This is a genomic window from Ruegeria sp. BC3 (assembly GCF_056539265.1).
Genome location: NZ_JBQFUP010000013.1, coordinates 1 through 55269, shown reverse-complemented (window position 1 = coordinate 55269; position 55269 = coordinate 1). Strand labels below are relative to the sequence as shown.

Genomic DNA, 55269 nt, shown 5'->3' with positions numbered 1-55269 from the left:
TCCGGGCGCGAGTTCACCAGCGAGTTCTGCGCCGGTGGAACCAGCATCGAATTTGACACGTTGGCTACCGGTAGAACCGGCAGCACCTGCCATGGCTCCACCGCCATCATCCATCGCTTCGACAACCGACATCTCGCCGATGCTTCCATCCTTGTACGCGATGCAGCGCCAAAGCGTTCCGCCTGCGTCACGTAGCATGACGAGCGTACCAGCTTCCGAGAACTGAGAGCTTTCAATCGTACCTGATTGACCGTCTGGTCCTCCAACCTGTCGCAAATGATCGATACACGCGTCGTCTGCTTCAGACATTGCAAATGAAGCCGTGCCCGCTATTGCGAACATCGGTGCGAGGAATTTGAGTACAGCGAATTTCATCAGATGGTCCCTTGCTGGCTGATCCTTAGAATTTTGTTCCGTACAAAGCGGAACCTCACTTAGCTTCTCGTAACTTTGACAGAAATTCATCGCATGCCTTTGCGCTGCCGACGATCTCGCCTGTCGTTTCAATTCCTTGCAGAGATGCCATCTCGGAATTTACGCGATTGAGGATCTGATCCGCTTGCTCGGCGGTGATCAGGTTCTCGGCTTGTGCTCCTTTCAATGTGGTGCAGACACCGGCGGACAAGCCTGTCGCAACGCCGACACCCACCGCGGCCCCACCACCCAAGGTCATCGCCCCAACCACGCCGAGGACGAGCCCGATCACAATACCCAAGATCACTTTTCCCATGTTTTCCTCCCTTTTGGTGAGACAGAGCTCCGCCTTCATTTCTGGTGTAAACTGCGAGCCCACCTGCAAATGAAAATCAGCGCCAAAATGTTGAGCACCGGTGCAATCGCCGCGAACCACGGCTTGGCGGACTCCGAAACTAAGTCCGCTACAAGTATCCAAGGTAGTCCCAACGGCAGCAGGAACACTCCGGACAAAGGGTCTCGTTCCTGTCCCAGCCAGCCGAATGTGCCCGTCAAGAATGCAACCAACGCCAACAGGTACAGGACCGCGAATACGATGATGGTGGTTCTGCAAACCAAGTCGAGCCTCAGCAGATCAAGCCAGTGCTGCGCAGCCGTTTTCAGCTACGCAGCAGACTGGTCACAATGCGCCTTCGTCGCCCAGGAACTCGATACCAGCTGTCGCGCCATCACTATAAGCAATGCAGTTCCAAGGAGCACGATCCTCGCCAACGCCTACAGTAACCTGTGTTCCCGCCTCGCTAAAGGCGGATGAGAGCACCACGACTTGCGAATTGTTTGTCGTATTGGCCACATCTCGCAAACACGCCTGCTGGGCGGGTGTGAGTTCGGCGGACGCACTGGATGTACCCGCGTCGTCACAGGCCGCTAGCAGTGTGACACAAGTTGCGCCTGCAATCATCACCATCTTGTTAGACATTTTCTTCTCCCTCTGGTTCCCTTGAAATTAGTGAAATTGGATGGGCTTGTTTGAAGTTCTCGCGTCAGAGCAGGCTATGGAACATACTTCGACCCTGTGATTTCCCTTTCCAACAACTTGTCGCGGGGGGCTTGGCGGGCAGAGCGATTTTACTTTGACTACCGAGACCGCCGACAACGTGTGAAAGCTGAATAACGACACTGGCAGAAGCTCGAGCGAATTCTGGAAATAGGGCGAGTACGTTAAGTCTGAGCATCGCGTCCTCCCAGCGCTCAATCATTGTAAAGTGCCTTCCGACCGCCAGCACTCACTCCAGCAGTCGGAAGGGCTCGGCACAGCGAGCAGCAACGACAACAACGGAGGTAAAATAAAGTTGTGTCGAATTCGCATGTTTGAATCTAATTTTTAATAAATCAATATTTTTTCCGCGCGTAAATTTCTCTACGCTCTCGTACGATATGCCTCTGCGTTCAAACAAAAAGGGAAGTGGGAGCGTCCATAAGGGCGAATGTGATCTTTTGGCTCAGCGGGGCGTTCTGAGGCCGCACAGAAACTTAAAAAGGATTGAAAGATGGGATTTGGTGAAGCCGTTAAAACGTGTTTCTCGAAATACTTCCAGTTCTCCGGCCGGGCTATACGCTCAGAATATTGGTGGTTCTTCTTGTTTGTGGTTGTCGTGAGTGCTGGTTTAGCTGTGCTGGATACGATCATATTCGGGACCAACCCTGAAACAGGGCAGGGATCTCGGGTTCTGTCCTCTGTTTTCCAACTGGCCGTTCTCATACCTATGCTGGCCGCCGGTTGGCGGAGGCTGCATGATACAGGACGACCTGGCTGGTATTTGCTGCTGCCGATGGCGCTCAGCATTACAACGCTTTTTGTTATGCTGGGTGGGGTAGCGTTCTTTTCAGTATTGGAGCAAGGGACCGAAAATCCCGATGCATTGCGAGGACCTGCGGCCGTCCTGGGTGTGACCGGTATCGTTGTTGTCTCAATCCTTCAATTGGTTCTGTCCATTCTGATGATCTGGTGGCTGACACGACCTTCCCAAGAAGGCGCAAACGAATACGGCGAACCTGTTTCCTGATCTGGCTGTCCGGGCAATAGGCTGGAACTTCTGCTGAACGACAGTGCGAACGGTAACTCAATGGAGAGAAAAAATGAGCTTAAAAACCATTTCCATTGGAATGCTACTGATGGCAGTGGCGACCACAGCATCAGCGGAGTGGTCGTTCAGCTCCGGGCCCAACCCCAATGCGTTTATTCAGACAGGAAACATGACGCTGGAACTTCAGTGTGACCGTATTCGCTTTGCTCCGTCTGGATTCGAGGACAGCCAGGACATTGCGGACAAGCAGGGGCTTTCCATTCGTTTCTTGAAGAACGGCACCACCGAAGTTGGAGCATTTCAGGTTGGCGCAGAAAACGCTGCCGTGCAGATCGTCGACAACTATCCCGTCGAGGTCAGTTTCAATAGTCAGCCGGACTATGGTTTTGTTCTGGACCAGCTTGCGGCCAATGCATCGGTTAATCTGTCGATGATTGATCAAGATGTCAGCTACGGAATTTTTGACTTGAAAGGTTCCAGCGCAGCAATTCGGTCCCTTCGTTCTGCGTGCGATTCAGAAGTTAGCCAAGAGACCTCCTACGAAGCGCCTGAAGGCATCGTCTATTGTGGTGGAGGAGCGATAGAGCGCGTGATCGAACCCGTAATTTTGGACAATCCAGAGGGGGAGTGGGACGCGCGAGTAACGGTTAACGGCGAGTCGATCAGAGCCATGACGGCCTACAGTTACTTCGGAAACTCTGAGCCACCGGCCGGATTTGTCGTCGCCCTGCTTGGGGAAGACAGGTCCGAGTTTCTGATTTTTAACGAAGGCTCGGCAAACTGGCTGGAATACGGGGATTACAGGTATGATCAGTGCAATTGATACCTCCTGCCAACCAGCGTTCCAAGTAGCGCGTCAAATGAAATGTTTGGTCGCCGGGATTGTGCTTGCTTCGGGCCTTGTTTGGACCTCACCAGCTGTTGCGGCTGATGTTTCGCAACTTCCCATCGGTTTGCGGGAAAAGGTTGATCTGGCGGCACGAGCCTGCGCGGAGTTCAACGACGGACAATTTGACTTAGATTGGGGTGCGGTTGAGAGGGTCGATCTCGACGGAGATCTACAACACGACTGGGTTCTGAATGAGTCTGGTTTTGCGTGTTCGAGCGCCGCATCTCTTTACTGCGGAACTGGCGGATGCATTTCGCACTTCTTGATTGAAGAGGAGGTTCAATCCTTGCTCAACCAGGGCTGGACGGTAGTTGATTTCGGGCGTCAACGCGTTGTTGTTGCTGATATTCATGGATCCAATTGCGACGGAATAAACCCAACGCCTTGCGTCACCGCCAGTGTTTGGGATGCGGACGCTAAGACGTGGCGCTCGTCTGCTGGCGATTGGGAGTAAACTGCATTTGAGAATTGCAGATAAGCCATAGGAGCTGGTTTGTTCGATGGGTTCTCTGTGGCACGCAAACTTATGGGCAAATCGTGCAAAGTTATGCGCAAATACCGCGCAGAGTTATGGGCAAGCTTCCAAGATTTTCTTCAATGAAATCAATGTTGGGAATGCAGCGTTATGAGCGCACCTACAGACGGTTGTAGGTTTGCGCATAACACTTCGCGTACCCCAAAAGTTTGCGTAGTCTGCCCATAGTTTTGCGCTGCGCGATTGTCTGCCTTAGCGATGAATTCAATCAGTTTTTGGCGTAGTTGTTACGGTTTTGGTCCTTTGCGGTGCCCAACGCAGCACGGGGCCTCCCAAGGCACCTTGCGGGCTTTTGATTTACTTCGGTGAGCTGCTTTGGCTTGGAACGCAGCCAATCAGGGAGTGAAAACAATGAACATGACTTGGTTTTAGGACGCTTAGTCTAATAGTGAAACTGCGCGCATTGTCCTTCAAGACATCACCGGGAGAAACATTCGTTTCCCTGAAACTGTCGGAATTTCGCACCGGTTTTGTGGCAGAGAGCCAGGATTTCGAGATTTAACATAGGTCGCAATCTTAGAGCGTTTGCGTTCTCGTCAGCCAACCACCGGCTAAATCCGAACTTCGGACACTCGTGAACATTCCTTCAGCGGCAGCCGTAAGCACAAAGTTCAAAGAGCTTCCTCGAACCCAAAGGTCAGCGATGTGCAGAACACGACTCGTCAAATCCCTGATGGAACAGGACCTAGAGGAGATTGCGCGTGGTGGCGGATGGGGCCTCGCCCGAACTGCGGAGCTTAACGGTGTTCCGGGGCCAACGCATCTTCTCGAACTTGCCAGTCAAATTGGTCTGACTGAAGAGCAGCGCCACGAAATCGAATTAATCCGCGCGCAGATGCAGGCAGACGCGATACAGGCAGGCGAACACTTTATCGAAATGGAACAGGCGCTTGACTTGGCTTTTCAGCAAGGTGTTCCAACGGCAGAAACTCTTGAACGACTGGTTATGCAAGCGGGCGCGGCGCGAGCAGCCCTGCGCCTCGTCCATCTGAACGCTCACCTGCTGACGTTGACGTTGCTGACTGAAGCGCAAGTCAGCCAGTATTCAGTCTTACGCGGATACACAGATGATCCATGTTCAATTGTTCCGGACGGACATGATCCAGAGAGGTGGCGCACCCATTATGGGTGCAACTAGGATCGATTGCGTCGACCCATCCTCGTAACTTGTCAAAACCGCATACTCCCAGTAGGTATTTGGTATGTTTCGCCTGGTCCTGTCGATACTTCTTGTTGTTGCATTCTCTGGCGTATCCGCAGCGTCCGTGAAGCATGGCTTGACCCATGGATCGGATCATTCTGGTCATCATGCTCAAATGGCGGGCGACGATCTGTTGGCTGATGCCGAGAAAGCTGCTGCGGATTGTTGCGACACCACTAGCGGTATGGGTTCAACATCCTGTTTTGGTGATCTTGTCGCCACGTCGGGGATTTCGCCGATTGCTCCATTGGTCATCTCAGTGGTTGGTGTGACGTACGCTGGAGCCGATCTTTCGGGCGTCGCACTGGGTGTTCCGACCGGTCCTCCGAAAGCCTGAATGGCAACGGGCGCTCGCTCGCAATCCGTTCAAATTTCACATCAAAGGACCGACAGACATGATCACACGTCGTCACTTCACCACTCTGTCTGCAACTGCTCTCATTGCGAGTGTTCTTCCCGTCCGTGCAGGAACCCCAATGCACGTGTTCAGCTCACCAGGTTGCGGATGTTGTCACGCATGGGCCGACTTGGCTCGCGCTCGTGGTTACGCCGTCACCGTTGAGGAACTGACAGACCCCGAGGCACAGAAGTCAGCACGAGGTATCCCACTGAACCTTGCATCCTGTCACACCGTTGAAGCCGACGGTTATGTCTTTGAAGGCCATGTGCCGTTCGAAGCTCTGGAAGCCGTGTTGAAGGATCGGCCAGACATCACAGGGCTTGCGGTTCCCGGCATGCCAATGGGCTCCCCTGGTATGGGTGACGATCCGTCCGCCCGTTACGACGTCATTGCATTTGGGGGAGAGGCCGGGACCGGAACGGTTTACTACCGCGCTGGCACGGCGCGGCCGTTCGACACCTGATGGTAGGGCGCGCAACACTCTTGGTTACCGGTGGGCTTGCGCTCGCCGGTTTCACCGTAGCATTCATTCTGGCCCAGCCCTCCAAGGCGGTCGGTCTATTGATGCCGGATGACGCCGAACTGGTCGCTATTGGCCAAGATATTTACGCGGTTCAATGTGCTGCCTGCCACGGTGTGAGCCTTGAAGGACAGCCAAATTGGCAGATGCGCGGCGAGAATGGTTTACTACCGGCACCGCCGCATGACGCCACAGGGCACACGTGGCACCACGATGATGAAACGCTGTTCACCTTGACCAAATTTGGCCTGGCCGGGCTGATGGAGAACGCGCCCGCAACTGGTATGCCGGTCTATGAAGGAGTGCTCAGCGATGAAGAAATCATTGCAGTGCTGTCCTTTATTAAATCAACCTGGCCTGATGACATTCGTGAGTATCACGACGAACTAAATGCCCAATCCGAATAGAGGAAAACTCAGATGATCAAACAAACTCTTCTCGGTTTGGCCGTAGCGACGGCTCCAATGCTTGCGGCTGCGCATTCAAAGTCCGAGGCAACGACACCGGCTGACGGCGCGACTGTCACGGACGTGCCGGAGCTTTCCATGCGGTTCGATGATCCGATGCGCATCATCTCGGTCACACTGACCTCACCCGATGGCGACGTCAAAATTGAGCGCGAGACAGGTATGGACCCCGCTATGGAGTTCCGAGCTATGCCTTTGGAGGAGCTTGCACCCGGAAGCTATCGTTTCGACTGGCGCGGTATGGCTTCCGACGGTCACCCGATGCAGGGCAGCTTTACTTTCACGGTCGCTGAGTGACCGGACTGGCCCCAATTGACGGTGTTGTCGTCTTGGCCATTTTGGCGAAAGCACTTGGCTACGGCGCGGCGCTGCTGGCGATGGGTGGTGTCCTGTTCACGCTCCTCTTTGGCAAGCGCGCTGAAGAGTCTGTTCTACGCCTTGCGCGGCACCTCGCGGTCGGCGCTGCGATTGTCGGTATTGCCGTGCTTGCTCTACGTTTCGGCATTAGAGCGGCGCGGATATCCGGAATGGGTTTTGAGGGTGCGACCGACCCAATGATGCTTGGCTTTGTCTGGGACAGTCCACTTGGCACCGCTGCGATTTGGCGAGCGGTGGGTGAACTCGCGATATTGGCAATCCTGCTCTCCCGCGTTGGGCAGTGGATCGCTTTGGCTGGTAGCCTTTCCATTGCGGTTTCCTTTGCCCAAGTGGGGCACTCGCTCGGAGAGCCTAGGGCGGCTCTCGCAGTCTTATTGGTTCTTCATCTGCTGGCTGCCGCGATTTGGGTCGGTGCTCTCCTGCCATTGCGCAGAGCGGCGCTCACTTCAAGTGGGGCCGATCTTCTGCACCACTTTGGCAATGTCGCTGCTTATGGAGTTGCCGTCCTGATTGTTGCGGGCGCAACACTCGCATTGCTGCTTTCGGGCTCGGTGGCTGCCTTGTTCGGAACGGCCTATGGATTGCTACTTTTGGTAAAGGTCGTGATCGTTTTTGCACTTCTTGGCCTCGCGGCGCTGAACAAGTTGAGATTTGTTCCGGCTCTCAGAGCTGAGAAGCGTGGCGCGGAAATTGCTCTCCGGCGGTCGATTGCGATGGAGATGTTGGCTGTTGTCCTGATCCTGCTTGCAACGGCGACGCTAACCAGTGTGACGACACCTCCCATCAATCTCTGACGGGCAATGATCCGAAGCCGAAACTCCAAAGTTTTGCAAAGATTTCCGCTTGGGGCTGCGAGCGCAGTGGGAGAATTGAATTTGCTGACTGCCTGAAGTGAATTAGACTGAGGACTAACTGTTCAGATACCCCGTTGACCTATGACCGCAACACGACACTGCGCTTGCAGCGAACGGCAGCTTCAGGGGTCGTACTGCAGCACTTGGAGTATGTTTGAACGACCGGAATGGGCCAATCGTTATTTATAATTTTTTAGAAGTGCTGAAACAGTTGAACCCGCATTCAATTTCGAGCTCGCAAGGGTTGCTGTATTGCAGACTAACTATGGATGGTCATTCCGTTTCTGACGAACGCGCCCACAAATTGATATCTTCTTCCGAACTGATTTCATCGATCTTTTCCAACTCGTCTGCACTGAAGTCGAGATTATTGATAACGCCTGCGCAATCCACGATCTGTTCGGGTCGGGACGCACCAATAAGTGCGGTCGTCACCCTTTCGGCTCTGAGCACCCAGGCCAGAGCCATTTGCGCCAGAGTCTGACCACGTGCCTCAGCCATGTTGTTCAGAGCACGGACACTTGCCAAGGACCGCTCGTTGATCATGCCATCAAGTAGCGACTTTCCTTGTGTAGCACGGCTGCCATCTGGAATTTCGCGCAGGTATTTTGACGTTAGAATGCCTTGTGCCAGCGGCGTGAATGCAATCGATCCTACCCCAAGATCGTCCAGAGTATCGAGCAATCCGTCCCGCTCCACCCATCGGTTGAGCAAGTTGTAAGAAGGCTGGTGAATCAGACAAGGTGTCCCAAGCTCATTGAGAATCTTCACAGCCTCGCGCGTGCGTTGGGAGTTGTAGCTCGAGATACCTGCGTAGAGCGCGCGGCCCGACCGTACGATATGATCCAACGCGCCCATCGTCTCTTCGAGCGGGGTGTCGGGGTCAAAGCGGTGGGAATAAAAGATGTCGACGTAATCAAGACCCATGCGCGCGAGTGATTGGTCACAGGACGCAATCATGTACTTGCGCGACCCCCATTCTCCGTAGGGTCCGGGCCACATGTCGTAGCCCGCTTTGGAGGAAATGATCAGCTCATCCCTGTAACCCGCGAAATCCGTTTTGAGGATCTCACCAAGTGCCTCTTCGGCTGAACCAGGTGGTGGACCGTAGTTGTTCGCCAGATCAAAGTGAGTGATCCCATGGTCGAACGCGGTCCGACACATTGCTCGCTTGTTTTCGTGCGTCGAGTCTGCACCGAAATTATGCCACAGGCCCAGGCTGAGAATAGGAAGCTTCACACCCGACCGCCCACATCGCCGATAAACCATCCGCTCATAGCGGTCCGGCTCTGGTGCGTAAGGAATGGGCTTTGGTTTTGGCGGTCGTTGAGCTTTGGTCATGCGCACATAATCAATGGATTGTTGAGCCTGTCAAACGGATCACCTCCAGCGAGATCGACGCGAGATTCCACTCGCCCCGGTGGTCAGCGCTGGCGCGCTCTGAAAAGCTTCAATATCTCTGGGTCATTTGGCGCATTTACCGGGAGGTCATTCGAAGAATATGGCGTTGGGGGTATCAAAACGAGGAAGATTTGCGGTTTTGGTTTTCGGAACGACTTTCGATCTGCTCCCAACACCAACTGATCAGGGAAGACAGCCCTCCGACTAAGATGACGATCATCACCGCAGCTTCTATACGGAAGACAGCAAACCCAATACTTGGGGCTGTAACCAACAGAGTGGCAATCGTAAAGAACATCGCTGTCCATAACGTGTTACCACCTATTCTGTGCACGCCTATGACAGCGGAAGCAAACCCAAGGATCAATAAGACGTGATGTGACAAACCGCTGAACTCCAAACATAGGGCAGCCAAAGACCCAAGCGCTACGCCAACACCAAACCGCAATGCAGCATCAGGCACATTTTGAAGTGGAGCCAAGACGCGGAATACGAACAACAACGAAAGCCAATAGGATTTTTCGTTTCCGATTATGTGAGCGAGAAACGACGTCAAACTCATGCCGACAATTAAGAATAGCCAGACAGAAATTGCTTCCTTGAAAGACATGGGAGGTCGTATTGCTGATCCCGCCAAGTTAAGCCAAACGCTGAGCAAACTACCGACTGTCGCCGCGGCCAGAAAAACCAAAACATGAACGGCAATACGCTCATCGGGTGGGATCAGTAAGTACAAGAGCAATCCGTTCAATGCAGGAACTGTTGCAAAACCACCGTTCTTGTACCCTTCAAAAGCAGCCCAACTAATCAAGACAAAACCACACAGAAAGGCGATCCACTGAAGCGGGAAGAGTGTGCATACCAGTATACTCACCAGCACCATCGCAAACGTTCTGGCGTTAGAAACAAGACTAGAAAAGACAGACCCCAAAAAACCAGCTGAAAACCCCGCGACTGCCGCGATACCACCAAACGCAACGACCTGACCGCCAAGCAGTACGACGAGTACGGCTGTTGTACATATTGCCAACGCCGTACTCCAAGAGAGCAATCCTCCATCGAACTTGGTTGGCACCCTTGTTCCTCCACTAAGCGGCGTTATGTGGTTAGTTCAATGTAGCCCATACCAAACAACTCTTTCGAATTTTCTGAGACTCTTCACAGGGCCCAAGTTTTTGACAGGTCAATGTGAGGCATAGCAGCGCCTCTATCTTCTGATTGATGCGATCCTGAGGAACAACACATATACGTCACCGATTTGGTGCTCTGCAAAAGAGCAGACACCTGTCATGACGCACGGCAAATTTGTCCGCAAGTTGGGCGACTGCCGGATTGCGAATACCGATCTAATCGAGTCCAAAATGGGCAGCGAAATACGAGGAAAAAAACTCTGGAAAATTGTAACTTCCAACCAGTGGTCATTCAATTGCGGTTTGAAATGTTGTGGTAAGCCGTTTGTTCAAAACGTGATGTGGCTCGGCTGAGGAACCGTAGTGCAACTCTGCCAAGGCAGCGATGTCATTGAAAATGACTGCGGAGCCGCCTTCTTCATTCGCGTAAACCAACAGTTTTTGGCAAAAGGCATCCAAACCAATTGCCGGAAAGCCCGCCATAGCCACGCCACCGGGTGCTGGTCCGCCAAACAGTAGGAGAACTGCATCCGGCAGTTCCACCCCCAGGTGGGACGCTTCGGCCGCAAAATCGACTTCCCCAAACCAGACCGTGTCGTCCTGCTCCATCACTGCCTTACTGAGATGTTCCACTGCCTTTGGTACGCTGAGCTGAGATCGCAGTTCGATGACCCCATAGTCGGCAAACAATCCGCTGGTTGGCGCTGGTGCTGCATCCAAGCCGTTCAGAACTTCGAGCAGCTTGCTCTCAAATGAATTTAACGCTTGGGTGTCATTCAGACCATGCCGCACTTTGAGAAATTGGGAGTCCGTATAGGCGATCTGCGGGCGATCATCCTTATCGAAGGAAAGAACGCGAAAAGGAAGATCCAGACCTGCTCGTATGTTCTCTTTCAGAATGAGCGTGTTTATCTCTGGATCAGAGAAAACGAGTACACGAGCCGCTGGCATTTCGACGCCTTCGGCCTTGGCCAGGCGCGCGTGATCTATCGATGCGATTGGAGTAGCTCCCGCTTCGGCAACGGCAGTCTCAAGCTCCAAGAAGTTTTCGTCCACCGCGGTCTGGACAGATGAAGGCTGTGCAAAAGCGGATGTCGAAACTGATAGAGTTGCAAGAATCGAGAATACAAAGCCAAACCTCACCATTTTGCCACTTCCTTTTTCATCGCACTTTTTTCAAGGAAACTGCCGCCAGAATCGCAAAAGCTACCTCGGCCGCAAGGTAAAAGAGAAGTATCCCGTTCGGAACTCCATAGATATGAATGCTTAGTGTACGCCCAACAGCAAGTCCCGACATAAATAAAATAGAACCCACAGCGCCGGGCGTTGTAATTCTGGTTTCGAAGCTGCCGCCAACCAAAACAACGCATTTGCCAGGTAAAGACCCATAATTGCTCGGAAGACATGCGTCTGGTTCGTTCCTACTACCGGAAATCCCAGTAAAACTGGGATCGAACTGCCGGGCACCAGACCGTACGATAATGCGATTGGCACGAGGTCTGCGGTAGCCAGTAGAGGGACTATTCTTGCACTCATGGAGTCTCCTACTCACACAGGTTTAACTTCTTGGTCTTAAAGAACTTCACATTTGTCTTTCGGGCACCCGATGATCCGAGGTGGATATCCAAAAAGCACTCGGAGAGGCACATTGTGTGCCTCATTTACCTTCTGAGAGATGCCAGCTTCGGTTGGTGTCTGTTCTTCATCGTGACCTTGGTCAGCAACCGGCTTTCCACTCGGGGGAATTACTCGAAGGTTGTAAGAGGCCCGAACTGAACCGCTTCACATCCGATGATTTCCGGATTCAACTCAATGCTAGCGGTTGTTTTCTCAACATCTTCTCGGACTGTTTGCGGTGATATCTTCACTACCGGACGAAACAGGGATTCCTACACTGATGAAAGCTTGTCGAGCTCGAGGCGACGTATGAACTGCCTAAGCGCCGGGCCTTGGGCTATCAGGGTGAACAGAGTGAAACCCGTCGCGAGAAAACACGATAGTCAAAAGGCATAAGTCTGATCCAAGAAACCCGCCAAAGCGTATCTCACAAGAACCTATTAGCAAGGAGACATAAATGCTCCCGACCATCATCCTTGCGGCGATCTTTGGGTTATTCGCTGCCACTTCGCTTCAAGCCGGTGTTCAAATTCGTTTCATAGAAGGCGCACCCAAGGATCGCTTTGTACTGACAAATGTTGGAACTTGCGAAGTCGAAGCTTCGACCCTCAAAATTGACTTGTCGCAATCAGCCGGACGTTTGATTTTCGATGTCGCCGAAAATGGCGCGGGCGTAGAGGTTTACCAGCCGCTCGAATTTGTTGAGGGTGTTGATGTACTGCGGCAACTTCCTTTGGTCGTGGACGGGCAAAATACAATTGAACTTGAGATCACCTCCCTCGCGATCAGTGACAAACTCGCCTTCACCATCGATGTAGATGATACAATCGGGCAACGCGAAATCACCGTAACTGGGTCCGAGATCGAAGGCGCCACAGTATCATTTGCCGATGCGGATGAGACCAATACTGCAACCTTCACTTCCGAAGCGCTTGTCAACGTCACGACCAAGGACTGCTGAAAGCTTCCCCACAATGTCGAATTGGTTGATCCGCATAGCATTTCTTTCCCTCGTTATGGGAGGTGGCATCCTCATTGGGACACTGACCGCACCTGGCGATTGGTATGCGCAGCTTTCCAAACCCGCTTTTAACCCACCAAATTGGATTTTTGGTCCGGTTTGGACTGTGCTTTACGTCCTGATCGCCATTACTGGTTGGCGCCAGTTCGAAGCAGACCGAAGCTCGCCTGCAATGAAGCTCTGGTGGGCGCAGATGGGTCTGAACTTTTTGTGGTCCCCAACCTTTTTCGTACTGCAAATGCCGTGGTTGGCCCTTGTGGTCATTGTCGCGTTGCTGATCGTGATCGGCATCTTCATTGCTCGGGTCAAGAACTCGGATCGGGTTTCCGCCCTGGCCTTCTTGCCTTACTTAGCGTGGGTGGCTTTTGCCACGGCTCTGAACCTATCCATTGCGATACTGAACTGAGAAGGAACAATATGCGCGCCAAATTCGTTGGGCTTGTTTCAGGTCTTGTTATCGTCGGATGCACAATGGCTCAGGCTGATGGAAAATTAACTGAAGACTTCTCCAAGTCTCCGGAGGCACGATGGGACTATGTTGCTGACACCGTCATGGGAGGGGTCTCTTCGGGGCAGGTGCAGTTTCGTTCGGAAGGTGATGCCGCATTCGCGCGGTTGATCGGAACCGTGAGTACAGAAAACAACGGCGGCTTCATCCAGTTCCGACGCAAGTTGCCAGTTCGACCAGATGAGGGTGTGTCAGGCGTCAGGTTAGTGGTGCGGGGCAACGGCGAGCAATACTTCGTTCACCTCAGAACACGTGGCACGGTGCTGCCCTGGCAATACTATCAGGCCGAGTTCGAAACTTCTGACGCATGGACGGAGGTTTCTTTACCTTTGTCAAACTTTAAGGCTTCAGGTGCTATATTGCGCGCTACTCCCGTCGCTAACGAAATCACCTCAGTCGGGATTGTCGCCTACGGGCGCGATCACGACGCCCGTGTAGATGTCAGCGAGATTGGTTTTTACTGAAGGTGCCTAGGCGATGGTCCGAAATACGTCAGGGTGTTTCCCATTCGGTGTAGCCGCGTGTGCGAGAAGGGCGACACGCCATCAGATTATTTGTCAACAAACCTATAGCTGTGACCCAATTGGTAAAATACTTAGGAAACCGGAAACTATGTGATCCCAAGCTGATCCTGTCGGTTCTGATTGATACGCGATAACGTTGCCATCATCGCCTCTTGTCGTCCATTTAAGCTGACCAGCTTTTTCGAGCGTCACGTTATATGTGTATGCGGGTAGCGCGTCGTCCAAGGCACCCATGGTCTGTTTAGCCAATGCTGGCGAGTCAATCAGAATTCCCATCTCGGTGTTGATGTTGACAGATCGGGGATCCCAGTTGAACGACCCTACGAACAAGTATCGGTCATCAACTGCAAATGCTTTGGAATGCAGCCCTGACCTGGACTGAGCCCAGTTAATACCCCGGCGCTGGACCTGATAGGCGTCCGGTCGCAGTTCATAGAGTTCTACTCCACCGCGTAGAAGTGCACGGCGTTTTTTAGCATAGTGTGCGTAAACGGGTGCGACGTCGTTAGATGCAAGTGAATTGGTTACAACCTTTACGTCGACGCCACGGCTTTCCAATTCGGTCAGCCATTTGACACCGTTGTCGCGCGGCACGAAATAGGCAGAGACGATGTTCACCTCATTGCTGGCTTTTTCAAAGTACGGAAGCAACTGAGACGCAAGAATGGGGTCTGAATTCTCAAGACCCGCGGCTTTTGATGGCAGATCAACATAAAGCTTCGCAGGCAGCCAATCCAGTGACAGGGCTCCATCCGCGAAGTTCTCTTGCGCTGATTTCCTGAGGGCAGCGCCGTACTGCGTTTGCTTCGCTTCCTCGACCAGTTCGTTCAACCGGACTCGTGCATCAGCAAGGTCAAATTCCTGGGGTTCTCCAACAACCACACGAGCCGGAACGGCGAATTCGCTGTTCCAGTATGCGTCAAAGCTTTGCGACACCTCGCGTACAACTGGGCCTGCGGCCAGCACATCCAGATCGGCATAGTTCATTTCTTTCCGCGCCAAAAAATACTCGGCACCGATGTTTCTGCCACCCACTATCGTGAACACGTTGTCCGCCGTCATGGACTTGTTGTGCATTCTGCGGTTGATGCGTTTGAAGTCTGTCAGACCCGCGAACAAAAGGCTCTGATCGCGCCAAAACGGATTGAACAGCCTGATTTCAATATTCTCGTGATTGTCCAATGCGGCTGTCATCGCGTCATAGCTGGACGTATCCATGTCATCCAGCAACAATCGGACACGAACACCCCGATCTGCGGCCTGCAATAGACTGGCTGCAAAGAGGTGACCCGTTGGGTCGTTGTGCAGAAGGTAGTATTGCGCGTCTATCGTTCGCTCGGCCGCAGCCGCCAACAACAGCCGTGAGACGAGCGCTTCTTCGCCATCACTGATTAACTTGACGCCTGACCGACCGTCTTTGGGATTCCCAAGGCGATTGGCCGCCTTGCTCAGAGCTGTGCCTGAAGTCGCTGGCAGCGAAGCCGATACCGTCTTTTCATATGTGCGGGTTTTTGGAGCGCAAGCGGCAAGAGACAGCGCGCAACAAACACAAACCACGAGCTTCCATCGCGCCATAAGCTTCCTCCAACCCTGTGTCCTAGGTGACTACGCCCGGGCACGCGATTGCAAGCCTGTTCTATGAAGCCTTAGGTTGTTTCGTTTGCTCGTGTTGGTTTCGCAAATCCTATGTCATCGGTTGGCGACTTAGACGGAACGCCCAATTTGCTTCGAGGGTCGTCGCCGCTGCCAGTGGGAGCAGATTGCATGGTGTTTTGATTGTTTGAGCTCGTGCTTTGGATGACGCCGGTTCGGCTTAGTCCCGTTCTTGGTCCAGCGCTTCACGTATGAGCGTCAGATTCGGCAGCGAATTATGAAACGGATCGGACCCGAGTTCCGACAAAAGTGGATAAAGTGCTTCCGACATTTGTTCCGTACAAACTCTCAAAAACTCCGTGCCTTGCGGCGTCGAACGGGCAATTTTGGAACGCTTGTCATTGGGGTTGGCTTCAAGAGTGATCAGAGCATGGTTTTCAAGGCTGGCGAGCATGTGGGTCATCGAAGTCTTGGGCACTTGAAACGCGTTCGAAAGTTGCAGCGGAGTTTCCCCCTCAGGACGACGAACTAGATGCCCTAGTATCCCAAATTGAGTGGCAGTCATTCGGCCGGGTAAAAACGTTTCCAGCTTGGTCGAGATCAACTGATTGATGATCCCGACCTCGGTGAAGAACCGGTAGACTTCGTTGGTCTCATCTTCAGGCTTCATTCAGAATTCGTGTCTCCAGCGGCCAGCGGGGGGTGGCAATTGGCTCGGGTCCATACCCCAAACGCAGCAACATTTGCACCGTGTGGCCCGGTGACGCAAGAAGCTCATGCGCCAGAGCGTATTCATCGGCCATCTCGGGATATTCCTGTAGGGCTTGACTGACGGGATGCACGCCTAGCCCCATTTCGGTTGTCTTCAAGTAAAAACGCATCAATTGACGCCCGGCATCGAGTTGATCGCTTCGTGTGTTTGTAGCCGTCGTGAGGACTGCGTATTGCGGCGTCGCGTCTAGCATGGCGAAGTAGCCTCGCATGTGTGACTGAGTGCCTGGGTGGTCAACGTTCATCAGGGTCTCGTTGTCCAACAGGCCGGCAAGTCGCAGCGTTTCCAGCATGGGATCACGCAGTTCAATCCCGTCCGGGTTGGCGTTGATTTCTGCTTTCCCGATCCGCATCAGGTCGACGGATTCCTTCAGGGTCTGCGGCGTTCGCATTTCGATTTCGAAAGCGCGTTTCGTAAGGTCTTGAATACGGGCCACCAAATCTTCATCGGTAATCAAAGTTGCATAGTTGCCAAGCGTGGAAACTTGATCGGCAGAGAGGCGCTTTTCAGTGTAAGGTTCCTTGTTTGAATGTCGTTTGAGGATTTGATCTGAGAGTGGATCGGGCGCTCCGCCGGGAACAAACACTGCTTCTGCGATAGGTCCGTCATCTCCATCGGGCAGTAACGTGACCTCGGTATCAAATCCCTGTGCACCTGCCGCCAGTAGCATCGTCTCAACAAATGCACCGAGACCAATATAGAGCTGGCGGTGGTAAGGATCGGTTTCCGGAAGCTCGCGATCAGGATCACGGTGGATGCGCACCTTGTCTTGCCCAACGAATTCGACCAGCCAAGGTTGCAAGTTGTGAGGATTGGGGGCGAGAATTGCGTAGGACAAAGCAGTCTTGCGTGGGTCGTCATACGGTTTTGGCGTCCACGGAGCCAGTGCGTCATGCGGCGTGCGTGTAGCGAGGAACGCGCCCGCGCCCGTTGCCGCCAGAATTGTGCCGCCGCCTAGAATCTTGAGAAAACGTCTTCGATTTGGCATCTTGAGTCTCCAATAGTACGATATCGAACCAAATTAATACGAAATCGAACTATTTCAACCCCAATCGGTGCAGTGATTGGTTGAATGATTTGAAAAAAGAATATCAGAGCCGCCGGACGCAACCGCCGATTGCCGCGGTGGACAAGTACTCGGAGCGCCTTTGGTGCCGAAAAGAAGCAGTTATTTCAGCTGATTAACGACTGGATGCGAGAAGATCAGAGGCTGTTGAGTCGGTGCTTCTCTAGTATCCCGCAAAGCATAGCCTGCGCTTGCAGCCTGTGTTCTCGATGACGTTCACGGGCAACACCCGGTCGACCTTCACTAATCGCTTGAAAAACAACCCGGTGATCTTCATTGGATTTAACGGGTAGGGGCCTGATGAACAACGTCGTTGCGCGTGCGCGGCGCACTTGGTCGCTCATCATGGCAACAATCGCTTCGACCCGTTTGTTGCCGCCCAACCGAACGAGTTCCTGATGAAACAACTCGTCGGCTTCGGCCCAGGCTTCAAGGTCTTCGGCTTCGATGGCTTGATCCATCTTTGCAATTGATCCAGCAAGTACCGCCAGTTCATCTTCGGAATAGCCCGCTTCGGCAGCGCGCTGTGCTGCGAGACTCTCGAGTTCCGTCAGTATGTCGTAGATTTCACGCATATCATCTGATGAAACAGGCAGTATTCGCACGCCCTTTCGGGGCCGCATTTCAAGCAAGCCCTTACTTTCCAACATCAGCGCAGCTTCCCGTATCGGGGTGCGGGACATGCCAAGGGTCTCGGCGAGTTCCGATTCCAGATGGTCAGTTCCGGCTGCAAGTTCGCCAGACAGGATCATCTGTCGCAAATCCCTAACAGCGCGTTGCGTATTGGAAAGAGTTTTTGCGTCTTGACCCTTCACGGCGTCTCCAGGTTGATCTTTCGTCCCTCCGCAGCCGAGAGATAGATGCTCTCTTCGATTCGGATCACGTTCAAATAGTCTCGAGCCGTGTTTTCCAGCGGCGTGCCCTTTACAAGGCCTGAAACGACGTGACTTTGCAAGGCGTGTACGCAATCTCCTCCAAACCCATCATGATCGCTCGGAGGTAAAATTTTCTGTCGCTCCTGTTTTCCAAAAGCGCGGAGGTCAACTGAACCGTCGCCGTTAAGAACCAGCGATCCTTCGGTTCCTTCGATGAGAGCCTCGCCCATGGTCTGGCGCAGGTTTTCGGCACTGTGGTCAAGGCATCTGTTGCCATCGAACAAAGCTTTCAAACCGTTGGGGTGGTCAAACAGGATGAAACCCGCATCCTCGCCCGCGATAACGGGGTTAACTTGGCGCAAGTCCGCATAAACTGCGCTGGGCGCATCGAACAAAAATCGGAATGTGTCTACCCAGTGAACCGCTGTTTCATGCACCAGAAAACGTGGCATGTCCTGAAAGTACGGCTGTCGGTCAAGGTAGGCGCGCGGTCCTTGTCCGTCGCCAGGCCGAAGCCGGAAAGTCGCTTGTAGAGGTGTTCCAATTCGACCCTCGGTCATCGCCACCTTGATTGCACGATACCAGGGCTGGAAGCGAAAATTCTCATGCACGACAATGGTTGCGCCCACTGCTTCAGCCTCGGAGACGATCTTCTTAGCTTCATCCAATGACATGCAAAATGGTTTTTGGCAGATAAGCCATTTTATGCCCGAACGCAGCGCGGTTCGAATGGCGTCGGCCTGCGCCACAGGTGGAAGGATGATGTCCACGAGATCAGGTTTTTCCGCCCCCAGCATTTTTGACAGATCATCGTAAGCGGCCAGTCCTGTTTCTTTCGCCTTGCTGATATCACGGTTGCAGGATGCAACCGGAACCGCTCCGGGCATTCGGGACCAGCTTTCGTAGTGGAACTTGCTGAAATACCCCGCACCCACACACGCGACTCTGATGGCTTGTTGAGTATTCACGCCCGCAATGCTTCCAATACTGATGAGGCTGCGGCCTGCGTTCCGGCGGTGCCACCGAGGTCGCGCGTCAGGTTCTGTCCATCCGCAGTCACTTTTTCTACGGCTTCACGCAATCGTTCGCCGTCGTTGGACAGGCCTGGGTGATCATGGGTCAAACCCAACCATTCAAGCATCATTGCTGCGGACAGGATCATCGCAAAAGGGTTGGCAATACCCTGTCCTGCAATGTCTGGAGCGGAACCATGGCAGGGTTGGAATACAGCGTGATTCAACCCGATATCCGCCGACGGAGCCAGTCCAAGACCGCCCATAAGACCTGCACCAAGGTCGGAGAGGATGTCTCCGAACATGTTCTCGGTCACTAAGACGTCGAACTCCCAAGGTTTTTGGACCATCCACAATGCGGTGGCATCAACGTAAGCATGGTCTGACTGCAAATCGGGATGGTGGGCGGCCTCTGCATCAAACATCGATCTGAAGAATGCAAAGGCGCGGAATACATTGGCTTTGTCGACACATGTAACTCGACCCTGACTGCGCCCGGTTCTTTTGCGGTTCTGGGCGAGTTCAAAGGCGAAACGGAACAGTTTTTCGGACACCTCACGAGTGATCAGCAGAGTTTCACGTGCTTCGTGTTCGGTAACTTCTCCAGCGCCTTGGGTGAAGAACAGCCCTTCGGTGCTTTCGCGTATCAAGACAAAGTCGATCTCTTTTCCCGGAGGAAGCGCCAAGGGGGTAATTTGTCCGCTGCTTACCTTTACTGGCCGTACACCAGCGAAAAGTCCCAGTTGCTTTCGCAGATCAATCTGCGGTGAAATCTCGGTTCCGTCAGGGTATCGAACATCCGGCAAGCCCATTGCCGACAGCAGAATCGCGTCAGCGCTACGTGCGGTTTCGAGTGATCCAGCCGGAAACGATTCTCCAGTTTTGGCGTAGTGGCCTGCGCCTGCCGGAGCATCTGTAAACACCAGTTCGTAGGAAGGGCTGCCGCGCGAGAGCTGACGCAGGATTTCAAGCGTAGGGGCCATAATTTCAGGGCCGATTCCGTCCCCGTGGAACACTGCCACATCATAACTTTTCTTCATCTTAGCCCGCTTCCTTCCCGTTTCGCATTCATAGCGCGATAGCAGCCTTCACTACAGTCCGTTGACAACGCATTCTTTAATGTATACGCAAATTAATGCAATAATAAACGCAAAGATGTTTGGGAGGACTTGGAGATGAAACTAAAGCTAGGGCGGTTGGCGGCCGCAGCCGTGATGTCGACCGGGATTGCAGGGGCATCTGTTGCGCAGGATTATCCCTATCGTGATATCACCACAGCTGTGGTCTGGGGGGCCGGTGGCGGGACGGATACGATCAACCGAATGATCATGGCCGAGATGGAAAAACATCTTCCGGTTTCGATCAATGTGATCAATCAAACAGGTGGGGTCGCGGGCTCCAACGGCATGGTCTACGTCATGAACCAACCAGACGATGGCTACACATTGGTTGGTCTGTCAGAGTCTAACGTCACCGCTGCCGTGCAGGGTGGTTGGGATAAGAAATTTGATTTTTGGTATCCGTTCATCGTTGGCGGATCACCTGATCTGATCTCGGTTCCGGCAGACAGCCCTTACAATACTCTGGAAGAACTGGTCGACGCTGCGAAAGCTGCTCCTGGGACTATTCCGGCTGCGGCTTCCGGCGCAGGTTCGATCCACCACTTGAACCTTCTGGCCATCGAAAAAGGGTCCGGTGTAGAATTCAAGTTTGTTCCATACAAAGGCTCAGCGCCAGGGCAGGAAGCAGCGATAGCGGGTGAAGTTGCATTGGTTGTGACTTCTCTAGCTGAACAGGCCCCGTTGATCGAAGGCGGTCAACTTAAACCGCTTGCGATGTTGACGCCCGAAGATGCGCAGATTGCAGGGGCAACAGTGCCTTCTGCCTTTGGTATTTATGACGGTCTCGATCAGTATTTGCCGCTCAAGCAGGCCATCGGGTTTGCAGTTCACAGTTCAGCCGGGGACGACGTAAAGGCCGCGCTTGGTGATGCCTTCGAGCAAGCGATTGCCTCCGACACCGTGGCTGAATGGGCCTCTGCAAACAATTATGATGTCGGTGGTCAACACGGCGAAGAAGCTCAAGAGCTGTTTGCGAACCTCGAAGCTACCTTTGCCTATACCTTGCAAGATCTGGGCGCAGCGACCGTCGATCCGGCGTCGCTGGGTATCGAGAAGCCATAATCCGATCACTTTTGAAAGGGCGCGCCTGATCGCGCCCTTTCCGACAAGAGGCAAGCAATGGACAAACCTGACGATACACTGATCATGCGGGCGCGCGATTTCTGGGCATCGATTGGTCTGATAGCAATTTCCACCTTTTTCCTTTGGAAGACGTCGGACATCCCGCTTTGGGGTGAAAACCGCGCAGGTGTAAGTGGATCTGATTGGTACAACTCGGCTGCAATTGTACCGCTGTTCATCTTCGGTGGATTACTTGTTTTGTCCCTCGTCTTGCTGGCTATTTCGATCCGTTCAGGTGGAGCACAAAACGCACTTACGGCTTTGGGGATTGGATGGGACCAGTCGGAAGCCTATCGAGCTTCAACAATAGGCCTGATCCTTTTTGCATATGTCGTGGGGCTCGTTCCCAGAGTGGACTTCATTCTGTGCTCTGGTTTGCTGATTACAGCTTTGACCTACGGGTACTACGGCGGCCATGCTCGGCGTGCGTTGGTGGCCTGCATCGCCGTCGCCGCCGCCGGATTGTACGCGTTCGTCGTGTTTCCTGCGCAGGCGGACTGGAATGCACACAGTGATGATTGGTTCACATTGGCCGTTTGGGTCGCGTTGACGCTTTTTCTGCTGACCAAAGCGGCCTCTGAACCCGTTCTGCGGTTCGTGCCACTAATCGCGATATTGGCCCCGCTGATCCTTGTTTGCGCGATGGCGTTTGTTTTCCGGCAGAACGTGCCCGCGCGCGGCGGGCTGATCTTCAAGCAAATCGAATACCACTACTACGTGACGCTTCGTCCGTTATGGAAAGACTGACCGGATGGAATTTATCCTTTCGCAACTGGCTGGATTTGGCTCTGCGCTCGCGGGTCTGGCAGTGGACCCGCTGACCTATCTGTATTTGATTGCATCCGTGTTCCTGGGCATCACGTTCGGCGCATTGCCCGGCCTTACGGCAACCCTGGCCGTGACGATCCTGACGGGCTTCTTCGGCAACAAAATCCCGCTCGACTATTCGCTCGTCGCTTTGCTCGGGGCCTATGTCGGCGCGATCTACGGCGGCTCTTACCCGTCTATTTTGCTGAACATTCCGGGCACGGCAGCCAGCGCGGCGACGGCCATGGATGGCTTCCCTCTGGCCAAAGCGGGTCGAGGGGGCGAAGCACTAGGGCTGACCACGACGGCCAGCTTCATTGGCACAGTTATCGGGACCATCACTCTTTTGATTTTCGTGTGGGCTCTGCTTTTGGTTTCAAAGAACATCGCAAGCCCGGAGAAAGCATTGCTGGCCCTGTTCGGCATTTTGCTTTCTGGCACTTTGATGAGCGAAGACCTGGTGATTAAGGGATGGATCGCCGGTCTGATTGGGCTTGCGATGTCCATGGTGGGCCTCGACCCTCTGTTGTCTGAGCCGCGCTATACTTTCGGTTGGTCTTACCTGATGAGCGGGTTTCAGGTTGTGCCAGTTTTGATGGGGGCCTTTGCCATTCCCCAAATCATTGACGGTTTGAGGCACGTTGAGGCCGGGAAAGTTCTGGCCCTGAAAGGCCGCATTCTTCCGAACCTACGTTCCATCCGACGCTACCTGCCCACCATTGGCCGGTCAGGAGTGATTGGAACTGGGGTAGGAGCGCTTCCTGGCGTCGGCGAAGATGTCGCCGGTTGGGTCAGCTACGGTGTTGGCAAGACCGTTTCTGCCGAGGGCGACAAGTTTGGAAAAGGGTCATTGGAAGGTCTGCTGTGCTCCGAAACAGCAAATAACGCCTGTATTGGCGGCGCGCTAATCCCACTTTTGGTGTTGGGCATTCCTGGCTCACCACCAGCCGCCGCTTTGATGGGGGCTTTCAAGATCAACAATGTGATCCCGGGGCCGACGATTGATCCCGAGATCATTCTGCGCGTGGTTGCGATCTTGGTTCTAGCATCCCTGACAATGTTTCTTATGGGGCTTTTCACCGCTCGGGTATTTATCAAAATCCTTGCCATCCCGCAGACCATCTTTTTGCCGGTCGTGATGGTTCTGACAACAATTGGGTCTTTCAGCGTTGGTGGGGGCATCAATGATCTCTACCTGATGCTCGGCGTCGGTGCTGTTGCCTATTTCATGAACCTAATGAAGTACCCAATCGCGCCGTTGGTGATCGGGGTTATTCTGGGCAGCCTTTTTGACGAAACCTTCCGCCGGTCGCTGTTCTTGTCGGACGGGGATCTTTCGGTCTTCTTTTCCCGACCCGGTGCGGCCACTCTGCTGGTGCTCAACATTGGTCTGATCCTCAGCCAACTGCCCTACGCAAAGCGCGCTTTCTCACGTCTGAAAGGACTTTCTGTCTGATGTTTGTTGTCACGGTCACCTTTACTCTCAAACCCGGTACGAGAGACGCTTTCTTGCCGCTGATGGTAGAAAACGCTTCAACCTCTTTGCGTGAAGAACCCGGATGCCAGCAGTTTGACGTTTGCCTCGGCGACGATCCCGAGACAGTTTTTCTCTATGAGGTTTATGATGACAGCGTAGCATTCTCTGCCCACCTAGAAAGTGCGCATTTTCAGTCCTTCGAGACGGCAGTGGCTGATATGATCGCCACCAAGGTGGTTCACCAGTATTCCGAGGTCATCCGATGAACGATTGGGAAATCCACGCGGTGAAATACGCGGATCGAAATGCCCGGACGCGCGCTGATAGTTTCATCATCGATGATAATCACGACGCGCCTCATGCGATGGATTATTTCGTTTGGGTGCTCAAACGCGGCAACAAAGTCATTCTGGTCGATACTGGCTACGACTCCGATGAGGCAGCTGCCCGTGGTCGTCCCATTGCGATGGATCCTCGCGAGGCTCTGCGGCCCTTAGGCATTTCGCCGGAAGCGGTGACCGAGGTTATAGTGACCCATCTTCATTATGACCACGCGGGGGGGCTGCATATGTTCCCCAACGCAAAGTTGCATATGCAATCCGCGGAAATGGCCTTCGCTACAGGTCCCTGCATGTGCCATGATCACCTGCGTGCGCCTTTCACGGCTGGACATGTCTGCGAGGTCGTAAAGCGTCTCTATTCGGGCAAAGTCGTGTTCTACGACGGAGAAGCCGAGATTGCAGATGGGATCACGGTGCACTGCATCGGTGGGCATTCGCGCGGGTTGCAATGCGCGCGCGTAAGAACGGCGGCCGGGTGGATGGTACTCGCCTCTGATGCCTCGCATTATTACGAGAATTTCATGGCTCGCAAAGCCTTTCCCATCGTCGTCGACCTGCAAGACATGATGGATGGTTTTGAGACGCTCGAAAAGTTGGCCTCGCACCCTCGACTTATCGTGCCAGGCCATGATCCACTTGTGCGTGAGGTTTTTCCCGTCGGAGCGGCACCGCATATCCATAGGCTGGATCCCGGGCCAATCAGGGACATCAAATTATGAAAATCGGCGTCATAGCGGACGACTTTACCGGTGCGAGTGATATCGCGAACACCTTGGCGAAGGGTGTACAGCCAGAAGGTGGGTTACGAACGGCACAGTTCCCGGGTATTCCAACAACCCCAGCCGACGAGGAGATCGAAGCAGGCGTAGTCTCGCTCAAGAGCCGCACTGCACCTGTCGAGGAAGCTGTCGCAGACAGTCTGAGTGCCTTGCGGTGGCTCGCGGACCAAGGTTGCCAGCAGTTCATCTTCAAATATTGCTCGACCTTTGACTCCACGACGGAAGGAAATATCGGCCCCGTTGCGGAAGCACTGGCCAACGACCTGGGTGCGCAAAAGGTGGTTTTCTGTCCGGCCTTTCCGACAACGGGGCGCACTGTCTATTACGGTCATCTCTTTGTACTCGGTAAGCTGTTGCATGAATCCGGGATGGAAAACCACCCTCTCACTCCGATGACGGATGCCAACATCCGGCGATGGTTGCAGCATCAGACCGAAGAAACGGTCGGGTTGGTGTCAGTTGACACCGTAAAGCAAGGGCCGGAGGCGATTTTTGCTGCTTTGCAGAACGCCGACGAACGCTTTGTGATCGGCGATGCGATTTCGGACGAGGATTTGCTGGCCTGGGGTGAGGCTCTGAAGGACGCCAAGCTCGTTACTGGCGGGTCGGGGATAGCATTGGGTTTACCCAGAAACTTCGTCAGAAAAGCTTCGTCCAAAAGAGGTGGCAGTGTGTTTACAGGTGTCACTGGGCCCGCCGCTATCCTTGCCGGGTCGTGTTCCGGTGCGACACGCGGGCAGATTGATGTTCATTCTAAATCCCATCCGACCTTCGCCATCGATGTTCCGGGTGTCATGTCCGGGGATGTGACCACGCAAACGCTTCTGGATTTCTTTGAAACGCATCCGGGTCAGGCACCGCTCGCGTATTCATCGGGAGGCCCGGATGATGTGCGGGCGATCCAAAACAAATTCGGTCAGGAGGCTGTGGCGAAAAAGCTGGACAATCTCTTTGCAGATACAGCACGAGAACTTGTCGATGCTGGGTACAAGCGCCTTGCGGTGGCAGGAGGAGAGACGTCGGGAGCTGTTGCCAAGGTCATCTCTGAGGCAGTGGGGTCTCCGGCCATGTCAATTGGGCCAGAGATCGACCCGGGCGTGCCGGTCCTGAGCGTAGGAAAAACTGAACCCATTGCGCTGGCCCTAAAATCTGGAAACTTTGGCGCTCCTGACTTTTTCGCAAAAGCGCTGAGAATGATGGAGTCAGGCAGATGAGTTCTGAAGAACTGGCGCTGCGACGGCAGATGTCGGATCTGTGCGCCTCGCTTTTTGCGCGTGGCTTCTCCGTAGGCACTGCTGGCAATGTTTCTGCCCGTCTGCATGATGGCATCCTTATGACGCCCACCAACTCGACTTTGAGCAATGTTGACCCTGAGCGAATTGCCAAGATTGATTTGGATGGCAACCACGTCTCCGGCGACAAGCCGACCAAGGAAGTCTTTCTGCACCAAGCCTTCTATGAGACGCGGCCAGAAGCTGGCGCTGTGGTGCATTTGCATTCGACCTGGGCCACCGCTCTGTCGTGTCTGGAAGACACCGATCCCAATGACTGTATTCCACCGCTTACACCATACGTGGTCATGCGCGTAGGCACCGTCAAACTGGTTCCATATGTCAAGCCGGGCGACCCGAAGTCTGGTGATTTGATCCGCGAACTGGGCGGCAAGTATCGTGCGGTTCTGTTGGCAAATCACGGTCCCGTCGTCTCGGAAAAGGACCTCTTCTCAGCGGTCTGTGCAGCTGAAGAGTTGGAAGAAACAGCCAAGTTGCTCGTGGTGCTGCGGGGTATGCCAGCCCGGATGTTGGATGCAGAACAAGTCGCAGAACTCAAAGAAGATTTCGGAAGGATGTAATCCGACACCGAGTTTGGGGGCAAGCACACTTGAAATTTACGAGACAAATCGATAGCAGGAACGTAGCGTATAAACGCGCTTACAGACGGCTGTATTAGAAATTTGAGCCGCTACGGTGGTGTAGATGCCGCGACCAACGGGCAGATATATGTGATGAAACAGGCGTACGCGTACATGTTGAGAGCTGTTTTATCTTTGCTCTGCCTGTCTATGGTTGTGTGGTCCGTGACGCCATCGTTTTCTCATGCGCCTGCGGTTTTTGAGACGATTCAGGACCATCTTGAAATGGTTGAGGATCACGGTCATTCGCATGGGTTTGAAGAAGACCTGTATTGGGCGATGCACGGCCATAGCCACGATGTGGCGGATCACGACCACAACCAGGCGTTTCTTTCAAATGGCCCCGGTTCTGCGCCCGACGTACACAGCGGCGAAGCCTGGCGGATGCTAAGCTCAGTCCGCGGCCCCACCCGTCAGTTCAGAATAGAGAGACCTCCGCGCGCTTGATCGGCACCGCGCACTTTGTGCGCATCACTGATCAATCCAAATTCAAAGCGGAGTTTCCCTATGAAAACCCTCATCGAGGGCGTCAGGCGCTGTTCAACGCGTCTTGCGTTCTTCATCCTATCCATGCTGCTGATGTCCACCAGCGCAGCCCTGGCGCATGACGTTACGCCCGGCGACGCTGGCTACATTCAGGAAATATGGGGGGTGCACATAATCCCCTTCATGTATCTTGGGGCCAAACACATGGTCACGGGCTATGACCACATCCTGTTCCTGCTGGGCGTTGTCTTTTTCCTTTATCGGTCGAAAGACGTTGCGGTCTACGTAAGTCTTTTTGCCGTGGGCCATTCAATAACGATGCTCGCGGGCGTCTGGTTTGGCTGGGGTATCAGCTCATACATCGTCGACGCCATTATTGGCCTGTCCGTCGTCTACAAGGCGCTCGATAATCTTGGTGCCTATCAGCGGTGGTTCGGCTTTCAGCCCAATACCAAGGCGGCGACGTTCATCTTTGGCCTGTTCCACGGCACCGGCTTGGCCACGAAGATTCTGGACTACCAGATCGCGCCAGACGGGCTTTTGCCCAACCTCCTGGCGTTCAACGTCGGCGTCGAGATTGGGCAGCTTTTGGCCCTCGCCGCCATCCTCATTGTCATGGGGTACTGGAGGAAAAGTGCCAAGTTCTTCCAGCAGGCCTACACCGTCAATGTTGTCATGATGACCATCGGTTTCGTGCTGATGGGATACCAAATCACCGGCTATTTCGTGGCCGCATAAGGATAACCACAGATGTTTAATGCAAAAAAACCAAGCCTCGAAGAATTGCCAAGCTCGGCCCAGCTTCTTCGGTCCACGATCATTGCCGCTGTTAGCGCAGTGGCAATTCTTGTCGCCGTCGTGTTGCCTGCGGAATATGGAATCGACCCGACCGGAGCTGGCGGTGTTCTCGGACTAACCGAAATGGGTGAGATCAAGCAGGAACTGGCAGACGAAGTAGAGCAAGACCAACAGCTTCATGGAGCTGATCAGTCTTCAGGCCTGTTGAACGACCTGTTGGGCCTGTTCGTTGGCACCGCATATGCTCAGCAGGCTTGGCAGGATACGATCACCTTCACGCTTGAGCCGGATGAATTCACCGAGGTGAAGCTGGTGATGGAAGAAGGTGCGCAAGCGCAGTTTAAGTGGATCGCGGACGGCGGTCGCATCAACTTTGATCTACACGCGCATGGCGGCGGGCAGTCGCATACTTATGAAAAGGGCCGCGGTGCTACTGAAGGTGCCGGCGAAATGGTCGCCCCTTTCGCGGGCGAGCACGGTTGGTTCTGGCGCAATAGGGATGATGAGGCGGTTACCGTAACACTCAACCTGAATGGCGCTTACACGGAAATCGTGCGCAGCGAGTAAACGCCCCAGCCGCGCATCCAAGATTTGGGTGCGCGGCGTCAAATCCCGGACTTGGGCCATCGCATTCAGCAGTTGCCCTTTATGACCAATGCCAAACCGGTCAAAGCATCCACTCAACCGGCAGCCACCTGACAACCGCCGTGAGGGCGCGCTGAAAACCGCTGGTTTCAGGATCCACAGAATGCACGGTGACGGTTCCGTCTGCTTCTTCCTGCAACCAAATCATCTGGCCATCATCGTCGAGTTCTACGCGATAGGAAAATTCCGGTTTACTCAGTTGAGAAGCAAGGGATGCCGCAATCGCAGGGCTTTCGATCAAAAGGCCCATCTCGGTATTGAGCCGCGCGGAACGTGGGTCAAGGTTGTAAGACCCTATGAATATCCGCTCACCATCGGACCCAAAGACCTTTGCGTGAAGGCCCGACGCCGACCCCGCCAGCATCTCGGGCAGGCTTCGCTCGCTGTGCTCCTGTCGCAAGGCGCGAAGCTCCAACAGCTCGACACCGCTGTTCAGCAGGCCGTCCCGATACCGCATATACGCTGCATGAACCGGCATAACGTCAGTGGCATCCAGCGAGTTGGTCAGGACACGAACCTTCACTCCGGACTTGGCGAGCCCTTCAAGAACTTCTGCGCCACGCTCGCCGGGTATGAAGTAAGCCGAGACCAGGTCCAGTGAATTTTTTGAACCTTGGGCGAACTCGATCAGTTGTTCGACGATCAGGTCTTCGCGTTGAACTTCACCCAAACCCTTTGCCGGGTCGTCGACAAAAAGGGTGACCTCGCTCCAATCGAATTTCAGCTCGCGCGCCGCTATTCGGTCGGCCAGTTCATTTTCACGGATCGCTTTCTGATAGCCCGCGCCCAAAGCCGACTGACGCGCGGCCTCGGCTTTGGCCTTCAGGCTTTGTTCGATTGGCGGGTCCAAAAAGAGATCAGCATCATAGGATGACGCGCTGTTCCAATATGCGTCGAAGGACTGCGAAACCTCATCCACAATCGGGCCGATGGCGATCGCGTCCACGTCGAGGTAGTGCGTCCCGGCTCCGTAGTCGAAGTAGATGTCACCGATGTTGCGACCGCCGACAACCGTCGCCACGCCATCCACCGTCATCGACTTGTTATGCATGCGCCTGTTCAGACGGCTGAAATCGAAAGCATAGGACAGGAGTTTGGGGCTCCTGAGCGTAAACGGGTTGAAAATACGCACATGCGCGTTCGGCAGGGCATCGAGCTCGGCAAGCAACTGATCCATTCCAGAGATGCCGTTGTCGTCGACCAGCAGCCTGACCCGCACGCCGCGTTCTGCGGCGGCCCTCAACTCGTCAAGAAGCATTAGCCCCGTCACATCGTCCTGCCAGATGTAGTACTGAGCGTCGATTGAGGATGTCGCTTCTTTCGCAAGGATGGCACGCGCCGCAAAAGCTGCGCGCCCATTGCCCAATGGTCGTACACCGTCCAGTCCGGGGTTTCGCTCAAGCGCGTTTTTGATTGTCGCCCCCAAGGGGCCGGACCAATCGGCCTCTTGTTTTGTTACTTCTGCAGAGAAATTTTGCTGGGGGAGTGGAAACGTCCACCTTAACCCGACCACGGCAAGTGCAATAACCGCCACCACAATAAGGAAATTTCGGATCAGCCGCATTCAGGGTCCTGTGTTCAGTTCGTCCAATTGGCCTTTGCACTTAGCTTGACCCAACGCCACGCAGGTTTTCAAGAGTGCAAGCCAATGTAGGCCAACCGGCGCTATGCGACCTCGCCTTTAAGAATTCCCTTGGTGGGCCGAGCGAACTTGCGATACGGCACCGAAGCTATGTCAGCCGAGCGCATTCGAAACCGCCTGGCAAAGCTTGTCCCGCATTGCAGCGTCCGTGGTGCACAGTCCCAGATCGGAATACGCACGAGACATCATGAGACGCATCCGAGCGCGTTGGTCCAAACCCTCTTGTAAGGACTGTGCGATACGGCCCGGAGCAGAGGTTGGCGACAGGTCGGCGCGTTCTCGGCGCAGGTATTCCCACGCGTCGATTTCAGTGCCGTCATTCAAGATGCAGATGCCCTGCGTAGCACCGCTTGCATCTTTGCGAATTTCATAACGCCCATCTTGCTCGATACAGAATTCGGCAGCCGGGTTCGCGATTGTTGTGCCTTCGGCCGGCTCGACGGGTTGCAGCCTGCCCTCAAGGACCGTTCCCCAGATTGGAATCTTGTCAAACTGTTCCACGGCCACTTCGTATGGGTCTTCTTCAAGGATCGTAAAGTTGGCCAGTTTGCCCGGTGTGATCGATCCGATCTCATCCTCCAACTGAATTGTATAGGCCGAGTCGATGGTGATCGCCTTAAGCGCCGTATCGACGCTTACTCTTTGATCCGGCCCGACAACGTCACCCTCCAGCGTTCTTCTGTTCAGCGCCGAGGATGCCAGCTGCAGAGGTTTGGCGGGGGCCATCGGCATATCGGAATGGAAGGACATCGGGACGCCAAGAGCTTCGACTTCGCCCAACGGTACCATCCGCGCGTTGCGCTCGGGTCCGATGCCGATGTCTCCATAACGTCCCGCAAGTGCGGTTACATAGTATGGATTGGCGCTGACCATTGCACCCAACCGGGCCGCGCGCTCGATCTGATCCGGGGCCGCGAATCCAAAGTGAACAAGAACCGTGCGATGGTCATAACGCGGGTTACGACGCAATGCCGTCTCGAGGTTGTCGAGCAGCACGTCCATACCGGCGTCACCATTGTTGTGAATATGGATTTGCCATCCGGCATCCCAGAAGGTCTGAAACGCATAGGTGAATACATCCGGGTCGATGATCCACGCGCCTTCATGCCCGTCAGTATATCCATCTCGCATCTGCATAAGCTGGCTATAGATGGCACCATCAGTAAACAGTTTGATCTGCTTCTGCAGGTATCGGGTTCGCCCCGTGCCCCAATCATAGACCGACTCGGCCATTTCAATCACCGCCGCGGGATCGTCCATATTGGGCAAAACAAAGGATTTGCCATCGCCGATGAAGTAGTGATTGAACGGCGTCGCGTCTGATGAATACACCGCATTCACCGCATCTTGCAGGGCCTTTGAAAAGAACCCGCCTGGTTCGCAGGCCGTCGTCACGCCGCTTTTGTGGTAATAGTCGATCGAATATTCCAACCCGGCCTTCATCCGCTCAGGCGTCGCAATCGCCGGGGCGATCAGGTCGAGCAGCGCCATTCCGCCTTGTTCATAGAAATGCCCGTTCTCCAGATTTCCTTGCGCCGCTGCGCTTGGTGAGAGTGTGGAAAACCACGCCTCATCAACTCCGTAGAGTTCCATGACTTTGGTGTTCAAAAAGAACTCGTGGCACGAGCGATGCCAGACAATCGCCGGAAAATCGGGTGCAAGCTCGTCCAGGATCGCGCGGCTCATGTCGCCATGCATGTAGTGGTGGTAGCCCCAGGTCACGAACGTCTCGTTGGCATCGTCGTGTGCTGCAAGGGCCGCCAACAGACGTTCGCGATACCCGTCGGGGTCTCGGACTTGTGCAGAGAAACCTTCCTCGGCGTCCCATGGTTCGATGGATATGACGTGGGTTGTCATCGTCAACGCCGCCAGAACGGGATGGACGTGTTGCTCGACAAACCCCGGCAGGATCACCTTGTCGGCAAAGGTCTCATCGATGCGAAATGGCTGGTCACCGATAAGCGCATCAATTTCAGCCCGACTGCCAACTGCTGCAATCCGATCCCCTACAACTGCAACGGCCTCAGCGCGTGGGGTATCGGGGTCCATCGTAATGATCGCGCGGGCGGGGAAAACGGTGGCCTCCGGCAACGCAAAGGATCCCCCGGTTATGTCTTGAAGATTTGTAGTTCCTGCCCAAACAGCTTTGGAAGGAATAAGCAGAGCCGATGATGAGGCACCGGAAAAAAGGCGAAGCAAGGTGCGGCGAGTTACGTCTGGCATGACAAATCCTCCAAATCAGCGAGCATTCAATTGCAAGTAGATGAATGAAATTATGCATACGCTAACATCGAACTCTGGCTATGCCGAATAGAATCCGCGAAAGCCGTTGTTCCATATCTGCAGACAACTGGGGAATTTCGTTACCAACGTTCGCCCCTTGGATCGGCCGTTGTGCGGGCCCTGAGTTGACCACAAGTGAACCTGACCCATTTAATCGGGCCATGGGGGTATCAGAAATGCCAGTAAAAGCCAGTCTGGTCGCGATGTGTGTGCTGTGCAGCCCGGCCGCCGCCCTAGAGCTGCGGGAAACCGGTCGCTATGAGTTGAACCGGCCAGCTAGCTTGGATTACGATCCAACGTTCTGCGGCTTATGGATCGCCAATGAAGGGCCAGAGGCCGTGCTTGTCACGCTGCAGGGGGACGAGCTGCGCCGGATCTCCAGCGACCTGTACCGGATCAAGGCGATCGCTATCGAAGGGGATCACCTGCTGGTGGGCGACGGGTTGGGCAGCCTGCAGCGGGTCACCAAGGACGGGACACCGTTGGGGGTGCCGTTCACGTTGGAAGGCGGGTTTGCAGATACCGAAGGCATCGCCATCAACGCCAAGGGTCAGATCGTTACGGTCGAGGACGACCCCGAACGGTTGTCGTGGTTCGATGGCGACGGCAACCTGACCACCCGCATTGATACGATGCAGTTATCCCCACCCCTGAGTGAGGCGCAGGGTATCGCGATTGACCCGCGTACAGGTCACATGCTGATTGTCGATGACTGGGAAGGAACCAACAGCTTGTATGAGTTCACGGCGGACGGGCAGTTGCTTGCCCAGCAAAGCCTGCTGGAGTTCGGCACAGACCCTGAAGGAATTGCCATTCGGCCCGGGTCGAACCAACTTTTCGTGGCATTCGACGGGGGCGCAAAGATCGTGACCTTTGACTACACGCCTACCTTGCCCGAGGGGACTCCTCCGCCGCCGCCGGGCGCGGACTGCATGATGTTCTAGGCGGGTGTCCCTGTCGGGCTGAACACCTCGATCTCTTGTGGCAGACCGCGCAGGGAATGATGGCCGACGGATTGGACCGCTGCCCCCAGATGTTCTGCGACATTCGCGGTGATCAGGGTGGTCTCGCCCAGCTCTTTGCACAGGCCTTGCACACGGCTTGCGACGTTCACGGCCTGGCCGACCACAGTGAAATCCAACCGGTCGGGACTGCCGATATTGCCGAAGGTGACGTGACCAAAATCTATCCCGATCACAAATTCAATCGGCTCACGCCCTGTTTCGGCGCCCGCATGGTTGTAGTCTTCAAGGTTGGAGAGGGATTGCTGTGCAGCGGCTACAGCGGCCCGGCAGGAGATTTCAGCACTGCCTTCGTTTTCGAAAATTGCCAGAATTCCATCGCCCATGAATTTCAGGACATCGCCCCCGGCCTGCTGAATAGGGGTCACGACCATTTCGAAATAGTCGCCCATCATGTCCAGCAACTGCGTCTCGGGCCAGGCCTCGGACTTGGCGGTAAAGCCGCGAAGGTCGGCAAACAGGATGGCGGCGGATACGGATTTGTGCTCGCCACGTTTGATATGCCCCTGACCGATCTCTTCGGCAGGACCATGACCCAGATAGGTCTGCAACAGGCTTTTTTGCGAATGGCGCATCGCGATGGGTTCCAGCGCCGCCGCCAGTGCAAAGCGCGAGTCTTCCAGATAGCGAATATCCCTGTCGGAAAACCCTGCTTCTGCGTTCGAGGTGTAGCTGGTGCCCTGAACCGAGCCGTTACCATGTTCCAGCGGGATGGCCAGAAAATCGGTAGCGCCTGCTTCGGCCAGTTCCGCATAGACGGAATGCTCGGTCGTAAAGTCCAACCCGATCAATCGTTTGCGCAGCGGGCGGCGATTGGTGACAATGTATTCAAACGGGCTGCCATGCCAGGCGCTTGTCGACAGGACTGTCGTTGCCACCGTATAGCGGCGGGTTTCGTCCGGGGTCCAGATGATCCCCCAGGCGCTGAGCAGCGGGTTCGAGTAATTCTGGGCGATCCGCGCCCGTGCCAGCGGAACGCCCAGCTGCACCAGACCCTCGCAGTATCCTTTGACGATCGCGGTTTCGTCGCCCAGCAAACGCCCTTCGGAAATCAACCAGCGGTTCAGGTCATCTATCTCGGACACGGGCGTTCTCGCTTTGGTGGACGTAGCTTCATTCTACATATCATTTGCACCGAAAGAACCCGCGCTGAACGCGGGTTCGGGTGGTGTCAGCTGACGGCCGCTGCCTTGGTCGGGTCTTCCTCAAGCTGTTTCAGCAGCCGTGCCTGTTTGACCTTGGGGTCCAGGTCGGGGTCGGTCAGATGGGCCAGCATGTCTGGTACCGAGGCTTCGATCTGGTCCTCAGTGGCCAGCGCCATACCGTGGGACACGAAAGGGCGCAGATAGGTCATGCCCGCCAGATTGGCGGTTTGCTGGAACGGTTTCAGAAACTCGGCCATCGAGTAGTTGTTGTAGCCTCCTGCGTGATAGCTGTGTTCCGGGCCACCGGTCGACACAAGGATCAGGAACTCACGCCCTTTCAGTCGGTCGCCGCCGGGGCCGTAGGCAAAGCCATAGCTCAGCACCTGATCCATCCAGGCTTTCATCACTGGCGGGGCCGAATACCAATAGAACGGAAACTGGAACACGATACGGTCATGGGCCAGCAACAGGGCCTGTTCAGCCTCGATATCAAAGCGCATCTCGGGGCCGCCGATTGCGGTCAGATCGCGGGTGGTGACATCGGCCGCGTCAGAGAGCGCGTCGAACCACGCCCGGTTGATGCGCGATGTTTTCAGGTTGGGATGCGCTGTTAGAACAAGGGTCTTCATGAGGCTGCCTCTTGCAGAAGATTCGCGGAGTATGTGGTGATTAGCGGGCGACCATCGGGCCGAGTGTCAAAGCGCCAGTTTTCCTGCACGCGTGCTTCGATGGTTTCGCCGGTGGTCGTTCTGGCGCGGAACAGAACTTCGAACTGTGCCGCGCCGGGCGTGACTTGAATATTGCTGACATGGTGTTCGGTCGGTCTTTGCAAGGTGCTCAACACACCGGCGTACCATGCGCGCACCCGGTCATGCCCGGACAGAGCAGGGTCGGTATCGGGCATGTCCCAGTCCACATCCGGGTGCAGGTCTGGCAGGAACGCCTCGATCGGATCCAGGCGGTCGAACCGGGCAAACCAGTCCGCGATAAAGGCGCGGATTTGGGTTTCGGTACTCATTGGGATCAAACCTCCGGTTTACTGGCTGGCGGCTTTCACGCGTTCGGCTGCAAGCGCAGGCAAGTTTTCGTTGCCCAGCTGCGCCCGCAGATTTGCGCGCATGAAGGTGATCTTCCAACCATCATCGGTTTTCGCCAGTTCATGCTGGTAGTCGCCTATAAAGACCCATGTATTCTCGCCTTCATTCTCAAGGATATGCGTGGCGTAGATGTTCGAGGTGGTGGTGGCCGTGTCGCCGTTGACGCTGACGCTTTCCGTTCCCATCAGGTGGTGGGTGCGGTCATAGCCGGGTAAAACCGTTTGCCATGCTGCGACGATCTCGGCGGGCAGCAGGGTTGGAAGGTCAGCCGACGTACCCGCCGAGGCATTCGCGTATGAGGTGTAGTCCAGCACCGCGCCGTCGGGGTGGAATTGCGCGGCCACCTTGTCCCAATCGCCCTGATCCGCGTAGTACCCAACATTGTTGATCGCGTTCAGAACCTGTTGTTCATCAGAGATTTCAGCCAGTGCGGCGGTGGAGGCCCCCGCAAGCGCAAGTACTCCTGTCAGAAAAGATTTCATCGGTCAGTCTCCGTCAGGTCAGAGTGAGTTGTGTGGGTTACTTGGCCAGACGCTCGGGCACCGGGGCCAGATCGTATTGCGACCAGAAGAACGTGTTGGCCGCGTCTTGATCGGCCGACAGGTTCGTGGCCTCGACGATTTTGCCGTCCTCGATCCGGTAGACCAGCGCCCAGGTCGTATCGACATTTGGCTTGCCTTCGGCATTGGACCAGCCGCGGTGGATATCGACCACGTGAGTCTCATCCGCACCGAAATAGATCGGATCGGCCTTGAAATTGGCGGCCCCCAGCTGGGCGAAAAAAGCCAGCACTTCGTCACGACCATTCTTGGTGCCGGACAGGGGGTGACGACCGGGAATGTGCCATTTGACGTTTTCGTCCATCACGGAGGCGATGCCGTCCAGATCGTTTGCGCCATAGGCGGCAAAGAAGTCCTGTACGACTTTGATGTTGTCTTCTGGGGATGCGGCCATGGCGATATCTCCGGACATGATTGCGGCGGTAAGGGCCGCGGCTTTGGTCAGGGTTTTCATCTTGGGTCCTTTCAGGCGTTCAGGAAGTCGGCCACAGCGTCCGAGGCTGCGGTCACGGCGTCTTTGCGGTCGTAGAAATCGAACTGGGTTACGTCCTCGCCCAACCACAGCTTTTCCAAAGGCGCTTTGGTACGGGCTTCATAGGCGGTGGCACCTGCAGGCAGGGCGATCGAGGGTGAACCAACCATCAGCATCGGCTTGGTCAACCGGTCCGCGCTGGCTTGTGCGTCATAGGTCAGCCAAGGCTTCCACGACGCGACCGAGAACTTATTGTCATAGGCCGGGATCAGGCCGCGATCTTCCTCGGTATAATACGGGGCCTGATACATAACGGCGTTTTCGTCCGTGGTACTGGCCCCAAGCAGAACTGTGTCCTCAGCGCCGTCAGCCTCAGAGGCGGCGATCAGGCTGGCGGCCATCTCGGGACCGCCATAAATACCCTCGGCCATCGCGGGATCATGCAGCCATGGGGCCACCAGTGCGACTTTTTGCAGGTTCGCGTCGTCTGCCACAGCGGCGGCCATGTAACCGGAGGATGCACACACCCCCAAACCTGAGATACGGCTACTGTCGACCTCGTCCAGTGAGGTCAGAAAGGCTGCGGCTGTGCGAATGTCCGCCGTCTTGACGGACGGATCCTCCACAAAACGTGGAGTTCCTTCGCTTTCACCCCAGCCCGTGAAATCAAAGGCCAGAGCGGCAAAGCCGCGGGCTGCCAGTTCACGGGCATAGGTGCCGGGCATCTGCTCTTTTACGGTGGTCCAGGCCCCGGTCACGATAACGGCGGGCAAGGCCGCCGAGGAGTTTTCGGGCGTATACAACGTACCTTTGAGGGTATTGCCGTTGCTATCGAAGGACACGGCGCGTTCGGCAACGCCTTTGCGTGTAGGGCTGTTTTGCAGAGAGATGCGGGTCGGTTGGGTCATAGCGCGTTCATCCTCTTGATCAGTCTGTGCTGCGATGGAACAAATCTAGGCGCTGAACGGTTTTGCGATAATTCCCCGGTTTTTCACTTCTTTCATGTATGGTATCGAATAATAGGTTCAGAAGGAGTTACCGTGCGCCTGCCCCTTGCCACGCTTGAAATCTTTGCAGCCATTGCCCGGCACGGATCGTTGCGCGCTGCAGCCGAGGCGCTGGGCATCAAGCCGTCAACTGTCAGCCATCAACTCAAAGCGCTGGAAGATCAGCTGGGCACAGCTCTGTTCATCCGCACCACCCGGTCAATCAGCCTGACCGAGGCCGGGCGCGCGCTGATCCGCGGGGCAGGCCCTGCCTTTGAGCAACTGTCCGAGGCCGTCGAGAGTGCGCGCAGCACCGGGCACGCCGCACGCGGGACCTTGAAGCTGGCCATGCCCGAATTCGCCTATCACCTATTCGTGGCCCCAAGGTTGCAGAGCTTTTGTGCGGCCTATCCCGAGATCGAGCTAGAGCTGTCGCTGACGGATGCGCTGTCAGACATACTGGGCGAGGAGTTACATGCAGGTTTCCGGCTGGGGGACCGCATTGCACATGATATGGTCGCCGTTCGCGTAACGCCGCCCTTACAATTGGCTGTTGTGGCCAGCCCAGACTATTTGGCGACCCATGGATATCCAGACCAGCCGCGTGATCTGTTGGATCACAGTTGCATCCGCTATCGGTTCCAATCCGCAGGTCGCATCGCGCCGTGGGAATTTCAGGGCAAAGACGGCGCCTATTCGGTTGACGTTCAGGGCAATCTGATCACAAACACCCTTCCGGCTTCTGTCGATCTGGCCAAAAAGGGTTTGGGTCTGATGTACACCTTCCGGGATTATCTCGTCGATGACATCGCCGCAGGCGCGCTCAGCCCGCTATTGGAAAAGCATTTGGGGACGACACCGGGGATCTTCCTGTACTTCCCGCGCGAATACAGAACCATGATGCCTCTGAAACTGTTCCGAGAGCACCTGACCGCGCCTTAGCTGCCGTTGCTTCAAGGCCGCTGTCTGCGGCTGATCAATCCGTATTTCATGGCCCAGGACCGAAACGACCGCCGCCGAGGCTTTTGCGCTTTCACCGCATGCTTCTCAGGCACGCCGCCTTTCCGGTTGAACTCGAACACGTCAATGACCCGCTCGGCGCAGCCGCAGGCTTCGCCCATTCCGACCTTGGCGAAATAGAATTTCTCGAACCGTTCCTGAGATTTCATGACGGACCTCCTGATGCGATTGAACCGTCTTTGACGGCGCTTGCCAAATCACATTCCGGTATCATTGCAGAAAACCTTCAAAGGCCAGAGTGTTCCAAAAATACCCCGCTTTGGGATTCGTGGCGCCAGCGTTGTGGTTTTAGTTTTTTGGAAACCTAGACTGCGTTAGCATTTTTTCAAAAGCGAATGCGTGCATCAAAACTGTGCGTGTTGAGGCCGGGCATCTTCGACAGGCGAATCCACGAAGTGAAAAGACTTATTGCGTACACATCGGTGTTGGTTTGTGGTTTCGCTTCGGTGTCCCAGGCGCAGGACCTTGACCCGGATGCGTCAGAAGCTGCCGCTCGAGCAGCCTTGGCAGTCCTCAGCGTTGCGGCCACCCCAAACGAAACCTTGTCATCGCTGTCCTTTCTCAGCGCATCGGGCAACGCAACTAACCTGCGCTACACACAGTTGCGCGGTGGGTTCAAACCCTTGGACAACGGTCTCTATCTGGAAGGTCTTGTTGCGTATCAGAACTACAACCCGGTTTTGATTTTCCCCGAGATCGCGTCGGATTCAGAAGTAGATGTGACATGGTCAAGTCTTGCTGCCACCGTAGGCGTCGGGTGGGAGCAGTTGATTGGCAATGACTGGTATATTCGCCCGGCGGTCCACTTGTCGCTTGGGCATGTCACCACCGACGCGGTGTTTTCCAATTTTCCGCTGTTTCCCGGGCGCGCCGGGGATACCAGCGTTGTAGATGGGAACCTGTATGCATTTGGTGCCGGCGGATCGCTGAGTATTTTTCGCGAGGCGCGGTTTGGACGTTGGGAGGCCGAGTTCCGGTTGCGGCAATCGTTTCTGGAGTTTTATCCGATCAACGAACCGCAGGCGGACGATGCCCGCGCCAATTCCAACCAAACCACGCTATTTTCGCGCCATCGCTATCCGCTTGATAACGTGAAGCTTCTGGGCCGCCCGTCCAAGCTGGTTCTGGATGGCGGAGTGGTGCTGTACCATGGTGATAGCGCGATGGTGCTTGATACTGATTGGCTTGCTACAGCCGGGATCGGGATCGAGGTTGATACGACAAGGATTGGTCTTCCTGCGGTTCAGGCGGGGCGCATTATGCTGAACGGCATCGTGGCGGATTCGTTTTCAGGCTTTTCCGTCGGGTTTGGTATCCGTTTTTGAGCCAAACAAGAAAAGGGCGCAGAAACTCCGCGCCCCTAACACTGCTCTGATTGTTTTGGGAATTACTTCCAACCAACTTCGTTGAAGATCTTTTGGGCCTCGGGCAGGTTCTTGGCGACATCGGACAGGCTGATTTCGTCTGCTTTGAAGTCGCCCAGAGCTTGGACCGACTCGGCCAGTTCTACACCTGCAACAGCCGGGAATTCGTCGTTACCGGCCGAGAAATACTGTTGCGCGCTGTCGCTTGCCAGATACTCCAGGAACAGTACGGCGTTCTCTTTGTTCGGAGCGTTTGCTGCAACACCTGCACCCGACAGGTTCATATGTGCGCCATAGCCGTCCTGGTTCGGGAAGACCCATCCGATCGACTCGATATCAGCCGAAACGCCTTTGACGTCTTTGCGGATCGCGCGCGCAAAGTAATAGGTGTTCGACACGGCGATGTCACACTCGCCCGAGACGATGCCACGCAGCTGGTCAGTGTCGCCGCCTTGCGGTTCGCGGGCCATGTTGTCGACGATGCCTTGGGCCCATGCTTTTGCGGCCTCGGGGCCTTCATGGGTGATGATCGATGCCAACAGGGTCTGGTTATAGGTGTTGCTGGACGAACGGATACAGATCTGACCCTTGTATTCCGGCTTGGCCAGATCGGCATATGTGGCCGGTGGGTTGGCGACGTTTTCCTTGTCGAAGAAGATGATGCGGCCGCGCTGCGAGAAGCCGAACCACTGATCGTCGCTGTCTTGCAGGTTCGCGGGAATACGCTCTTCCAGTACAGCGCTGTCCACCGATTGCAGGATACCTGCATCCTTTGCACGTTCCAGGCGCGAAGTGTCGACGGTCAGCAGAATGTCGGCGGGCGAGTTCGCACCTTCGGCTTCCATCCGCGCGATCAGTTCGTCGGCTTTGCCTTCGATGCGGTTGATGGTGATGCCGGTGGCCTTTTCGAAATCGGTATAGAGGTTTTCGTCGGTGTCGTAATGGCGCGAGGAATAGAGGTTCAATTCCCCCTCGGCGGCGGCAGAAGTGGCGATCAGTGCTGTCAGAGCAGCGGCAATGCAGGTCGAGGATTTCAGCATCGTGGTTCCCAGTAATGAAAGATGTGGCGGTTCATAATCCGACTGAAATTGTCAATTAAACGATTCTCGGGGAGAAGCAAGAAATTCCGACAAAATTTGTCGGTCAAAACGTCGCTGCGGTTCTGAACATCAGGAAGGGCTGAAAACACTTGGTGTTTCGCCGTCCGATGCAAGTTGATCAATCCAAGGCTGACCTTGATCCGAATTTCCGGCCAATTCCCAAATCAAGGTAGAGCGCTGGGCGCCGGAATAGCCGCTTGACGGGATGTAATAACATTACGATAACTGAAGCCCAGCGTCCCAAACATCACATAGGTAATGCTCAATGACTAATACCCGCCTTCCCGTCACTGTCCTGTCCGGCTTTCTTGGGGCGGGCAAGACGACCCTGCTGAACCGCGTGCTCAACAATCGTGACGGGCGCCGGGTTGCCGTGATCGTCAATGATATGTCCGAGGTCAACATCGACGCCGATCTGGTGCGCGCCGATACCGAACTGTCGCGGACGGACGAAACGCTGGTCGAGATGTCCAACGGCTGCATCTGCTGCACGCTGCGCGATGACCTATTGGACGAAGTGCGGCGACTGGCAGGCGAGGGGCGGTTCGACTATCTGCTGATCGAATCGACCGGGATCTCAGAGCCTCTGCCCGTTGCGGCCACCTTTGATTTCCGTGACGAGCTGGGCGAAAGCCTGTCGGACATCTCGCGTCTGGATACAATGGTGACCGTGGTCGACGCGGTGAATCTGTTGGCAGACTTTTCCAGCCACGATTTCCTAGCAGACCGTGGAGAATCGCTAGGTGAAGAGGATGAGCGAACGCTTGTCCATCTGCTGACCGATCAGATCGAGTTCGCGGATGTGGTGATCCTCAACAAGGTCGCGGACGCCGGGCCCGACCGTGTGGATGCCGCGCGCAAGATCATTCGCAGCCTGAACGCCGATGCACGGATTATCGAGACGAACCATTCGGACGTTGCGGCGGAAGAGATTCTTGATACCGGCCTCTTCGATTTCGAAAAGGCGCATGAACATCCGATGTGGGCTAAAGAGCTTTATGGGTTTGCCGATCACGTCCCGGAAACCGAGGAATACGGTGTCACCAGCTATGTCTACCGGGCGCGGCAGCCTTTTGTACCTGAAAAAATCCTGACGATACTGAACGGCGATTTGCCGGGCGTCATTCGCGCAAAAGGGCATTTCTGGATCGCGACGCGTCCCGATTGGGTGGCCGAATTCTCGCTTGCCGGGGCGCTGTCCTCGGTCAAACCGCTGGGCACATGGTGGGCCACGGTCCCGGAAGAACGCCGACCGGATCACGAAAGCGCGCAGGCGCATATCCAAGCCCATTGGCAAGAGCCCTGGGGCGACCGGCGGCAAGAGATTGTGTTTATCGGCAGCGGCATTGATTGGCCGGCGCTCAAAGCTCGTCTTGATGCGGCGCTGCTGCCCGCGGTCGTCGCAGGCCGTCCCGAAGACTTGCCCGATCTTCCTGACCCCTTTCCCGTCTGGCGCCGGACGGAGGCCGCCGCATGACCCTGGTCCGTGAGATCGTCAAAGACGCGGCTATTGGCGTCGGTGTTGCCGACACGCCCGAAGGCTTGTCGGTCATTCACAACCCAGGTTACGCCGCAGCAATCTGGCGTCGCGATCCCTTGGCCAGCTTTCAGTCCTGGATTGACGGTTTGTGTCCCGAACAACTGCCCAAGGCGCGGGTCATCCTGCGGCCAGAGGCTGTGCGCAACGCCGTTGTCGAGCCGTGCGAGGCTTCCGGTACTCCGGCTGGGTTGGAGCGTGACCGGCTTGTGGATGACGTGGCCGCGCTGGCCGCGATGTTTGCGGATTTGACGCGATCAAAATGGTTGCGGCTGCGTTTGGACGTTGTGGCGACAAACGCCTGCCGCAGGTTCCACATCGATGCGGTGACGTCGCGCCTGGTCTGCACATACCGCGGGACGGGGACTCAGTACGGGATCTCGACCGACGGCATGGATCCCACCCGCGTGTTCACCGTGCCCACGGGTTCTCCAGTTGTTTTGCGTGGAACACTTTGGCCGGAAACTCCGAAATCGGGGCTTTTGCACCGCTCTCCGCCGATCGAAGGCACCGGTGAAACGCGTCTGTTGCTGGTCCTTGATCCCGTGGCGGACCCGGAACACGAGCCGGATCATATGTTCGCGCACTAGAGGCTTTGGACCAAAAAAAACCGCGCTTAAAAGCGCGGCTTTTTCTATTCGGTTTGTGCAGTTCTTAGCCCTGGCGAGCTTTGAACTTGCGCTGCGTCTTGTTGATCACGTAGACGCGGCCTTTGCGACGCACAATCCGGCAGTCGCGGTGCCGGTTCTTGAGCGAGCGGAGCGAGTTCTTGACCTTCATGGGTCTGTCTCCAATCTGCGGCGCCTTCATCAAAGACGTGGCCAGCGCCTGGGTTAGCGGGTGCCCCGGAGTTCCGGAACAGTGAAACGATGGTGGGCGGTACAAGGATCGAACTTGTGACCCCTTCGATGTCAACGAAGTGCTCTACCGCTGAGCTAACCGCCCACTTTACCTTTGCGTGCCCAGCCCCATAACGAAATGGGGCGCGGAACCCCGCGCCGGTAGCGGGGTCTATAAAAGGAGTCGCAGAGGGGTTCAAGGGGTTTGGTAGAACTATTTTCCGGTCTATGTTCAATGCGAACAAGGAGTCGCCATGAAGAACGCTGCTTACGTATTGGATATGCCCGCCAAGCGCACGTCTTGCGTGGTGTTTTCCTCTCCGCATAGTGGCCGGAACTACCCCGCTGCGATGCTGAACCGTACGGTTCTGAACCAAAAGGTGATTCGTTCATCAGAAGACGCTTTTGTGGATCAGTTGTTTGCATCGGCCATTGATTATGGCGCGCCGCTGATAGCCGCGACCAAGCCGCGGGCCTATCTGGATCTGAACCGCAGCGCCGAGGAACTGGACCCGGCGTTGATTCAGGGCGCACGCCGTCACGGACATAACCCGCGTGTCGCATCCGGGTTGGGAGTGATTCCCAGGGTCGTGGCCAATGGGCGCGCGATCTACCGGGGAAAACTCACTATGGATGAGGCCCGGTTGCGGATTGATACCTGCTGGCGGCCGTATCATGCGCGGTTGAAATCCCTTTTGTCCGAATCCCACGAAACCTTTGGTCAGGCGATTTTGATTGATTGCCACTCGATGCCGCACGAGGCGGTTTCGATGGTCAGTACGGCCAAGTCGCAACGGCCTCAGATCGTTTTGGGCGACAGATTCGGGGCATCCGCTTCGGCTGCGATCGTGGACCGTATTGAAGAGGCCTTTGCCTCGGCCGGTCTGGTGGTTGCGCGCAACGCGCCATTTGCCGGTGCCTACGTGACGCAGACATATGGGCGGCCTGGTCGAAACCAGCACGCCATCCAGATTGAGATCGACCGCTCGCTCTATATGGATGAGGTCAGGATCGCGCCTAACGACAATTTCACGGCGTTTCAGGATTTGTTGCGGGCGGTCATCCGGGACATCTCGCGCATCGGCAGTGACCCGTTGCGTCTGGCTGCCGAGTAGGATCAGCGCAACGCACGGCCCTTCACAATTGCATCCGTTCCAAACCGGCGTCGGATTTCGTCCGTGGCACGTTCGGCCTGTGACCGTCGCGCCGCGCCGGGGTCCAGCAGATCGCCCGAGATGTCCGCCTGATCCTCGGGGCACAGATCGGAAATTCCGCACCCCAACAGGCGATAGGGCCCCTTATCGCCGACCTGATCGAACAACCCGCGCGCGGTACGATAGATGCGATCTGCGATCTGTGTGGCATCCCTCAGCGATACGCGCCGTGTGATGATCTTGTGGTTTGCTTGCTTCAGTTTCAGCGTCACAACCCGGCCCGCCAATCCTTTGGCCTTGGCCCGGTCTGCTACCTTTTCGGACATACGCCACAGGTGGCCGTCCAGAATATCCAGGCTGGCCGTGTCTTCGAAAAACGTGGTTTCGTTGCTGATGGATTTCATCGGCTCATGCGAAGACACGCGCCGCTTGTCCTGTCCACGGGCCAGATGCCACAGTCGATACCCCATCGAGCCAAAGCGTGCGCTGAGGGCCTCCTGATCCCAGCGCAGCAGATCCGAAAAGGTTCGAATGCCCGCACGATCCAGTGACTCCTGCGCAGCCGGACCGATCCCCCAGATCAGGCGCACGGGCTTGTCGTGCAGGAACGCAGCCGTTTCGGCCTTTCCGATCACCGAAAAGCCGCGCGGCTTATCCAGGTCCGAGGCGACCTTGGCCAGAAACTTGTTGTGCGACAGGCCGATGGAGCCGGTCACGCCCAGTTCATCCTTCATCCGTTTTACTAACCGCGCCAACATGACCGCAGGTGGGGCACCATGCAGGCGTTGCGTGCCTGACAAGTCCATAAAAGCCTCGTCCAGCGACAGAGGCTCGATCACTGGGGTCAGTTCGTCCATCATCTTGCGGATCTCGCGTGAGACCTCGGCATAGACCGACATGCGCGGCTTGATGACCACGGCGTCCGGGCACAGTTGCAGCGCCTTGAACATTGGCATGGCCGAGCGCACCCCGCGAATGCGTGCCACATAGCATGCGGTCGAGACCACACCCCGCTTGCCGCCCCCGATGATCACCGGCTTGTCTGCCAGTTCGGGATTGTCCCGCTTTTCGACCGAGGCGTAGAACGCGTCGCAATCCATATGCGCAATGGACAGGTCGAACAATTCCACGTGCGTCTTGATCCGCGGACTGCCGCAAGAGGGGCAGCGCGCCTCATGTTCAAATGTTGAATAGCAGTCGCGGCATAAAGCGGGCATCAGACGTTTTTCTCAGTTTATGCGCTTTGAGGTGTTGGCTAAAACTATCTTGTCGAGACACAAAGAGAAAGCGGTTCATGCAGTTCACGGGGGCAAAGGTCGCGCTGTTTCTTGGGGCGGAATTGCTGGTGATCCAGAGAGACGACAAGAAGGATATTCCATTTCCGAACCATTTCGATTTTCCCGGCGGCGGTCGCGAAGGGGCCGAGACGCCTTTGCAATGTGTCACCCGGGAAACCTTTGAAGAGGTCGGATTGCGTCTGGGCGATGCTGATTTCGTTTGGTCGCGCCGATACGAACAAAACTGGTTTTTCGTGGCCCACAGACCGCCCAGTGACACCAGTCTGATACGTTTTGGTGACGAGGGGCAGGGGTGGAGTTTGATGTCGCCGATTGCCTATCTGGATAATCCGCTGACTGTGCCCAACTTTGCGATCCGCCTTCGTCATTACCTGACCGAGGCCAGACCATCTTTTGACGTTTAGTTCTTTCTGAAGAAGACCCCCCGCGATTGGCGGGGGGAGGTGACGGACCTCAGGAAGAGATGGTCCGCGGGGAGTATCACGGCCCAAGAATCGCTCAAATTCCACGAATTAGATAGGATCGAGGTCACACAACGAAAACTCACATGTTTCATGTGTGTTTTCGGGCACAGGGACTATTTGGCGCGGATCGGACAAAAGTGACGTAAGGTCAACTGCTTGGATCGCGGGCAACCCTAAAATCTGCCCGCGCGGGCGCGCTCGTCCAGCACTATTCGCAAAAAATCAAACCTGCCCAAAGCAGGGGTTTAACCCCTGTTCGGTGTTTTTGCTTGGGGCGATGCCAGTTCGGCAAGGATTGCTTCGGCGGCGGCCTTTGGGTTCTCGGCTTGGTAGATTGGCCGGCCCACGACGATATGGTCCACACCGTCCGCAACCGCATTGGCAGGCGTCGCGACGCGTTTCTGGTCGCCCAATTCTGCACCTGCCGGGCGAACGCCGGGGGTGACGATCAAGCGGCCCTCGGCTTGGGGCAGAGCGCGGATCAGGGCGGCTTCTTGCGGGCTTGCGATGACGCCGTCCGCACCGGCCTCAAGCGCGCGGGCTGCACGTTCGACAACCAGATCCTGCACATCGCCTTCTTTCAGAAGGCTGGCGTCCAGATCGTCGCGGTTCAGCGAGGTCAGAATGGTCACTGCCAAAATCTTGAGGTCTTTGCCCGCGGCCCCTTCTTTTGCGGCGCGCACAACATGCGGGTCTCCGTGTACCGTCAGAAAATCCAGATCGAACTGGGCCAGGCCGCGTACCGCGTTTTCGACCGTGTTGCCGATGTCGAACAGCTTCATGTCCAGAAAGATGCGTTTGCCGTGGTCCTGCTTTAGCTCATTGGCCAGCGCCAGACCGCCACCGGTCAGCATGCCCAACCCGATCTTGTAGAAGGAAACGCTATCGCCAAGCCGCTCGGCCATGGCCAGCCCCTGCAGGGCGTTGGGGACATCAAGGGCTACGATCAGGCGATCATCGGACATGGTGCGCGCTCCACTTTTTGGCAAACGTCCGCGTCCTAGCGGGTTAAGGGCCACATGTCCATGCGGGACAGGTGGGTGATCAAGATCAAACATCTTGGGACAGGCTGTGATATGGTGCCGACCATTCATCAAAGCATTTGCGAAAGGCGGGACAATGAAACACTGGGTTGGTTTGGGCATTCTGGTTCTGTCCGCGTGTCAGGACATGCCGCTTGAAAGTGAAGCCGCAGATGTGACGGTGGTTTCGCCGACGAATGATGACCTTCGGCTTGTTCGCGGATACCGGTCCACAGACGACGACTGTCAGCTGACAGGAGAAACCGCATTTACGGTTAATTTTCTGGATGATGCGGCGGACCTGGTCTCCTGTCCGACCGGCAGTGATGCGGCGCAGTCTCTGGTGGCGATGTATGCCGCGCGCGAGGTCGCCAGGACTGGTGGTTACACTGTCTATACCGTGCCTCGACGATAGGCCGAAAACACAGGGCCAGCCCCTTGAACGGGCGAAGTTATTTCCCAAATTGAATGTGAGGCCCAGACCGAAGCGTGCCGCCAAGCGGGCGCATCACATTCAGGGCGCTTGAGAAAAGGAGAATTACATGGACTTGAACAAGTTCACCGAGCGGGCACGGGGTTTCGTGCAGGCGGCGCAGACGATTGCGCTGCGCGAGGGGCACCAGCGGTTGTTGCCCGAACATATTCTGAAAGCATTGATGGATGACGATCAGGGGCTGGCAAGCAACCTGATTACACGCGCGGGCGGGGCGCCCGGTCGCGTGGTCGAGGCATTGGACGCTTCGATGGGGAAGATCCCAAAAGTCAGCGGTGACGCAAGCCAGATCTACATGGACGGCCAGACCGCCAAGGTTTTGGACGAGGCCGCAAAGATTGCCACCAAAGCGGGTGACAGCTTTGTACCGGTCGAGCGGGTTCTGATGGCTTTGTGCATGGTGAAATCCAAAGCCAAAGAGGCCTTGGAAGCCGGTGCCGTATCCGCACAGAAGCTGAACGAAGCGATCAACGATATCCGCAAGGGTCGCACCGCTGACAGTGCGTCGGCGGAAGAAGGCTATGATGCGCTCAAAAAATACGCGCGTGACCTGACCGAGGCGGCCGCCGAGGGCAAGATTGACCCGATCATCGGGCGGGATGAGGAAATTCGCCGCTCGATGCAGGTTCTGTCGCGCCGCACCAAAAACAACCCGGTTCTGATCGGCGAACCCGGCGTCGGTAAAACCGCGATTGCCGAGGGCATGGCCCTGCGCATCGTGAACGGAGACGTGCCGGAATCGCTGAAGGACAAGAAGTTGCTCGCGCTTGATATGGGCGCGCTGATCGCCGGTGCGAAGTACCGCGGTGAGTTCGAGGAACGCCTCAAGGCCGTTCTGACCGAGGTGACCGAAGCTGCCGGTGAGATCATTCTGTTCATCGACGAGATGCACACGCTGGTCGGAGCAGGTAAATCCGACGGCGCGATGGATGCTGCTAACCTGATCAAGCCTGCGCTTGCGCGGGGTGAGCTGCATTGTATTGGCGCGACCACGCTGGATGAGTACCGCAAATACGTCGAAAAAGACGCGGCCCTTGCGCGCCGGTTCCAGCCTGTGATGGTCACCGAGCCGACGGTCGAGGATACGATCAGCATCCTGCGCGGCATCAAGGAAAAGTACGAGCTGCACCACGGTGTACGCATCTCGGACTCGGCGCTGGTGTCGGCGGCGACCTTGTCGCATCGTTACATCACAGACCGTTTCCTGCCCGACAAGGCCATCGACCTGGTCGATGAGGCCGCGTCGCGTCTGCGGATGGAAGTCGATTCCAAACCTGAAGAACTGGATCAACTGGATCGCCAGATCCTACAGATGCAGATCGAGGAAGAGGCGCTGAAGCTTGAGGACGATGCGGCCTCGAAGGATCGTCTGGAAACCTTGCAAAAGGATCTGGCCGACCTGCAGGAGAAGTCCGCCGAGATGACCGCCCAGTGGCAGGCCGAACGCGACAAGCTGGCTGGCGCGCGTGATCTGAAGGAGCAGCTCGACAAGGCGCGGGCCGATCTGGAGATCGCCAAGCGCGAAGGTAATCTCGCCAAGGCGGGTGAGCTGTCTTACGGCGTCATCCCCGAGCTTGAGAAACAGTTGACCGAGGCCGAAAACGCCGAAAGCAACGCCATGATGGCCGAGGAAACGGTGCGTCCGGAACAGATTGCCTCGGTGGTTGAGCGCTGGACGGGTATCCCGACCTCGAAAATGCTGGAAGGTGAGCGTGAGAAACTGCTGCGGATGGAAGATGATCTGCATTCCCGCGTCATCGGTCAGGATGCGGCGGTGACCGCTGTCGCCAATGCCGTGCGCCGTGCGCGTGCGGGCCTGAATGACGAAGGTCGCCCGCTGGGTTCGTTCCTGTTCCTCGGTCCGACCGGCGTGGGTAAGACCGAGCTGACCAAGGCCGTAGCGAACTTCCTGTTCGACGACGACAACGCGATGGTGCGTATCGACATGTCCGAGTTCATGGAGAAACACGCGGTCGCCCGTCTGATCGGTGCCCCTCCGGGCTATGTTGGGTATGACGAAGGCGGTGTGCTGACCGAAGCCGTGCGGCGCAGGCCTTATCAGGTCGTGCTGTTCGATGAGGTCGAAAAAGCGCACCCGGATGTGTTTAACGTCCTGTTGCAGGTTCTGGACGATGGCGTGCTGACCGATGGTCAAGGCCGCACGGTGGACTTCAAGCAGACGCTGATCATCCTGACGTCGAACCTTGGGTCTCAGTCGCTGAGCCAATTGCCCGAAGGTGCGGACAGCGCTCAGGCGAAGCGGGATGTGATGGATGCGGTCCGGGCCCATTTCCGGCCGGAATTCCTGAACCGTCTGGACGAGACCATCATCTTTGACCGGCTCAAGCGGGCCGATATGGATGGTATCGTCGATATCCAGATGGCGCGTCTGCAAAAACGTCTGGCCGCCCGCAAGATCGAGCTGGCTTTGGACGAAGGCGCCAAAGAGTGGCTGGCCAACGAAGGTTATGACCCGGTCTTTGGTGCGCGTCCGCTGAAGCGCGTGATCCAGCGTGCGTTGCAGAACCCGCTGGCTGAGGCGCTGCTTGCCGGTGAGATCAAGGATGGTGAGACCGTCCCTGTGACCGCTGGTTCCGATGGCCTGATCATCGGCGACCGGTTGGGCACGTCAGAACGGCCGCGGCCGGATGATGCCGTGGTGCACTAAATTGGGAGTAGCCCCTGGAAAGACCCACCATCACGGTGGGTCTTTTTCCGTCTATAATGAATAGACGACAAACTCGTACCGTCCTGTACCAATGGATCGGACGGTTTTAGGCAACAGATCAGGGTTTCGGCGCTTGGTGGTCTTTCCTGACCAGAACACGCTTGGCTCCGCCTCTTGCAGCATCGACCAGACTGGACACTTGTCCAATAGTTCCCAGGAATTCCATTCCCTCCCGCGCAGTTCGAGTTCTCAGATCAAGAATGATCGTCCCATCGTCGGAAACTGAATTCCGAAAAAAATCTTCGTAGGTCTGAACAGGATAATGGAAGCCGCAAGAAATAAAGCTCATCGCTAACTCAATAGACCCGACGGCAGAAAGATCGTCCGTTTTCGGGTTGAGGCATGTGATACTGCCCGTATCGACACCGTTCTGTGTCAAAAAAGAGCGCGCAACGGACAAACTGGAATAGGCAGCGCCGGTTTCACCATACCCGAAATGGCGTTCTTCAGTTTCTTCCAGATCAATGAGCGTCAAACGGCAGTTGTGGTCCTTCCACAAAAATAGATCGAATATTGCGTATCCGCATCCGATGTCGGCGACGGATTTTGGTTTTGCACCGTTTATGGCACCTCGGATTTCCTGATACTCCAGATAAATGATTGCAGCAGCGCGTTTTGCCAATTGATCGCCGTGCTCAAGTACCAGTGACAAAGCCGGTTCTGGGTCACCTGCGGCCCATGCTCGAACCACTCTGCCAGATCGCGGCTGATCATAGATGATCTCGGATCTTTGCATGATTAGGTTTACAAGGTCATCTTTTGAAAACGCATCAAACGACAGCTCTGCCACAGGGGGCAGAGCTGTAGCTTCCATCATTTGTTCAGTCGAAATCATAATGGGTGGCCAATCCAGAACCGGAATAGGTTTTGGTCGGAAGATGAATCAGATTTCTGCCGCATGCAACGTCGCATCCGGTGGTTCGGATTGGTCGTCTCTAGATCATCGCAAAAATACGAGCAGGCCCGCCAGTTCCGCCCGCATGTTTTGGTGCGCCGATCACAAGAGTAGCCCCTGCTGCAGGTACACGCTCCAGCCCTGCGATGTTTTCGATCCCGTACCGGCCGGTCGGAAGCCACGCGTAATGGGTTGCGAAGTCGGTCGAGATGCCGTGGTCCAACGAGAGCGTATCAGACGCAATCGAGCGTGCGCCGGTCTCTTCGATCAACATCATCGCCGCCTCGGGGTGGAATCCAGGGTAATGCTGGGCTTCGCCATCAAACCCGCGAAATGCGTCGCTGTCAGCCTTGGCGGCCCAGCCGGAGTACAAGGCGACGCATGCGCCGTCCGGGATGTCGCCATGGGTGGACGTCCAGGTCTTGAGGTCATCCGGTGTCAGCAATGTATCGGCGTCTTCAGCGGCGCGGGCGGCAATGTCGACCACGCATAGCGGGGCGACCAGGTCTGAGACCGGGATTTCGTCAACCGATGCGCCATCCGCAGAAAAGTGCAAAGGCGCGTCGATATGGGTGCCCGTGTGTTCATTCACGGTCATGCGCTGCAGGTTGAAGCCGTGCTCGCCAAAGTTGAACACCTGCTCTGATGCGTATCCCGGCTCACCGAAATAGGTCGGGAAATCTGGGCTGATTGTATGGGTCATATCTTCGACCTTGCCGTGCCCGGCGGCCAGAGCGACCGGTGCGCTGGCCCCGGTTGCAGCAACAGCAACGCCCGAGGCTGCAGCAGCTTTGAAGAACCCTCTTCTTGACAGCATCCGGTCTTTGACCGCGTTCATCACACAGATGTCACACATTCGTCTTCTCCCTTCAGTCTGGCCCGGCAATCGGGTTTGCGATGGACCCAGGGGCCAGCCGTTGGGTCCTGTGGTCCAGACTGCAAGCGGGGGGAAGCACTTGTAAAGGCTGGTGGACTGGATGAGCGACCCTCAGCAGATCATCGGCAATCAACAAGGCGTGACCTTCTGCAGGGCGGTCCGAGCACTTCCAAAAGATAAGAGCCCACCGAAGGGCGGGCTCTACAAAGAACTGAATCAGTCAGTTCACGCGCCGCTGGGCAGAGCGTTCAAATCCTGAGCGGTCGACTTGGTCAGCTTGTTTTCTTCACCAAGCTCTTTGCAGGTCACCGGGTAGGTCGCGTTCGCGTCGCAACCTGAAATAGGGTAGGTCTGTTTCTGGCCGCATGCTGCAACAATGAGGATCAGAGAGATCCCAGCGACAAGTTTCAGTTTCATGTGTCGTCCGTTCCGATCAAAGTTTCCGAAATGCAGGGCGCGACCCGAGTGGCCCAGTTTCTTTAGCCCTTTGCGCGCAGAATGCCTTGTGGGCATTGTGGCTTCTTTGATCAAAATCAATGATTTAGGTGACGTTGGGTCAGGCGTTTGCTTCGCCGCCTCCAGTGCGCACCTGCCCGCATCTCCGCGTCCGCATGTCTGCGCAATGATGGCCCTGCGGCGCCGGGCTTTGGGAATCGTTACAGTCTCTTCTCCCAAACGTGACGCATGTTGCCTTGGCGCTGTGCTATCAGCGGATTAACTGAAACACAGGCTGATCTAACCAAGGAGACCTTCATGGCGCATCGCTGGACCAATACACTGACACATGCCGACGTCACGCCACGTGCGGCGTTTCTGAACCGGCGGCAGGTGATGGCTGGCCTGGCAGGTGTCGGATTGGCGGGACTGGCCAGACCGGCAGCGGCGCAAGAAGCTCTTGAGCCCAACACCTGGGAAGAGATCACCTCGTACAATAATTTCTACGAGTTCGGCACGCGCAAGGATGATCCCGCGAAATACGCGCATACACTGGTTACAGAACCTTGGAGTGTGACCATCGACGGTATGGTCGACAAGCCTGGCGAGTACGACTTCAAGGACATCATGTCCGAGATGACGGTAGAAGAACGCATCTACCGCTTTCGCTGCGTCGAAGCCTGGTCGATGGTTATTCCCTGGAACGGGTTCGAACTGGCCGATTTGCTGAACATGGCCGGGGTACAAGAGGGCGCGAAGTACGTGGCCTTCCAAACCGCCTATCGCCCCGATGAGATGCCGGGGGTTCAGTTCCCGATTCTGGAGTGGCCGTACCGTGAGGGTCTGCGTCTGGATGAGGCGATGCACCCGTTGACCATCATGGCGACGGGTATTTATGACCGTCCGATCCCAAACCAGAACGGGGCACCGCTGCGTCTGGTGGTGCCGTGGAAATACGGGTTCAAATCGATCAAGTCGATTGTCCGTATTACACTGACCGATGTCGAGCCGCCGACCAGCTGGAACATGTCGGCCCCGCGCGAATATGGCTTTTATAGTAATGTGAACCCGAACGTGGATCATCCGCGTTGGTCTCAGGCCTCAGAACGGCAGATCGGCGGCGGCTTGTTCGCCAAACGCATCCCTACTCTTATGTTCAACGGGTACGAAGAAGAGGTCGCGGGGCTCTACGAAGGTATGGACCTGGCAGAGTTCTACTAACGCCATGCAAAAGCTGAACCAGACCCTTCGCCGCATTCCTGTCTGGCTGGTTTACTTGCTGGGGGCGCTTCCCGCCCCCTGGCTGTTCTACCAGGGTTTGACCGGTGGTCTGGGCATTGATCCGATTGAGGCACTTGAGCATCGATATGGCGAACTGGCACTGCAGCTTTTGATTGTGGTGCTGGCGATCTCACCATTGCGGAACTTTACGGGGTTGAACCTGATCAAGTTCCGCCGCGCGCTGGGCGTGCTGACCTTCACCTATGTCGCCTTGCATCTTCTGGTGTGGCTGATTCTGGATGTGCAGGTGCCCAGCCAGATTTGGGCGGACATCGTCAAGCGGCCCTATATTACAGTCGGGATGGCGGCGTTTCTGCTGATGATCCCTTTGGCGATCACATCAAACAATCTGTCCGTACGCAAATTGGGTCCTCGCTGGCGCAGCTTGCAGCGACTGGTCTTCCCGGCCGCCATTCTGGGTGGCTTACACTATGTCATGCTTGCCAAGGGGTTTCAGATTGAACCGCTCGTCTATCTGTCACTGATCATTGGCCTGCTGTTACTGCGGGTTCCGGTTTCCGGCCTGCTGACTCGGTTCCGTTCCGCCGATTCCGCCTGACTCGGCAGCGAGTCTGTGGGTAACCTTGTGCAAAACGTTAGATTCGGTCCTGCTTACTTGATTTCTGCGTGTTTCGGCTAATGTATGTATCATTTAAATTGTTGTTTTAATTGGTAAATTCATGTTTTTTCCGTTTTTTTCAAATTTAGCGAATTTTTCGGTTGCGGAGGTTTGTTGTAATACTTAGAACCCCCTTCACCGGCGCTGCTGAGGCGGTGCTGACGGGTCGGAGAGACGGCCTGA

61 protein-coding genes, 1 tRNA gene and 1 pseudogene (1 of these 63 only partly in view) are annotated in these 55269 nt (G+C 55.8%); 33 read left to right on the top strand and 30 right to left on the bottom strand.

Annotated features, from left to right (window positions below):
• From ACR0MV_RS21125 to ACR0MV_RS21115, 3 genes are all read right to left on the bottom strand, one after another.
• Positions 1-375, bottom strand: partial view of a hypothetical protein gene (locus ACR0MV_RS21125; protein ID WP_480703647.1) — the 5' portion only. Its footprint begins 240 nt before the window's first position; 375 of the gene's 615 nt are visible here — the first part of the coding sequence; the start codon lies at positions 373-375; the stop codon falls past the left edge of the window.
• Between the two features lie 55 nt (positions 376-430).
• Positions 431-850 (bottom strand): hypothetical protein, encoded by a 420-nt coding sequence (locus ACR0MV_RS21120; RefSeq protein ID WP_480703646.1) that lies wholly within the window; start codon positions 848-850, stop codon positions 431-433.
• Positions 851-1093: 243 nt separating this feature from the next.
• Entirely contained in the window at positions 1094-1393 is a 300-nt protein-coding gene (locus ACR0MV_RS21115) for a hypothetical protein (RefSeq protein ID WP_480703644.1), read from the bottom strand.
• A gap of 571 nt (positions 1394-1964) precedes the next feature.
• On the opposite strand from ACR0MV_RS21115, the gene ACR0MV_RS21110 reads away from it, so the two are divergent.
• The 9 genes from ACR0MV_RS21110 (at position 1965) to ACR0MV_RS21070 (ending at position 7685) form a co-directional block, all read left to right on the top strand.
• Complete coding sequence (locus ACR0MV_RS21110; RefSeq protein WP_480703643.1) at positions 1965-2480, top strand: DUF805 domain-containing protein; 516 nt, start codon at positions 1965-1967, stop codon at positions 2478-2480.
• A 73-nt stretch (positions 2481-2553) separates the two neighbouring features.
• Positions 2554-3324, top strand: coding sequence for a hypothetical protein (locus tag ACR0MV_RS21105; protein ID WP_480703642.1), 771 nt, complete (start codon positions 2554-2556; stop codon positions 3322-3324).
• Positions 3308-3844: a hypothetical protein gene (locus ACR0MV_RS21100; protein ID WP_480703641.1), complete on the top strand. Its 537-nt coding sequence runs from the start codon at positions 3308-3310 to the stop codon at positions 3842-3844. Before ACR0MV_RS21105 ends, ACR0MV_RS21100 begins: the two co-directional genes overlap by 17 nt.
• Before the next feature lie 754 nt (positions 3845-4598).
• The gene (locus ACR0MV_RS21095; protein ID WP_480703640.1) at positions 4599-5063 is read left to right on the top strand and encodes a Spy/CpxP family protein refolding chaperone; all 465 of its coding nucleotides are present in this window, start codon (positions 4599-4601) and stop codon (positions 5061-5063) included.
• Between the two features lie 64 nt (positions 5064-5127).
• Positions 5128-5463, top strand: coding sequence for a hypothetical protein (locus tag ACR0MV_RS21090; protein WP_480703639.1), 336 nt, complete (start codon positions 5128-5130; stop codon positions 5461-5463).
• Between the two features lie 58 nt (positions 5464-5521).
• Positions 5522-5989, top strand: coding sequence for a DUF411 domain-containing protein (locus ACR0MV_RS21085; protein ID WP_170429738.1), 468 nt, complete (start codon positions 5522-5524; stop codon positions 5987-5989).
• Entirely contained in the window at positions 5989-6453 is a 465-nt protein-coding gene (locus ACR0MV_RS21080; RefSeq protein WP_170429737.1) for a c-type cytochrome, read from the top strand. The genes ACR0MV_RS21085 and ACR0MV_RS21080 overlap by 1 nt, the downstream gene beginning before the upstream one ends.
• A 12-nt stretch (positions 6454-6465) precedes the next feature.
• Positions 6466-6810, top strand: coding sequence for a copper resistance CopC family protein (locus ACR0MV_RS21075; RefSeq protein WP_254445881.1), 345 nt, complete (start codon positions 6466-6468; stop codon positions 6808-6810).
• Positions 6807-7685, top strand: coding sequence for a CopD family protein (locus tag ACR0MV_RS21070; protein ID WP_170429735.1), 879 nt, complete (start codon positions 6807-6809; stop codon positions 7683-7685). The genes ACR0MV_RS21075 and ACR0MV_RS21070 overlap by 4 nt, the downstream gene beginning before the upstream one ends.
• Positions 7686-8018: 333 nt before the next feature.
• Here ACR0MV_RS21070 and mgrA read toward each other — a convergent pair whose 3' ends face one another.
• From mgrA to ACR0MV_RS21050, 4 genes and pseudogenes are all read right to left on the bottom strand, one after another.
• Positions 8019-9086 carry an L-glyceraldehyde 3-phosphate reductase gene (mgrA, locus tag ACR0MV_RS21065; RefSeq protein WP_480703636.1) on the bottom strand — a complete coding sequence of 356 codons (1068 nt, stop codon included), beginning with the start codon at positions 9084-9086 and terminating at the stop codon, positions 8019-8021.
• A gap of 175 nt (positions 9087-9261) precedes the next feature.
• The gene (locus ACR0MV_RS21060; protein ID WP_480703634.1) at positions 9262-10221 is read right to left on the bottom strand and encodes a hypothetical protein; all 960 of its coding nucleotides are present in this window, start codon (positions 10219-10221) and stop codon (positions 9262-9264) included.
• Positions 10222-10564: 343 nt separating this feature from the next.
• Positions 10565-11422, bottom strand: coding sequence for a DUF302 domain-containing protein (locus tag ACR0MV_RS21055; RefSeq protein ID WP_480703632.1), 858 nt, complete (start codon positions 11420-11422; stop codon positions 10565-10567).
• A gap of 16 nt (positions 11423-11438) precedes the next feature.
• Positions 11439-11812: pseudogene (locus ACR0MV_RS21050) on the bottom strand (DUF4345 domain-containing protein).
• A gap of 538 nt (positions 11813-12350) precedes the next feature.
• On the opposite strand from ACR0MV_RS21050, the gene ACR0MV_RS21045 reads away from it, so the two are divergent.
• Genes ACR0MV_RS21045 through ACR0MV_RS21035 form a run of 3 tightly spaced genes read left to right on the top strand, consistent with a single transcriptional unit; the run spans position 12351 to position 13886 of the window.
• Entirely contained in the window at positions 12351-12854 is a 504-nt protein-coding gene (locus ACR0MV_RS21045) for an aggregation factor core (RefSeq protein WP_480703630.1), read from the top strand.
• Positions 12855-12867: 13 nt separating this feature from the next.
• A complete protein-coding gene (locus ACR0MV_RS21040; RefSeq protein WP_170429724.1) occupies positions 12868-13320 on the top strand; it encodes a TspO/MBR family protein in 453 nt (150 codons plus the stop codon).
• 11 nt (positions 13321-13331) lie between these two features.
• Complete coding sequence (locus ACR0MV_RS21035) at positions 13332-13886, top strand: CIA30 family protein (RefSeq protein WP_480703629.1); 555 nt, start codon at positions 13332-13334, stop codon at positions 13884-13886.
• Between the two features lie 102 nt (positions 13887-13988).
• On the opposite strand, the gene ACR0MV_RS21030 is transcribed toward ACR0MV_RS21035, so the two are convergent.
• The 6 genes from ACR0MV_RS21030 to ACR0MV_RS21005 all read right to left on the bottom strand — a co-directional run bounded on the left by ACR0MV_RS21030 (position 13989) and on the right by ACR0MV_RS21005 (position 20305).
• Complete coding sequence (locus ACR0MV_RS21030) at positions 13989-15521, bottom strand: phospholipase D family protein (RefSeq protein WP_480703627.1); 1533 nt, start codon at positions 15519-15521, stop codon at positions 13989-13991.
• Between the two features lie 238 nt (positions 15522-15759).
• The gene (locus tag ACR0MV_RS21025) at positions 15760-16209 is read right to left on the bottom strand and encodes a MarR family winged helix-turn-helix transcriptional regulator (protein ID WP_170429715.1); all 450 of its coding nucleotides are present in this window, start codon (positions 16207-16209) and stop codon (positions 15760-15762) included.
• Positions 16199-17149, bottom strand: a complete 951-nt coding sequence (locus ACR0MV_RS21020) for an Acg family FMN-binding oxidoreductase (RefSeq protein ID WP_254445880.1) — start codon at positions 17147-17149, stop codon at positions 16199-16201. The genes ACR0MV_RS21025 and ACR0MV_RS21020 overlap by 11 nt, the downstream gene beginning before the upstream one ends.
• A 365-nt stretch (positions 17150-17514) precedes the next feature.
• A complete protein-coding gene (locus tag ACR0MV_RS21015) occupies positions 17515-18192 on the bottom strand; it encodes a GntR family transcriptional regulator (RefSeq protein WP_170429709.1) in 678 nt (225 codons plus the stop codon).
• A complete protein-coding gene (locus tag ACR0MV_RS21010) occupies positions 18189-19220 on the bottom strand; it encodes a Gfo/Idh/MocA family protein (protein WP_480703626.1) in 1032 nt (343 codons plus the stop codon). Before ACR0MV_RS21010 ends, ACR0MV_RS21015 begins: the two co-directional genes overlap by 4 nt.
• Complete coding sequence (locus ACR0MV_RS21005; RefSeq protein WP_480703625.1) at positions 19217-20305, bottom strand: isocitrate/isopropylmalate dehydrogenase family protein; 1089 nt, start codon at positions 20303-20305, stop codon at positions 19217-19219. The genes ACR0MV_RS21010 and ACR0MV_RS21005 overlap by 4 nt, the downstream gene beginning before the upstream one ends.
• A gap of 135 nt (positions 20306-20440) precedes the next feature.
• Between ACR0MV_RS21005 and ACR0MV_RS21000 the strand changes: the two genes are divergently transcribed.
• From ACR0MV_RS21000 to ACR0MV_RS20955, 10 genes are all read left to right on the top strand, one after another.
• Positions 20441-21448: a Bug family tripartite tricarboxylate transporter substrate binding protein gene (locus ACR0MV_RS21000; RefSeq protein ID WP_170470265.1), complete on the top strand. Its 1008-nt coding sequence runs from the start codon at positions 20441-20443 to the stop codon at positions 21446-21448.
• Between the two features lie 57 nt (positions 21449-21505).
• Positions 21506-22255 carry a hypothetical protein gene (locus ACR0MV_RS20995; RefSeq protein WP_480703624.1) on the top strand — a complete coding sequence of 250 codons (750 nt, stop codon included), beginning with the start codon at positions 21506-21508 and terminating at the stop codon, positions 22253-22255.
• Between the two features lie 4 nt (positions 22256-22259).
• Positions 22260-23771 carry a tripartite tricarboxylate transporter permease gene (locus ACR0MV_RS20990; protein ID WP_480703622.1) on the top strand — a complete coding sequence of 504 codons (1512 nt, stop codon included), beginning with the start codon at positions 22260-22262 and terminating at the stop codon, positions 23769-23771.
• Complete coding sequence (locus ACR0MV_RS20985; protein WP_480703621.1) at positions 23771-24058, top strand: putative quinol monooxygenase; 288 nt, start codon at positions 23771-23773, stop codon at positions 24056-24058. The genes ACR0MV_RS20990 and ACR0MV_RS20985 overlap by 1 nt, the downstream gene beginning before the upstream one ends.
• On the top strand, positions 24055-24852 hold the full coding sequence (locus ACR0MV_RS20980) for an N-acyl homoserine lactonase family protein (protein WP_170470254.1): 798 nt from the start codon (positions 24055-24057) through the stop codon (positions 24850-24852). Before ACR0MV_RS20985 ends, ACR0MV_RS20980 begins: the two co-directional genes overlap by 4 nt.
• Positions 24849-26126, top strand: coding sequence for a 3-oxo-tetronate kinase (gene otnK / locus ACR0MV_RS20975; RefSeq protein ID WP_480703620.1), 1278 nt, complete (start codon positions 24849-24851; stop codon positions 26124-26126). The genes ACR0MV_RS20980 and otnK overlap by 4 nt, the downstream gene beginning before the upstream one ends.
• Positions 26123-26764, top strand: coding sequence for a 3-oxo-tetronate 4-phosphate decarboxylase (gene otnC / locus ACR0MV_RS20970; protein WP_480703619.1), 642 nt, complete (start codon positions 26123-26125; stop codon positions 26762-26764). Before otnK ends, otnC begins: the two co-directional genes overlap by 4 nt.
• 153 nt (positions 26765-26917) lie before the next feature.
• Positions 26918-27271 (top strand): hypothetical protein, encoded by a 354-nt coding sequence (locus tag ACR0MV_RS20965; RefSeq protein WP_480703617.1) that lies wholly within the window; start codon positions 26918-26920, stop codon positions 27269-27271.
• A 123-nt stretch (positions 27272-27394) separates the two neighbouring features.
• Positions 27395-28048, top strand: a complete 654-nt coding sequence (locus ACR0MV_RS20960; RefSeq protein WP_367647720.1) for a HupE/UreJ family protein — start codon at positions 27395-27397, stop codon at positions 28046-28048.
• Between the two features lie 12 nt (positions 28049-28060).
• Positions 28061-28675, top strand: a complete 615-nt coding sequence (locus ACR0MV_RS20955) for a transmembrane anchor protein (RefSeq protein WP_480703616.1) — start codon at positions 28061-28063, stop codon at positions 28673-28675.
• A gap of 100 nt (positions 28676-28775) precedes the next feature.
• On the opposite strand, the gene ACR0MV_RS20950 is transcribed toward ACR0MV_RS20955, so the two are convergent.
• Both ACR0MV_RS20950 and ACR0MV_RS20945 read right to left on the bottom strand, forming a co-directional pair.
• Positions 28776-30317 (bottom strand): phospholipase D family protein, encoded by a 1542-nt coding sequence (locus ACR0MV_RS20950; RefSeq protein WP_480703614.1) that lies wholly within the window; start codon positions 30315-30317, stop codon positions 28776-28778.
• A gap of 171 nt (positions 30318-30488) precedes the next feature.
• Positions 30489-32486, bottom strand: coding sequence for an amidohydrolase family protein (locus ACR0MV_RS20945; RefSeq protein WP_480703613.1), 1998 nt, complete (start codon positions 32484-32486; stop codon positions 30489-30491).
• A 368-nt stretch (positions 32487-32854) separates the two neighbouring features.
• Between ACR0MV_RS20945 and ACR0MV_RS20940 the strand changes: the two genes are divergently transcribed.
• Positions 32855-33622: a hypothetical protein gene (locus tag ACR0MV_RS20940; protein ID WP_480703612.1), complete on the top strand. Its 768-nt coding sequence runs from the start codon at positions 32855-32857 to the stop codon at positions 33620-33622.
• Here ACR0MV_RS20940 and ACR0MV_RS20935 read toward each other — a convergent pair.
• From ACR0MV_RS20935 to ACR0MV_RS20910, 6 genes are all read right to left on the bottom strand, one after another.
• Positions 33619-34785 carry an adenylate/guanylate cyclase domain-containing protein gene (locus ACR0MV_RS20935; RefSeq protein ID WP_480703611.1) on the bottom strand — a complete coding sequence of 389 codons (1167 nt, stop codon included), beginning with the start codon at positions 34783-34785 and terminating at the stop codon, positions 33619-33621. The two genes, ACR0MV_RS20940 and ACR0MV_RS20935, sit on opposite strands and share 4 nt — an antisense overlap.
• A gap of 86 nt (positions 34786-34871) precedes the next feature.
• A complete protein-coding gene (locus tag ACR0MV_RS20930) occupies positions 34872-35474 on the bottom strand; it encodes an NAD(P)H-dependent oxidoreductase (protein WP_480703609.1) in 603 nt (200 codons plus the stop codon).
• The gene (locus ACR0MV_RS20925; RefSeq protein WP_480703607.1) at positions 35471-35863 is read right to left on the bottom strand and encodes a nuclear transport factor 2 family protein; all 393 of its coding nucleotides are present in this window, start codon (positions 35861-35863) and stop codon (positions 35471-35473) included. Before ACR0MV_RS20925 ends, ACR0MV_RS20930 begins: the two co-directional genes overlap by 4 nt.
• Positions 35864-35881: 18 nt before the next feature.
• Positions 35882-36424 carry a nuclear transport factor 2 family protein gene (locus ACR0MV_RS20920; RefSeq protein WP_170429593.1) on the bottom strand — a complete coding sequence of 181 codons (543 nt, stop codon included), beginning with the start codon at positions 36422-36424 and terminating at the stop codon, positions 35882-35884.
• 37 nt (positions 36425-36461) lie between these two features.
• On the bottom strand, positions 36462-36956 hold the full coding sequence (locus tag ACR0MV_RS20915) for a nuclear transport factor 2 family protein (RefSeq protein ID WP_254445871.1): 495 nt from the start codon (positions 36954-36956) through the stop codon (positions 36462-36464).
• An 11-nt stretch (positions 36957-36967) separates the two neighbouring features.
• On the bottom strand, positions 36968-37882 hold the full coding sequence (locus ACR0MV_RS20910) for an alpha/beta hydrolase (protein ID WP_480703605.1): 915 nt from the start codon (positions 37880-37882) through the stop codon (positions 36968-36970).
• A 132-nt stretch (positions 37883-38014) separates the two neighbouring features.
• Between ACR0MV_RS20910 and ACR0MV_RS20905 the strand changes: the two genes are divergently transcribed.
• Positions 38015-38902, top strand: a complete 888-nt coding sequence (locus tag ACR0MV_RS20905) for a LysR family transcriptional regulator (protein WP_480703604.1) — start codon at positions 38015-38017, stop codon at positions 38900-38902.
• A gap of 11 nt (positions 38903-38913) precedes the next feature.
• Here ACR0MV_RS20905 and ACR0MV_RS20900 read toward each other — a convergent pair whose 3' ends face one another.
• Positions 38914-39129 (bottom strand): hypothetical protein, encoded by a 216-nt coding sequence (locus ACR0MV_RS20900; protein WP_480703603.1) that lies wholly within the window; start codon positions 39127-39129, stop codon positions 38914-38916.
• A 246-nt stretch (positions 39130-39375) separates the two neighbouring features.
• On the opposite strand from ACR0MV_RS20900, the gene ACR0MV_RS20895 reads away from it, so the two are divergent.
• Entirely contained in the window at positions 39376-40305 is a 930-nt protein-coding gene (locus tag ACR0MV_RS20895) for a hypothetical protein (RefSeq protein WP_480703602.1), read from the top strand.
• A 62-nt stretch (positions 40306-40367) separates the two neighbouring features.
• On the opposite strand, the gene ACR0MV_RS20890 is transcribed toward ACR0MV_RS20895, so the two are convergent.
• Positions 40368-41384: a Fe(3+) ABC transporter substrate-binding protein gene (locus ACR0MV_RS20890; RefSeq protein ID WP_480703601.1), complete on the bottom strand. Its 1017-nt coding sequence runs from the start codon at positions 41382-41384 to the stop codon at positions 40368-40370.
• Between the two features lie 325 nt (positions 41385-41709).
• Here ACR0MV_RS20890 and ACR0MV_RS20885 point away from each other — a divergent pair, with 325 nt between their 5' ends.
• Together ACR0MV_RS20885 and ACR0MV_RS20880 are read left to right on the top strand one after the other, a co-directional pair.
• Entirely contained in the window at positions 41710-42921 is a 1212-nt protein-coding gene (locus ACR0MV_RS20885; RefSeq protein WP_480703600.1) for a GTP-binding protein, read from the top strand.
• Positions 42918-43571, top strand: coding sequence for a DUF1826 domain-containing protein (locus ACR0MV_RS20880; protein ID WP_480703598.1), 654 nt, complete (start codon positions 42918-42920; stop codon positions 43569-43571). Before ACR0MV_RS20885 ends, ACR0MV_RS20880 begins: the two co-directional genes overlap by 4 nt.
• 64 nt (positions 43572-43635) lie before the next feature.
• Here the strand turns inward: ACR0MV_RS20880 and ykgO are convergent, their stop codons facing one another.
• Together ykgO and ACR0MV_RS20870 are read right to left on the bottom strand one after the other, a co-directional pair.
• Positions 43636-43761: a type B 50S ribosomal protein L36 gene (gene ykgO / locus ACR0MV_RS20875; protein WP_008755722.1), complete on the bottom strand. Its 126-nt coding sequence runs from the start codon at positions 43759-43761 to the stop codon at positions 43636-43638.
• A 90-nt stretch (positions 43762-43851) separates the two neighbouring features.
• Positions 43852-43926 (bottom strand) — tRNA-Val (locus tag ACR0MV_RS20870).
• A 148-nt stretch (positions 43927-44074) separates the two neighbouring features.
• On the opposite strand from ACR0MV_RS20870, the gene ACR0MV_RS20865 reads away from it, so the two are divergent.
• Positions 44075-44935, top strand: coding sequence for an N-formylglutamate amidohydrolase (locus tag ACR0MV_RS20865; protein ID WP_480703596.1), 861 nt, complete (start codon positions 44075-44077; stop codon positions 44933-44935).
• A 2-nt stretch (positions 44936-44937) separates the two neighbouring features.
• On the opposite strand, the gene ACR0MV_RS20860 is transcribed toward ACR0MV_RS20865, so the two are convergent.
• Positions 44938-46191 (bottom strand): DNA polymerase IV, encoded by a 1254-nt coding sequence (locus ACR0MV_RS20860; protein WP_480703595.1) that lies wholly within the window; start codon positions 46189-46191, stop codon positions 44938-44940.
• Between the two features lie 77 nt (positions 46192-46268).
• On the opposite strand from ACR0MV_RS20860, the gene ACR0MV_RS20855 reads away from it, so the two are divergent.
• Entirely contained in the window at positions 46269-46676 is a 408-nt protein-coding gene (locus ACR0MV_RS20855; protein WP_480703593.1) for an NUDIX hydrolase, read from the top strand.
• A 305-nt stretch (positions 46677-46981) separates the two neighbouring features.
• Here the strand turns inward: ACR0MV_RS20855 and pyrF are convergent, their stop codons facing one another.
• A complete protein-coding gene (gene pyrF / locus ACR0MV_RS20850) occupies positions 46982-47701 on the bottom strand; it encodes an orotidine-5'-phosphate decarboxylase (protein ID WP_475201041.1) in 720 nt (239 codons plus the stop codon).
• Between the two features lie 154 nt (positions 47702-47855).
• Here pyrF and ACR0MV_RS20845 point away from each other — a divergent pair, with 154 nt between their 5' ends.
• Complete coding sequence (locus tag ACR0MV_RS20845) at positions 47856-48173, top strand: hypothetical protein (protein ID WP_170470187.1); 318 nt, start codon at positions 47856-47858, stop codon at positions 48171-48173.
• Positions 48174-48300: 127 nt separating this feature from the next.
• On the top strand, positions 48301-50919 hold the full coding sequence (gene clpB, locus ACR0MV_RS20840; protein ID WP_480703592.1) for an ATP-dependent chaperone ClpB: 2619 nt from the start codon (positions 48301-48303) through the stop codon (positions 50917-50919).
• Positions 50920-51037: 118 nt separating this feature from the next.
• Here clpB and ACR0MV_RS20835 read toward each other — a convergent pair whose 3' ends face one another.
• The 3 genes from ACR0MV_RS20835 to ACR0MV_RS20825 form a co-directional block, all read right to left on the bottom strand.
• Positions 51038-51814 carry a class I SAM-dependent methyltransferase gene (locus ACR0MV_RS20835; RefSeq protein ID WP_480703591.1) on the bottom strand — a complete coding sequence of 259 codons (777 nt, stop codon included), beginning with the start codon at positions 51812-51814 and terminating at the stop codon, positions 51038-51040.
• A gap of 100 nt (positions 51815-51914) precedes the next feature.
• Positions 51915-52730 carry a cyclase family protein gene (locus tag ACR0MV_RS20830; protein ID WP_480703589.1) on the bottom strand — a complete coding sequence of 272 codons (816 nt, stop codon included), beginning with the start codon at positions 52728-52730 and terminating at the stop codon, positions 51915-51917.
• Positions 52731-52976: 246 nt separating this feature from the next.
• The gene (locus tag ACR0MV_RS20825) at positions 52977-53168 is read right to left on the bottom strand and encodes a hypothetical protein (protein WP_170470179.1); all 192 of its coding nucleotides are present in this window, start codon (positions 53166-53168) and stop codon (positions 52977-52979) included.
• A 336-nt stretch (positions 53169-53504) separates the two neighbouring features.
• On the opposite strand from ACR0MV_RS20825, the gene msrP reads away from it, so the two are divergent.
• A complete protein-coding gene (msrP, locus tag ACR0MV_RS20820; RefSeq protein WP_170429543.1) occupies positions 53505-54407 on the top strand; it encodes a protein-methionine-sulfoxide reductase catalytic subunit MsrP in 903 nt (300 codons plus the stop codon).
• 4 nt (positions 54408-54411) lie between these two features.
• Positions 54412-55026 carry a protein-methionine-sulfoxide reductase heme-binding subunit MsrQ gene (gene msrQ / locus ACR0MV_RS20815; RefSeq protein WP_480703587.1) on the top strand — a complete coding sequence of 205 codons (615 nt, stop codon included), beginning with the start codon at positions 54412-54414 and terminating at the stop codon, positions 55024-55026.
• The last annotated feature ends 243 nt before the right edge of the window (positions 55027-55269 follow it).

Coding starts and splice junctions, on each gene's coding strand:
- ACR0MV_RS21115 (WP_480703644.1), bottom strand. CDS start 1,393: ATGTCTAACAAGATGGTGATGATTGCAGGCGCAACTTGTGTCACACTG.
- ACR0MV_RS21110 (WP_480703643.1), top strand. CDS start 1,965: ATGGGATTTGGTGAAGCCGTTAAAACGTGTTTCTCGAAATACTTCCAG.
- ACR0MV_RS21105 (WP_480703642.1), top strand. CDS start 2,554: ATGAGCTTAAAAACCATTTCCATTGGAATGCTACTGATGGCAGTGGCG.
- ACR0MV_RS21100 (WP_480703641.1), top strand. CDS start 3,308: ATGATCAGTGCAATTGATACCTCCTGCCAACCAGCGTTCCAAGTAGCG.
- ACR0MV_RS21095 (WP_480703640.1), top strand. CDS start 4,599: ATGGAACAGGACCTAGAGGAGATTGCGCGTGGTGGCGGATGGGGCCTC.
- ACR0MV_RS21090 (WP_480703639.1), top strand. CDS start 5,128: ATGTTTCGCCTGGTCCTGTCGATACTTCTTGTTGTTGCATTCTCTGGC.
- ACR0MV_RS21085 (WP_170429738.1), top strand. CDS start 5,522: ATGATCACACGTCGTCACTTCACCACTCTGTCTGCAACTGCTCTCATT.
- ACR0MV_RS21080 (WP_170429737.1), top strand. CDS start 5,989: ATGGTAGGGCGCGCAACACTCTTGGTTACCGGTGGGCTTGCGCTCGCC.
- ACR0MV_RS21075 (WP_254445881.1), top strand. CDS start 6,466: ATGATCAAACAAACTCTTCTCGGTTTGGCCGTAGCGACGGCTCCAATG.
- mgrA (WP_480703636.1), bottom strand. CDS start 9,086: ATGACCAAAGCTCAACGACCGCCAAAACCAAAGCCCATTCCTTACGCA.
- ACR0MV_RS21055 (WP_480703632.1), bottom strand. CDS start 11,422: ATGGTGAGGTTTGGCTTTGTATTCTCGATTCTTGCAACTCTATCAGTT.
- ACR0MV_RS21045 (WP_480703630.1), top strand. CDS start 12,351: ATGCTCCCGACCATCATCCTTGCGGCGATCTTTGGGTTATTCGCTGCC.
- ACR0MV_RS21040 (WP_170429724.1), top strand. CDS start 12,868: ATGTCGAATTGGTTGATCCGCATAGCATTTCTTTCCCTCGTTATGGGA.
- ACR0MV_RS21035 (WP_480703629.1), top strand. CDS start 13,332: ATGCGCGCCAAATTCGTTGGGCTTGTTTCAGGTCTTGTTATCGTCGGA.
- ACR0MV_RS21030 (WP_480703627.1), bottom strand. CDS start 15,521: ATGGCGCGATGGAAGCTCGTGGTTTGTGTTTGTTGCGCGCTGTCTCTT.
- ACR0MV_RS21025 (WP_170429715.1), bottom strand. CDS start 16,209: ATGAAGCCTGAAGATGAGACCAACGAAGTCTACCGGTTCTTCACCGAG.
- ACR0MV_RS21005 (WP_480703625.1), bottom strand. CDS start 20,305: ATGAAGAAAAGTTATGATGTGGCAGTGTTCCACGGGGACGGAATCGGC.
- ACR0MV_RS21000 (WP_170470265.1), top strand. CDS start 20,441: ATGAAACTAAAGCTAGGGCGGTTGGCGGCCGCAGCCGTGATGTCGACC.
- ACR0MV_RS20995 (WP_480703624.1), top strand. CDS start 21,506: ATGGACAAACCTGACGATACACTGATCATGCGGGCGCGCGATTTCTGG.
- ACR0MV_RS20990 (WP_480703622.1), top strand. CDS start 22,260: ATGGAATTTATCCTTTCGCAACTGGCTGGATTTGGCTCTGCGCTCGCG.
- ACR0MV_RS20985 (WP_480703621.1), top strand. CDS start 23,771: ATGTTTGTTGTCACGGTCACCTTTACTCTCAAACCCGGTACGAGAGAC.
- ACR0MV_RS20980 (WP_170470254.1), top strand. CDS start 24,055: ATGAACGATTGGGAAATCCACGCGGTGAAATACGCGGATCGAAATGCC.
- otnK (WP_480703620.1), top strand. CDS start 24,849: ATGAAAATCGGCGTCATAGCGGACGACTTTACCGGTGCGAGTGATATC.
- otnC (WP_480703619.1), top strand. CDS start 26,123: ATGAGTTCTGAAGAACTGGCGCTGCGACGGCAGATGTCGGATCTGTGC.
- ACR0MV_RS20965 (WP_480703617.1), top strand. CDS start 26,918: ATGAAACAGGCGTACGCGTACATGTTGAGAGCTGTTTTATCTTTGCTC.
- ACR0MV_RS20960 (WP_367647720.1), top strand. CDS start 27,395: ATGCTGCTGATGTCCACCAGCGCAGCCCTGGCGCATGACGTTACGCCC.
- ACR0MV_RS20955 (WP_480703616.1), top strand. CDS start 28,061: ATGTTTAATGCAAAAAAACCAAGCCTCGAAGAATTGCCAAGCTCGGCC.
- ACR0MV_RS20950 (WP_480703614.1), bottom strand. CDS start 30,317: ATGCGGCTGATCCGAAATTTCCTTATTGTGGTGGCGGTTATTGCACTT.
- ACR0MV_RS20940 (WP_480703612.1), top strand. CDS start 32,855: ATGCCAGTAAAAGCCAGTCTGGTCGCGATGTGTGTGCTGTGCAGCCCG.
- ACR0MV_RS20930 (WP_480703609.1), bottom strand. CDS start 35,474: ATGAAGACCCTTGTTCTAACAGCGCATCCCAACCTGAAAACATCGCGC.
- ACR0MV_RS20925 (WP_480703607.1), bottom strand. CDS start 35,863: ATGAGTACCGAAACCCAAATCCGCGCCTTTATCGCGGACTGGTTTGCC.
- ACR0MV_RS20920 (WP_170429593.1), bottom strand. CDS start 36,424: ATGAAATCTTTTCTGACAGGAGTACTTGCGCTTGCGGGGGCCTCCACC.
- ACR0MV_RS20915 (WP_254445871.1), bottom strand. CDS start 36,956: ATGAAAACCCTGACCAAAGCCGCGGCCCTTACCGCCGCAATCATGTCC.
- ACR0MV_RS20910 (WP_480703605.1), bottom strand. CDS start 37,882: ATGACCCAACCGACCCGCATCTCTCTGCAAAACAGCCCTACACGCAAA.
- ACR0MV_RS20900 (WP_480703603.1), bottom strand. CDS start 39,129: ATGAAATCTCAGGAACGGTTCGAGAAATTCTATTTCGCCAAGGTCGGA.
- ACR0MV_RS20890 (WP_480703601.1), bottom strand. CDS start 41,384: ATGCTGAAATCCTCGACCTGCATTGCCGCTGCTCTGACAGCACTGATC.
- ACR0MV_RS20885 (WP_480703600.1), top strand. CDS start 41,710: ATGACTAATACCCGCCTTCCCGTCACTGTCCTGTCCGGCTTTCTTGGG.
- ACR0MV_RS20880 (WP_480703598.1), top strand. CDS start 42,918: ATGACCCTGGTCCGTGAGATCGTCAAAGACGCGGCTATTGGCGTCGGT.
- ykgO (WP_008755722.1), bottom strand. CDS start 43,761: ATGAAGGTCAAGAACTCGCTCCGCTCGCTCAAGAACCGGCACCGCGAC.
- ACR0MV_RS20865 (WP_480703596.1), top strand. CDS start 44,075: ATGAAGAACGCTGCTTACGTATTGGATATGCCCGCCAAGCGCACGTCT.
- ACR0MV_RS20860 (WP_480703595.1), bottom strand. CDS start 46,191: ATGCCCGCTTTATGCCGCGACTGCTATTCAACATTTGAACATGAGGCG.
- ACR0MV_RS20855 (WP_480703593.1), top strand. CDS start 46,269: ATGCAGTTCACGGGGGCAAAGGTCGCGCTGTTTCTTGGGGCGGAATTG.
- pyrF (WP_475201041.1), bottom strand. CDS start 47,701: ATGTCCGATGATCGCCTGATCGTAGCCCTTGATGTCCCCAACGCCCTG.
- ACR0MV_RS20845 (WP_170470187.1), top strand. CDS start 47,856: ATGAAACACTGGGTTGGTTTGGGCATTCTGGTTCTGTCCGCGTGTCAG.
- clpB (WP_480703592.1), top strand. CDS start 48,301: ATGGACTTGAACAAGTTCACCGAGCGGGCACGGGGTTTCGTGCAGGCG.
- ACR0MV_RS20835 (WP_480703591.1), bottom strand. CDS start 51,814: ATGATTTCGACTGAACAAATGATGGAAGCTACAGCTCTGCCCCCTGTG.
- ACR0MV_RS20830 (WP_480703589.1), bottom strand. CDS start 52,730: ATGTGTGACATCTGTGTGATGAACGCGGTCAAAGACCGGATGCTGTCA.
- ACR0MV_RS20825 (WP_170470179.1), bottom strand. CDS start 53,168: ATGAAACTGAAACTTGTCGCTGGGATCTCTCTGATCCTCATTGTTGCA.
- msrP (WP_170429543.1), top strand. CDS start 53,505: ATGGCGCATCGCTGGACCAATACACTGACACATGCCGACGTCACGCCA.
- msrQ (WP_480703587.1), top strand. CDS start 54,412: ATGCAAAAGCTGAACCAGACCCTTCGCCGCATTCCTGTCTGGCTGGTT.